The organism is Allobosea sp. 47.2.35, from assembly GCF_024655635.1.
Taxonomy (GTDB): domain Bacteria; phylum Pseudomonadota; class Alphaproteobacteria; order Rhizobiales; family Beijerinckiaceae; genus Allobosea.
Window position 1 is genome coordinate 1 of the sequence record NZ_JANLGI010000022.1, and the last position, 54,809, is coordinate 54,809.

Here is a 54,809-nt window from a genome sequence, read left to right on the forward strand (position 1 = left end):
GCGCAGAAGAGGCGCCGCTCAGCGGCGGCGCCGTCTCGATGGCCGGTTTATAGGCCAGGCCCGGATTGGAAGTCAACACGCTCGATGAAGTTTTTTTGACGGAACGCATTTCTTTTTCCCAGCCCCCTCAAAACACGCTCTGAGAGCCGCTTTCCGGGGGTTTTCGGCCTGCTGAACGCTCCTCCTGATCAGGCCCTGGACACCATTCGCGGCGATCGACCCTGTTGCGGCGCAAAATTCTTCGTCAGCGAAGATCGTCCCGCGCCCTTCGTCCCGATCTTTCTCCCCAACCGGTGCTTTGGCGCGGCAAGCGGTCAGATCGATCCGATCCGATATTTAGCACGCGCGAGCGCGCATGAGAGCGCGATCAGGCGGCGCGCCCCTTTTCCCAAAACAGCCGCAATCTCCCAGCACAGGAGATCGTCCACAGCTGAACGGATTGATTCCGGCTCCCGGCACGGGCATGGTCCTGGCGCGCTTTCGTCAGGATGCGTTCAAGGCGCCTTCGCTGCAGCGAGGGTCGCCATCGAGATTTCGAGACAGCCCGCAGAAGCAACCGCCACGACATGAACGCCCATCCCGAGTTCACACAGCCGGCCGAGCCGCTCGCCCCCGAGGCAGCGGCTCTTCTGGTCGATCTCGGGATCGAGCCGCCGATCCAGCCGGGCGATTCCCGCCATCAGCCTCTCGATCGCCGCGGCGTCTCGCTGCGCTGGCTCTTCGCTTGCGCGCTCGTCGGTTCCTGCGGCGCGGCCCTGCTCGGCGCGGCGATCCTCGTCGCGATGCGCGGCGATACCAGCTACCCCGAGCAGCCGGAGACGGTCGCGGTCCGCTCCGCCTCGGCCGCAGGCGATGGTGGCGGGGCGCGCAAGGCCGACAAGCTCGTCGCCGACCAGCCGGTCATGTCGGCGCGCCACACCTTGCGGGCGCCGATGTCGCAGCGCACCGGCAACCGCGAGGTCATCCGCGTCCGGCCGTTCGTTCGTCTCGCCTCCAACCTGTCGCTGACGACGGGCGTCTATGCCTCCAATATCCCGCCGTTCAATCCGCTGCGCCTGTTCGCCGAGGGCGGGCAGTCGGAAGAGCGCTATGCCGAGCCGGCCCAGGACATGCCGGATGCCGACGTCACCATCGTCAAGCGCGAGCTCGGCGATCTGACCCTGCCCTCCGGCAAGCCGCAGCTCAGCGACGCCGAGGTGATCGCGCAGATCGAGGAAGAGCGCGCCAACCTGGCCAATTCCGGCCGGCAGCGCGCCCTGCCGATCCCACCGCAATTGATGCTGAGCCGCACGCTGACCGGCACCGCCGCGCCGGGCAACGACCTTCTCGCCTATGCACCAGCGACCGATACGCGCTTTTCAGGCATCGAAGTCCGCGTCGTCCCCGAAAACGTCACCAACGCCCCGAAAACCCCGATCCCGGCCTCGCGCGAGCCTCTCGTCGAGGACAAGCTGCTGATGGCCAAGCGCGGCGAGAATTTCGAGCAGGTCATGCGCGGCGCCGGCGTGGCGCCGGAGCAGGTGCGCACGATGATCGCGGCCTTCGGCGGCAAGGTCCGGACCTCCGCCCTGCCCGACGGCCAGGTTCTGCAGGTGCTCTATGCGCCGGGCCCCCGGCCTGGCGATTCCCGCCAGATCATGCGCGTCTCGCTGCTCAGCAACGGCCAGCCCGACGGCATCATCGCGATGAACGACAAGGGCAGCTTCGTGCCGGTCGACCTGCCACGCCAGGAGGCGACTGGCCCGCAGAAGCCGCAGCGGCGCAACACCGAGGACGGGGACGATGACGACGAGGGTCCGGGCGGCGCCCGGCTCTACGAGAGCCTTTACGAGACCGGCGCCCGGCACGACCTGCCGCGGGCGCTGGTCGACGAGCTCGTTCGCATCTTCTCCTACGACCTCGATTTCCAGCAGCGCGTCCATGGCGGCGACAATCTGGAGGTGATCTTCACCGAAGAGGACGAAGGCGAGCGCGCCGAGATCCTGTCCGCAAGCCTGACGGTCAACGGCGAGACCCGCCGCGTCTTCCGCTATCAGGCCCCCGATGACGGGCTGATCGAGTATTTCGACGACGAGGGCAAGTCGCTGAAGAAGTTCCTGTTGCGCAAGCCGATCGCCGACGGCGAGCTGCGCTCCGGCTTCGGCATGCGCTACCACCCGATCATGCGCTATTCGAAGATGCATACCGGCGTCGACTGGTCGAACCGGATCGGCACGCCGATCCTCGCCGCCGGCAACGGCACCGTGCTCAAGGCCGGCTGGTCCTCCGGCTACGGCAAGCATACCGAGATCCAGCACGCCAACGGCTACGTCACCACCTATTCGCACCAGTCGAACTTCGCCAACGGCATCGTGCCCGGCGCCAAGGTCCGTCAGGGCCAGGTCATCGGCTATCTCGGCTCGACCGGCCTCTCCACCGGCCCGCATCTGCACTACGAGGTCCTGGTCAACGGCAATTTCGTCAATCCGATGAAGATCCGCGTGCCGCGCGGACGCGAGCTCCAGGGCACGACGCTCACCGAGTTCAGGCGCCAGCGCGACGAGATCCGCGGCCTGATCGAGAAGGCCGGCGGCACGCTCGCGCAACTGCGCTGAGCGCATGACGACGAGGCGTTACAACCTTCGCCCCGCCTCGCGCGCTTGACAGAGTGTCCGTAAGCGGACACGGCGGAAGCTGGCGTTCCTCTCTCGCGCGAGTTCCGAAGCCATGCTCGCTTCCCTCCTCGTCGTCCTGCCCGTCTTCGGGTTGATCGGCCTCGGTTATTGCGCCCGCTGGAGCAAGCTCCTGCGCGAGACCACCGGCGAGGGGCTCTCCGATTTCGTCTTCGTCCTCGCCGTGCCCTGCCTGCTGTTCCGCACGCTTGCGAAGGCCGACATCCCCGTCACGCAGCCCTGGGGTTACTGGATCGCCTATTTCGCTGGCCTTGCCGTCGTCTGGGCGCTGGCAATGGTCATCGCCGCCAGGTTTTTCGCGCGCAAGGGGCCGGAACTCGTCGTCTCCGGCTTCGCCGCCGCGCAGTCGAACACCGTCTTCGTCGGCGTGCCGATGATCCTGAAGGCCTATGGCGATGCCGGCGCCGTGCCGCTCGGCCTGCTGCTCGCCATCCACTTGCCGGTCACGATGACGGTCGCGACCCTGCTGGCCGAAGGCCGCTCGGCCTCGATCCCGCAACTGATCAAGCGCCTGTTCACCCATCCGATCATCACCGGCATCCTGCTCGGATCGGCGGTGCGTCCCTTCATTGCCTATATTCCCGAGCCGGCGTGGACGCTGGTCGACCTGCTGGCGGGCGCCGCCGTGCCTTGTGCATTGATCAGCCTGGGCATCGCCATGCGCCGCTACGGCCTCGAATCCGGCCTCGCCCTGCCGGCCGTGCTGAGCGGGTTGAAGCTCGGCCTGCATCCCCTGCTGGTCTATTGGCTGGCGACGCGGGTCTTCGAGATGCCGGCGCACTGGTCGGGCGTCGCCGTGCTCTTCGCTGCCTGCCCCTGCGGGATCAATGCCTATCTCTTCGCCGAGCGCTACCGGCAGGGCGTGGCCGACGCGTCGAGCGCGATCACGCTCTCGACTCTGCTCTCGCTCTTCACCACCGCTGCCTGGCTGACCTTCCTCGGCGTCGGCTGAGCCCTCAAGCGAAGCCGAGCTGCCGACGGATCTCTTCCGCACTGATCCCGTCCGCGCGCAGATCCGCAAGGCTCCGCGAATCCCGGCTCTTGGCCAGCTTCTGCCCGTCATCATCGAGCAGCAGGCGGTGGAAATGATAGAGCGGTATCGGCAAGCCGAGCAGGTGCTGCAAGAGGACATGGACATCCGTCGCCGCTTCCAGATCCCGGCCGCGCACGACATGCGTCACGCCTTGCAAGGCATCGTCAACGGTGACGGCGAGATGATAGCTCGTCGGCGCGTCCTTGCGGGCGAGCACGACATCGCCCCAGCGCTCGGGGGCGACCGGGACGGAATGCCGGACATCCCCGGCATCGAAAACCGTATAGCGCAACGGCTGCCTCAAGGCGGCGGTCGCTGCCGCCATGTCGAGCCGCAGCACATGTGGCTCTCCGGCCGCGATGCGTCGGGCCGCCTCATCCGGGTCGAGCTTTTTGCAGAGGCCGGGATAGAGTGGCGCGCCATCAGGATCGACCGGCCAGGGCTGCCCGGTTGCGGCTTCCCGCGCCGCGACCGCGTTTCTGATCTCCTGCCGCGAGCAGAAGCAGGGATAGGCCAGCCCGCGCCGGCGTAAAGCGGCCAGCGCCCCCGCATAATCGCCGAAATGCGCGGATTGTCGGCGGAAGCCCGGCTCGAACCGGATACCGAGCCAGGCGAGGTCCTCTTCAATGCCCTCGACGAATTCCGGCCGGCAGCGGGTCAGGTCGATATCCTCGATCCGCAGCAGCAGGCGCCCGCCGAAACGCAGTGCCAGCGCCTCGTTGGTCAGGGCCGACAGCGCATGGCCGAGATGGAGGCGCCCGTTCGGGCTCGGCGCAAAGCGGAAAACGGGTGGAGCAGGCGGCATCGCTCCTGTCTAGGCATTGCGCGCGACCGCGCCAAGCGGCTGCCTGCTGACGGAAGCCGTCGTCTCTGCCATCGATACCCAGACCATGATCGAGAGAATCACATCCAACGCCGATCTCGAGGAAGGCATGGCCGCCCTCGTCGCCCTGCACCCGGACTGGCAGCCCATCGTCGCGCGCACCGGCCTGCCACCGTTGCGGCTGCGCGAGGGCGGCTTTCCCGGCCTCGCCGCGATCATCGTCTCCCAGCAATTGTCGGTCGCGAGCGCGCGGGCCGTCTGGAACCGCTTTGTCGGCGTCTTCGTGCCGCTGACGCCCGAGCGCGTGCTCGCCGCGACGGATGACGACATGCGCCTCTCCGGCCTGTCGCGTCCGAAGCAGCGCACGCTGCTCGCGCTCGCAAGTGCCCTCGTCGAACAGCGCTTCGCCTTCGAGGCGCTCGAGCGCGCCTCGCCCGAGGAGGTTCATGCCCGGATGACGGCGATCTCGGGCATCGGTCCCTGGACGGCGGATGTCTATCTGCTGTTCTGCCTCGGCCATCGCGACGGCTTCGCCGCCGGCGATCTCGCCATTCAGGAGGCCGCCCGCCACGCCTTCGGACTCCCAGCCCGCCCCAAGCCGGTCGAGCTCCAGGCCATGGCGGAGTCCTGGCGGCCCTGGCGCGGCGTCGCCGCCCGGCTGCTCTGGGCCGATTACGCCCTTCTGAAGCGGCGCGAGGGCATTAACGCCTAAGGCATCGCCCCCGAAGCGCGGGCAGAGACCTCTCAGCCCCGCGTGATCTGGAGCGCCGTCTGCGCCGCCGCACGCAGCATGCCGGAATCGCTCATCACCGTGACCATGCGCGCCCCCATGGCGAGGCCCTGCTTGGCGCGCTCCGCCGTCGCCGCATAGAGTGCGACCGGCTTGTTGGCCGCCGAAGCGCGGGCGACGACATGCTTGAGCGCCTCATCGACCTCGCACGCGGTGGCATCGACCTTCGCCCCGCCGGAGAGCGCGATCGACAGGTCGGACGGCCCGACGAACAGAGCGTCGATCCCGTCCAGCGCCAGAATGTCGTCGACGATCGCCATCGCCTCGCGCGTCTCGATCATCGCGAACGTCATCGAGAAGCCGTTGGCGGCCTTGAGATAGCTGTTCTGGTCGAGGCCCGAAGCACCGAGACCGCCATAGCTGCCCCAGCTGCGCTCGCCCATCGGCGGATATTTGGCATAGGCCGCGAAGCGGCGGGCATCCTCCATCGTGTTGATCATCGGCGCGATGACCCCGGAGACGCCGCTGTCGAACAGCTTCGAGACATTCTGGAACTCGCCGACCGGAATGCGCGCGATCGCAGGCTTGCCGGCGGCATTGATCAGCGGGATCGCACGGATGACCTCGCCGAGCGTGATCGGCCCATGCTGCATGTCGAGCGTGATCGCGTCGAAATCCTCCTGCGCCAGGATCGCCGCGATCGACGGGTCGGGCAGGCCGCACCAGGCCGAGACGACGCTGTCACCCCGGGCGAAACGATCGGCGAGGGAAGCGAGGACGGTGGGCTTGGCCATGATGCGTTCATCCGTGTCTGGCCGCATTGCGGGCGTTGCGGCGGTCGATGCAGGTTGAACAGTGTCAGGCCGGAAAAGCAAACGGGCGCCCATGCGCCCGTTTCAAAGACGTCCTGCGTCAGCCGGGATGCAACCGGCCTGGGAGCTTAACGGCCGGCCTGGATGTCGTCCGCCGCCTTGATCAGCAGCTCCGTCATCACGGTGCGGATTTCAGTGTCCGCGACGGTAACGCCAGCGAGCGCGAAGTCGTTCTTGACCTTGCGCACCACGTCCTCGTCGCCAGCCTCCTCGAAATCGGCCACGACAACCGACTTGGCGTAAGCCTCGGCATCGGCGCCGCTCTTGCCGAGCTTCTCGGCAGCCCAGAGCCCGAGCAGCTTGTTGCGCCGGGCGGTCGCCTTGAAGCGCAGCTCCTCGTCATGGGCGAACTTGTTCTCGTAGGCGTCCTTGCGCTGGTCGAAGGTCGTCATGCGGCGTCCATGTCCTTGTCTGGGGAATATGTCGCTCAACCATATAGGTTGCTCGCGAGGCGAGAGCCAGCCTCGATGAGGGTCTTCAGCGGTCTTTAAGCGTCTGGAAGGCTCCAAACGGCGATTTGTTGCGTTTACGGCGTAGACGCTCCATATAGCAGGCGCGAGAGCACCTCCGGTGGTCCCGCACGCAACAGGCACCGTTGCCGCCGCTGGATTCGTACCCGACGAGTCCGACAGGCCGACGACGCTGGACAAGAACAGATCAGGGGCCAGATCCCGCCGCGAGACCATCGCGTCCAGAGAAGGGCCGACCTTTGGATTTCCTCAAGCCACGGTACATACCCATGAATCGCCGCCGTCGCATTTACGAAGGCAAGGCGAAGGTCCTCTATGAAGGACCCGAGCCCGGTACGCTGATCCAGCACTTCAAGGATGACGCCACCGCCTTCAATGCCAAGAAGCATGAAGTGATCGACGGCAAGGGCGTGCTCAACAACCGCATCTCTGAGCACATCTTCTCGAATCTCAACGATATCGGCGTGCCCACGCATTTCATCCGCCGGCTGAACATGCGCGAGCAGCTCATCCGCGAGGTCGAGATCATCCCACTCGAGGTCGTCGTGCGCAATATCGCCGCCGGCTCGCTCGCCACTCGCCTCGGCCTCGAGGAAGGCACGCAGCTGCCGCGCTCGATCATCGAGTTCTACTACAAGAACGACGCGCTGAACGACCCGATGGTCTCGGAAGAGCACATCACCGCCTTCGGCTGGGCGACGCCGCAGGAGATCGACGACATCATGGCGCTCGCCATCCGCGTCAACGACTTCCTCTCCGGCCTCTTCCTCGGCGCCGGCATCCGCCTCGTCGACTTCAAGATGGAAACGGGTCGTCTGTGGGAGGGCGAGATGATGCGCATCGTCGTCGCCGACGAGATCAGCCCGGATTCCTGCCGGCTCTGGGACATCAAGTCCAAGGACAAGATGGACAAGGACCGCTTCCGCCGCGACATGGGCGGCCTGATAGAGGCCTATTCCGAAGTCGCCCGCCGCCTCGGCATTCTCGGCGAGAACGAGAACCCCGGCCCGTCCGGCCCGCGCCTGGTGCAGTGAGCGCCATCGCTCGGCCATTATCGCGATTGAAACGGGAGCGCATGCGCTCCCGTTTTCATGTCGCGGCCTTGGCTCTCGCCGGAGGCCTTCTGCTCGGCGCCTGCTCCTATCATTTTGGGCCGGGCATCGCCGAACTGCCGGCTTCGCAGGGCTGGCAGCCCCTGCCGATCGGCTCCTGGGTGCTGAATGACGGGCTCGAAGCCCGCTCGATGGTCTTTTGCCCGCGCGAAAGCTGCACGCGCCAGGGCTTCGCTGCCGTGATCGCCCTCGAAGGCGAGCAGGCCCGCGAGATGGAAAAGGCCCTGTCGGAAAGCCCGGCCAGCCTCGGGCAAGCCTTCGCCCGGCTGGCGGCAGCGAAGGCGGCCGAGCGCCGCAAGGCGCAGCGCAGGCTGAAGAGGAAGCCGGAAACGAAGCCGGAAGCCCGCAGCGCGACCGATGTTGCCCGTATCGATTCGGCTGATGCCAAGGGCGTTCTCGTCACGATCCGCTCGCTCGACACGGCCGGCCGTCAGGCCGTCACCGCGATCCTCTACGGCCGCGAAAGCGACCGGCTGGTACTGGCGCTCGCCGTCAGCGAGACCGCCGAGGCCGCCCGCCGCGACGTTGAAGCCGCCTGGCGCAGCCGCTGATTCACGTGAAACGGCGGGAAATGGTTGAGCCCGTCCCGATTCGCCTCTAAAGCACCCCGTAACAATCCGCGTCCGGAGAACCCCATGAAAGCCCGCGTCACCGTCACCCTGAAGAACGGCGTGCTCGATCCGCAGGGCAAGGCGATCGAAGGCGCGCTGAAGTCGCTCGGCATCGACGGCGTCGATTCCGTCCGCCAGGGCAAGGTCTTCGACATCGAGCTCTCGGGCTCGGACAAGGCCGCCGCCGAGGCCGCCCTCAAGGCCGCCTGCGACAAGCTCCTCGCCAACACCGTGATCGAGAACTACCGCGTCGAGATCGGAGCCTGAGCGATGAAAGCCGCCGTCATCACCTTTCCCGGCTCCAACCGTGACGGCGACGTCGCCAAGGCGCTGAAGCAGGCCGGCGCCGAGGTCACCCATATCTGGCACGGCGATACCGAATTGCCTGATGGGACCGATCTCGTCGTGCTGCCGGGCGGCTTCTCCTATGGCGACTATCTGCGCACCGGCGCCATCGCCGGCCGCGCCCATATCATGGACGCCACCCGCGCTCATGCCGCCCGCGGCGGCTATGTCCTGGGCATCTGCAACGGCTTTCAGATCGCCTGCGAGGCGGGACTGCTGCCCGGCATCCTCGTGCGCAACGCCCATCTGAAATTCGTCTGCAAGCGCCAGTATCTCAAGGTCGAGCGCAACGACACGCCCTATACGAGCGCCTATGCCAAGGGCCAGGCGATCGATGTCTGCATCGCCCATGGCGAGGGCAACTACATCGCCGATGCCGAGACGCTCGCCCGCCTCGAAGGCGAGGGCCTCGTCGCCTTCCGCTATGCGGATGCGCAGGGAAACGTGACGGCTGCGGCGAACCCGAACGGCTCGCTCAACAACATCGCCGGCATCTATTCGCCCGGTTTCAACGTGCTCGGCCTGATGCCACACCCGGAGAACCTGATCGATTCGCTGGTCGGCGGCACGGACGGGCGCGGCCTGTTCCAGAGCCTCGTTTCCAGCCGCAAAGCGGCCTGAGCAGGCTTACAGCCGTCATTCTCGGGTGAAGCGAAGCTCAGACCCGAGAATCTCTGTCAGGATAAAGCACCCTTTTCGGCCTGAGATACTTGGGTCGAGCCCGAGCATGACGGCGCTTTGTCAACGGGCCTTCAGCGCCCGCTGTAGGAGCTTGCTCGCCGCCATCTGGTCGAGCGGCCCGACATGCTTGTCGAGGATATGGCCATCCGGCCCGATGACGAAAGTCTCGGGCACGCCGTAGACGCCCCATTCGATCGCCCCCCGCCCGGCAGCGTCCACGCCGACAGCCGAGAACGGATTGCCGAGCGCGCCGAGGAAGCGCCGCGCGTTCTCGGCCTCGTCCTTGTAGTTCATCCCGACCAGGGCGACCTTGCCCTGCTTCACCGCATCGGTCTCGGCCAGACCCATCAGCACGGGATGCTCGACCCGGCAGGGCGCGCACCAGCTCGCCCAGACATTGACCAGCGTCGCCTTACCCCCAGCGAGATCGGCATTGCCGAAGGCCGGCACCGGCTTGCCGTCCCGCTGCAGCCCTTCCAGCGGCGCGAGCGCGATCGCCGGCGCGACGCGCCCGATCAGGGCGGAGGGCACCTTGCTCTTGTCGCCGGAGAACAACCCTATGCCGAAGACGATGGCGAGCAGGCCGAAAATGATCAATGGCGCGAGGAAGACGAGCGGCGAACGCCGCCGCGGATCGATCTCGACCTGGCTCATGCCGCCTCCCGGCCCGAACGGCGGCCGGCGCCGCGACGCTCCAGTTCATCGAGCGCGCGTTTCTGGGCGGCGTGATCACGCAGGATCGCCAGCGTCAGCCCGACGAGGACGAGCGCCGCCGCGCCATAAGACGCCAGGATGAAACCGGCATGTGGCCCGATGGCATCGAGAAGCGCACTCATGCCGGCACGCCTTGCGCCGCCAGCCGGTCGAGCCGCTCGGCCTCAAGGATCGTCAGCGTCCTGACCCGCCGGCGCATGATCTCGGCGCGCATTGCGACCATGTGCAGCGACAGCGCCATCAGCGTGAAGCCGACAGCGAGGATCAGGAGCGGCCAGAGCATCGAGGGATGGATCGTCGGCCCGCCCATGCGCAGCACCGAGGCCGGCTGGTGCAGCGTGTTCCACCAATCGACCGAGAACTTGATGATCGGCACGTTGACGAAGCCGACCAGCGTCAGGATGGCGACGGCGCGCGCCGCCCGCGAGGGATCGTCGAGCACCCGCCAGAGCGCGATCAGGCCGAGATAGATCAGCAGCAGCACGAGCATGGATGTCAGCCGCGCATCCCAGACCCAGTAGGTACCCCACATCGGCTTGCCCCAGAGCGCGCCGGTAACCAGGCAGATCAGCGCGAAGCAGGCGCCGATCGGCGCGGCCGCCTTCTGCGCGACATCGGCGAGCGGATGGCGCCAGACCAGCGTGCCGAGCGCCGAAAGCGCCATCATCGAATAGAACATCATCGCGAGCCAGGCGGCCGGCACATGGATGAACATGATGCGGATGGTCTCGCCCTGCTGGTAGTCGGCCGGCGCCTTGAACCAGGCGAGATAGAGCCCGACGACGATCAGCAGCGCCGCGATCGCGGCGAGCCACGGCAGCACCGCGGCCGAGAAACGCATGAAGCGCGTCGGATTGGCGAGGTCGATCAGGCTGGCCATGATGCCGGCGATGTGAGTTGCGAGGGCTTAAGCGCCATGGCGTGAGCTTTAGCAATCTCGACAGGTTCCAAGCAATGGATGTCGACGGGCTGCGACAATCACGCTTCGGCTAGACGTCCTCGTCCGACGAGGCATCCGCCCCGCCCTTGTCGACAATGCCGAACTGCTTGGAGCGGACGCCCTCGCCGGCCAGATCGAAGCCTTCCGCCGCCAATCCTCGCCGTAGCAACTCTCGCACGGCTGCAGCCCGGCTCGGCATGCGCTTGTCGAAGCGCCAGTTTTCCAGGGCCCGCAGCTCGTCCTGGTTGAGCATGATCTGGAGGCGCTCGCCCCGTTCGTCGGACGACATTCTGTGCAACCACATCAAAATGAGTAAGTGACGATAACAGCCCCAACCTCTGTGATGCAAGCAGCGCCCCCGGTGGGGCCATCAGAGTCTCTTCCTGCAGTTTGTTATATTACTAAGATATTGAAATTATTTGTATTTTTACGAATCACGCATTGCCTTCGCCACCATCCTGCGCTAGCGTTCTGGTCAGGAGGATCGACCATGTTGATCAAGCTGTCGGAAGACATGCAGCACGCCGTCGAGGTGAAGGTACGCAACAAAATCGACGAGACGCCCGTCCTCGACGTCAACGCCGCCGCCGAGGAAATACGCCTCGTCTTCGTCGAGCGGAATGTCGCACATGAGGATATCGCGGCTTCCGTCGCCACCTTCGCGGCCCAATGCGGCTACCCTGTCGAATTCGTGGCGCTGGCACCGCAGCGCGACTGAGCTGCCTATTCGGCCGATCTGAGGGCCGCCGCCGCAGCCACCGTGCCGACCACGATCGCGCCCAGCGAGATCGCACACAGGATCAGGAACGGCGTCAGGAAAGGCACGGTGCCTCCGACCGCCGCATTGGCTGCGGAGACGCCGAAGATCAGCACCGGCACGGTCAGGGGCGCGACCAGAACCGGCACGATCAGCCCGCCCCGCCGCAAGCTCGCAGCCAGCGCCGCGCCGCCCGCTCCGATGAAACTCAAAGCCGGCGTGCCAACCAGAAGCGTCGCGACCAGCGGCAGGACACCCTCCCCCGGCAAGGCCACCAGCAACCCGAGCAACGGCGAGACCAGCGCCAGCGGCAGCCCCGTCGTCAGCCAATGCGCCAGCCCCTTGGCCAGTACGGCGAACTCCAAAGGCAGGGTCGAGGCCCGGATCAGGTCGAGCGAGCCGTCCTCCTCATCACTCTGGAACAGGCGGTCGAGCCCGATCAGCACCGACAACAAAGCGCCGAGCCAGAGGATCGCCGGCCCGATCCGCGACAGCAGGTTGAGATCGGGACCGAGCGCGAACGGCACGAGCACGACAAGCGTCAGGAAGAAGACGAGCGCGAGTTCCCCACCGCCGCCGGCCCGGCTTGCGACCGCGAGGTCACGCTTCAGGATCGCGAGAAAAGCGCGTTTCACGGGCCGATCCTGACTTCACGCGCGCCCTCGATCCCGAGCGGACCATGGGTCGCGGCCAGGATCGCGCCGCCTAGGGCGAGATGGTCGCGCATCAGCCCGGCGACCATCGCCTGCGAGGCCACGTCGAGCGCTGAAAGCGGCTCGTCGAGCAGCCAATAGGGACGGCGGGACACCAGAAGCCGCGCCAGCGCGACGCGCCGCCGTTGTCCGGCCGAGAGATAGCCCGCCGGCAATTCCGCCGCATGGCCGAGTCCGACGGCGGCCAGTGCCTCATCCGGAGTTGCGGCAGCATCGCCCAGAACATCCTGCGCGAAGGCGAGGTTCTCGCGGGCCGTCAGCGCCGTCTTCAGCCCGTCACGATGTCCGACGAGGTGTGAAACCTCCGCGAAATCGGCCTCATCCTCGGCACCTTCCAGTCGAATGCTGCCCCCATCGGGCCTGAGCCTTCCGCAGAGCATGGCGATCAGGCTCGACTTGCCGGCGCCGTTACGGCCGGTCAGAGCGATCGCCTCGCCGGGTTGCAGCGTGAAGCTCAGGCCCTCGAAAATCAGCCTGCCGCTACGTCGGCAGGCGAGATTCTCGGCATAGAGACGCGTCGGCGGGAATGGAATTTGCTTCAAGGCAGCGCTGCCGCAGATACGTCCGAGCTCATATCGTTCATCTAGCGCGCTTCTTGGAATTGCTCTATAGAACCCGCGGCTACGCCGCACGCCGATCCGGCGCGGGGCTCGGGCACTCCCGGGGCGGCGCGCGCGTCATGCGCATTAGGCCTTCGAACGGCGGTGTCCGCAAGGGCGCTCCGGTCGCGACCGCAACCCCTTGATCAGGATCAAGCCCGAATGGCCTCGCTCGACTCCTTCAAAGCCCGCAAGACGCTCACCGCCGGCGGCAAGACCTACACCTATTACTCCCTCCCCGATGCCGAGAAGAACGGCCTGCCCGGCATCTCCAAGCTGCCCTTCTCGATGAAGGTGCTGCTCGAGAACCTCCTGCAGTTCGAGGACGGCCGTTCCGTCACCAAGGCCGATATCGAGGGCTTCGTCGCCTGGCTCGACGACAAGGGCACCGCCGGCAAGGAAATCGGCTTCCGCCCGGCCCGCGTGCTGATGCAGGACTTCACCGGCGTTCCGGCCGTGGTCGACCTCGCCGCGATGCGCGACGGCGTCAAGGCACTCGGCGGCGACCCGCAGAAGATCAACCCGCTCGTGCCGGTCGATCTCGTCATCGACCACTCGGTCATCGTCGACGAGTTCGGCACGCCCAAGGCGCTCGCCCAGAATGTCGAGCTCGAATACGAGCGCAATGCCGAGCGCTACAAGTTCCTGAAGTGGGGCCAGGGCGCCTTCGACAATTTCCGCGTCGTCCCGCCCGGCACCGGCATCTGCCACCAGGTCAACCTTGAATACCTCGCCCAGACCGTCTGGACCCGCAAGGAAATCATCGACGGCGTCGAGGTCGAGGTCGCCTATCCCGACACGGTCGTCGGTACCGACTCGCACACCACCATGGTCAACGGCCTCGCCGTTCTTGGCTGGGGCGTCGGCGGCATCGAGGCCGAGGCTGCGATGCTCGGCCAGCCGCAGTCCATGCTGCTGCCCGAGGTGATCGGCTTCAAGCTGACCGGCTCGCTCAAGGAAGGCATCACCGCCACCGACCTGGTGCTCACCGTCACGCAGATGCTGCGCAAGAAGGGCGTCGTCGGCAAGTTCGTCGAGTTCTTCGGCCCCGGCCTCTACAACCTGACGCTGGCCGATCGCGCGACGATCGCCAACATGGGCCCGGAATACGGCGCGACCTGCGGCTTCTTCCCGGTCGATGCCGAGACGCTGGACTATCTCACCACCACCGGCCGCAAGGCCGACCGCATCGCGCTGGTCGAGGCCTACAGCAAGGCTCAGGGCCTGTTCGCCACCCCCGAGACGCCCGATCCGGTCTTCACCGACACGCTCGAACTCGATCTCTCCTCGGTCAAGCCCTCGATGGCCGGCCCGAAGCGTCCGGAAGGCCGCGTCGATCTCTCCGGCGTCAAGGCCGGCTTCGCCGCCGCCATGGACACCGACTACAAGAAGGGCGCCGAGATCGCGCGCCGCGTGCAGGTCGAGGGTGAAGACTTCGATCTGGGCCATGGCGACGTCGTCATCGCCGCCATCACCTCCTGCACCAACACCTCGAACCCCTCAGTGCTGATGGCGGCCGGCCTGCTCGCCCGCAACGCCGTCGCCAAGGGCCTCAAGGTCAAGCCCTGGGTGAAGACCTCGCTGGCGCCCGGTTCGCAGGTCGTTGCCGAGTATCTCGCCAAGTCCGGTCTCCAGACCGATCTCGACAAGCTCGGCTTCAACCTGGTTGGCTTCGGCTGCACCACCTGCATCGGCAACTCCGGCCCGCTGCCGGCGCCGATCTCGAAGACGATCAACGAGAAGGGCCTGATCGCGGGCGCCGTCATTTCCGGCAACCGCAACTTTGAAGGCCGCGTCTCGCCTGATGTGCAGGCGAACTACCTCGCCTCGCCGCCGCTGGTCGTCGCCTATGCGCTCGCCGGCTCGGTCCAGATGGACCTGACCACGCAGCCGATCGGCACGGGCTCGGACGGCAAGGACGTCTATCTCAAGGACATCTGGCCCTCCAACAAGGAGATCCAGACCTTCATCCGTGAGAACGTCACCCGCGCGATGTTCGAGGAGAAGTACGCCGACGTCTTCAAGGGCGACGCTCACTGGCAGGCGGTCGACGCCCCCAAGAGCGAGACCTATGCCTGGGACGACGACTCGACCTATGTGCAGAACCCGCCCTATTTCCAGGGCATGGGCAAGAAGCCGGCCGCGATCGGCGACATCAAGGGCGCGCGCATCCTCGGCCTGTTCGGCGACAAGATCACCACCGACCACATCTCCCCGGCCGGTTCGATCAAGGCCGCCTCGCCGGCCGGTCACTATCTGACCGAGAACGGCGTCGCGGTGGCCGACTTCAACCAGTACGGCACGCGCCGCGGCAACCATGAGGTGATGATGCGGGGCACCTTCGCCAATATCCGCATCCGCAACCACATGCTCGGCCCGAACGGCCGCGAGGGTGGCTACACCATCCATTACCCGACCAAGGAAGAACTGCCGATCTACGACGCGGCGATGAAGTACCAGGCGGAAAAGGTGCCGCTGGTGATCTTCGCCGGCGTCGAATACGGCAACGGCTCCTCGCGAGACTGGGCGGCGAAGGGCACCAACCTCCTCGGCGTCAAGGCGGTCATCGCCCAGAGCTTCGAGCGCATCCACCGCTCGAACCTGGTCGGCATGGGCGTCGTTCCCTTCACCCTGCAGGAAGGCACGAGCTGGGCCTCGCTCGACCTGAAGGGCGACGAGACGGTCACCATCCACGGCCTCGCCAACGTCAAGCCGCGCCAGATGATGGAAGCCGAGATCACCTATGCCGACGGCTCCGTGAAGAAGGTGCCGATCCTGTGCCGCATCGATACGCTGGACGAGATCGACTACTTCAAGAACGCCGGCATCCTGCATTACGTGCTGCGCGGCCTCGCCGCTTAAGCCAGACGGCAGCGACAAGACAGCTCATGGCCGGCGCAAGCCGGCCATGGCGCATTGAGGACGCCTCCCGGTTGTCCTCGCGCCCGCCGCAGTGTAAGGGGGCGGTTCAGTCATCCTCGGTGGCGACTAGGGGCAGGCGCAGGGCGAGTTCCCGCGCTCGGATGTCGTCCGCCATCACCGACAACAGACGGGAGCACCCGCAGCATGTCCGCCACGTTCGAGACGGTCGCCGGCATCATTTCCGAAACCTGCGATATTCCGCGGGAGAAGATCACGCCGCAGAGCCACGCGATCGAAGATCTCGGCATCGATTCCCTGGCCTTCCTCGACATCGCCTTCGCGATCGACAAGGCCTTCGGCATCAAGCTGCCGCTCGAGCAGTGGACGCAGGAAGTCAACGAGGGCAAGGCCCCGGCCGAGCAGTATTTCGTGCTCGAGAACCTCTGCAAGCGCATCGACGACCTCGTCGCCGCCAAGAAGGCGTAACAGCCTTCCGCCGCCGCCGGACTTGAGCCGGCGCGCGGCTCCCGATAGAGCATAGGGGCCGTTGCGCGGATCGACCGATCCGTGTCGCGGCCTTGCGCCGTTCTGGCGCCCAGCAGACCTAAGGATCGCATGCGCCTCGAATATTTCGACATGATCGACAGGGTCGTGACCTTCGATCCGTCGCAGAAGCGCATCGTGACGCGCTCTACCGTCCCCGCCGAGAGCCCGGTCTTCGAGGGCCATTTCCCCGGCCATCCGCTGGTGCCCGGCGTGCTCTTGACCGAGACCATGGCGCAGGCCTCGGGCTATCTCCTGCTCGGTCTCAACGGGCTCTCGCAGATGCCGTTCCTGATGACGGTCGACAAGGCGCGCTTCCGCACCTTCGTCGAGCCCCGCACCGAGCTGGAAGCCAGCGCCGAGCTGGTGATCGAAGGTTCCGGCTACGCCGCGACCAAGGTGAAGCTGACCAGCGAAGGCAAGCCGATCTGCGATGCCGAGCTGCGCTTCCGCCTGATGCCTTTCCCCGCCGATATGCGCGCGCTGATGCAGAGCCGCATCGAAGCCATCGGCCTGATGCCGGAGCCTGCCCCATGAACCGCCGCGACGTGGTCATCACCGGTGTCGGCATCGCGTCGAGCCTCGGCGAAGGCGTCGAGACCCATGCCGCGGCGCTTGCCGCAGGCGGGCCGCCGGTCGTCAATACCGAAAGCTTCAAGCCCTATCCGCTCCACCCGCTGGCGCCGCTCGAGCTGGACAGGCAGATCCCGAAGAAATCCGACCAGCGGCAGATGGAGCCCTGGCAGCGGCTCGGCGTCTACACGGCCGGCCTCGCCCTGGATTCTGCAGGGCTGAAGGACGATGCCGAGGCGAAGAGCGCCCTGCAGGTCATCGTCGCGGCCGGCGGCGGCGAGCGTGACCATGCCGTCGATGCCGCCATTCTCGAAGGCCTGCGCGGCGCCAACGATACCGGCGCCTTCCTCAACGAGCGACTGATGGGCGATCTCAGGCCGACGCTCTTCCTCGCCCAGCTCTCTAATCTGCTCGCCGGCAATATCGCCATCGTCCATGGCGTGACCGGCCCGTCCCGCACCTTCATGGGCGAGGAGCAGGCCGGCGTCGACGCGATCCGCACGGCCCATGCCCGCATCGCTTCGGGCCAGTCCGACCTGATGCTGGTCGGCGGCGCCTATAACGCCGAGCGGCGCGACATGCTGCTGCTCTTCGAGCTCGGCGGCTATCTGCACCGCGACGATTTCAAGCCGGTCTTCGAGCGCGAAAGCGCACCCGGCCTGATCACCGGCAGCGCCGGCGCCTTCCTCGTGCTGGAATCGGCCGAGCGCGCCGCCGCGCGTGGCGCCAAGGCCTATGCGAAGCTCAAGCATACCGGCGCCGCGCGCAGCCGCCGCGAGGCCGGCACGGTTCAGTCGGCCCTGACGACGCTGCTCGGCGACTTCGGCCCGGTCGGCAGCGACGCGCTCGCCATCTCCGCCGCGACCGGCTGCGCCGGTATCACCGGAGAGGAAGCCGCAGCCATCGCCGCGGCCGCGCCCTCCGCCAAGCGTATCGCGAGCGGCGATCTCGTCGGCCATGGCGTCGAGGCAGCCTTCCCGGTTTCGGTGGCGCTGGCGGCAATCGCCCTGTCAGCCGGGCAGGCGAAGGAAGCGATCGTCACCGGCGCCGGCCACTGGCGTGGCGAAGGCGCCGCGCATCTCGTTCAAGCGTGAGGGTTGAAGCCATGACCACGCATCGCGACGCCAAGGGCCGTCCGCTCGTCGCCGTCACCGGGCTGGGCGTCGTCACCTCGCTCGGCCAGGGCAAGGACACCAACTGGCAGGCCCTGACATCAGGCAAGTCCGGCATCCACCGCATCGAGCGCTTTCCGACCGAAGGGCTGAAGACCAGCATTGGCGGCACCGTCGATTTCCTGTTCGACGGCCCGTTCACCGCCCCCCAGCTCTCCGAGAAGCTTGCGACGCTCGCGGCCGAGGAAGCTGTCGGCCAGAGCGGCATCGGCTCGGCCGGCGATTTCCCGGGTGAGCTCTTCATGGCCGTCCCGCCGGTCGAGATGGAATGGCCGCAGAAGCAGGAGATGGCCCAGGCCACTTCTGGCGAAGCGGATTACGACGGCCTGCTGCGCACCGCCGCCACCGGCCAATTCCGCGCGATGCACGAGCTCTTCGTCTTCGGCGGCGTTGCCGACCATATCGCCGACCGGTTCGGCACCAAGGGCTCGCCGATCTCGCTTTCGACCGCCTGCTCCTCCGGTGCGACCGCGATCCAGATGGGCGTCGAGGCGATCCGAAGGGGCGATACGCAGGCAGCCCTCTGCATCGGCACCGACGGCTCGATCCATGCCGAGGCGTTGATCCGCTTCTCGCTGCTTTCGGCTCTCTCGACCCAGAACGATCCGCCGGAAGGCGCCGCCAAGCCGTTCTCGAAGAACCGCGACGGCTTCGTCATGGGCGAAGGCGCCGGCGCGCTCGTGCTGGAGGATTACGACCACGCGCTGGCGCGCGGCGCGACGATCCTCGGCATCGTCGCCGGTTGCGGCGAGCGCGGCGACGGCTTCCACCGCACCCGCTCGAGCCCGGACGGCAAGCCCGCCATCCTCGCCATGCAGGATGCCCTGGCCGATGCCGGCCTGACCCCTGACGATGTCGACTATATCAACGCCCACGGCACCTCGACGCCCGAGAACGACAAGATGGAGGCGATGAGCTGCGCCGCCGTGTTCGGCGAGCGCATGGCGAGCCTGCCGATCTCCTCGAACAAATCGATGATCGGACACACCCTGACGGCAGCCGGCGCGGTCGAGGCGGTGATCTCCTTCATGACCATCGCCAACGGCCTGATCCCGCCGACCATCAACTACGTGAATCCTGACCCGGCCATCGCCCTCGACGTCGTGCCGAACACGGCGCGCAAGGCCAAGGTCCGCACGGTGATCTCCAATTCGTTCGGTTTCGGCGGCCAGAACACCTGCCTCGTGCTGACGGCGCCTCCGGAGGCTGCATGACAAAAGTTCTCGTCACCGGCGGCGCCAAGGGCGTCGGCGCCGCGATCGTGCGCGCGCTCGCCGCCGCCGGCCATGATGTCGACTTCACCTTCCGCTCCTCCGCCGACCAGGCGAAGGCTCTGGCGCAGGAGATCGCCGCGAGCCATCCCGGCCGCAGCATCGTCGCGCTGCCGCTCGATCTCTCCGACAAGGAGGCACTCGACGCGTTCTGCGAAGCGCGCGAGAGCGAAACCTATTTCGGCCTCGTCCACAATGCCGGCCAGCCCTATGATTCGCTCGCTGCGATGATGGCGCAGGACAAGGCCGAAGCGGCGATGCAGGTCAATTTCTGGGCCTTCACCCGCCTCGCCAAGAGCCTGATGCGCACCATGATCCGCGCCCGGGCCGGCCGCATCGTCGCGATCGGCTCGGTCGCGGCATTGCGCGGCAATCCCGGCAACGCCGCCTATGCCGCGTCCAAGGGCGCGCTGATCTCCTATGCCAAGACGCTCGCAGTCGAGACCGGCAAGCGCGGCGTGACCGTCAACGTGATCGCACCGGGCTTCGTCGATACCGACATGATGGCGCCCTACGCTGCCTATCGCGACAAGATGCAGGCACAGATTCCCGCTGGCCGCTTCGCCAAGCCGGAAGAGGTCGCCGGCCTCGCCGCCTTCCTGATGAGCGAGCCCGCCGCCTATATCAGCGGCACCGTGCTGCCGATCGACGGCGGCCTGACCGCCCAGCTCGGCGTCCACCGCTGAGCAATTTGTTCTGAAAGGTCGAAAACCGATGCGTTCCCTCCAGCTCCACGGCGATCGCGACCTGCGCCTGGAAGAGATCGAGCCGCCGCCGCCGCCCGCTCCCGGCGAGGTGCAGATCCGTATCAAGGCGGTCGGACTGAATTATCTCGACCTCTGGGGCTTCCGCGGCATGGCCTTCGCCAAGCGCAAGATGCCGCAGGCGGCCGGCGTCGAGGCCGCTGGCGAGATCGTCTGCGTCGGCGAGGGCGTCACCGGCTTCGCGCCCGGCGACACCGTCACGGCCTATGGCGCCGACACCTGCGGCCAGTGCAAGGCCTGCCGCGAGGGCCGCGACAATCTCTGCGAGAACGTCGCCGGCATCATGGGCTTCCATATCGACGGCTTCGCCCGCGAATTGCTCAACCGCCCGGCCCGCCTGACCATCAAGGCGCCGAAGGGCGTCTCCTTCGAGGACGCCGCCTGCGCACCGATCGGCTTCGGCACGGTCCAGCACATGCTCTTCGACAACGCACGGCTGGAGCCCGGCGAATCCGTGCTCGTTCATGCCGGTGGATCGGGCATCGGCACGGCCGCGATCCTGATGGCCAAGGCGATCGGCTGCACGGTCTACACCACCGTCGGCGACGACGAGAAGGGCGCCAAGGCCAAGGCGCTCGGCGCCGACCACGTCATCAATTACCGCGAGGACCGCTTCGAGGGCGTTGTCCGCAAGCTGACCGGCCGCAAGGGCGTCGATGTCGTGTTCGAGCATGTCGGTGCCGACACCTGGAACGGCTCGCTGCTCTGCCTGAAGCGCGGCGGCCGGCTCGTCACCTGCGGCGCCACCTCCGGCCCGTCCGCGACGATCAACCTGATGCAGCTCTTCCAGCAGCAATACCGCATCACCGGCTCCTTCGGCTGCCGGATCGAGAACATCGCGCAGTCGCTGGAGAAGATGGCCGGCGGCATGAAGCCGGTGATCGATTCGGTCTTCCCGCTCGCCGAGTTCGAGAAGGGCCTCGCCCGCATCGAGGGCCGCAAGGTCTTCGGCAAGGTCGTCATCGCCTTCTGACAGGGACCTGTTTCCCGCCAAGGACTTGACGCAGGCGCGTTCCTGCCCCAGATCGCCCGTTTAGGCCCGGTCTTGCTCTCGGCACGGGCGTTTCAGGCAGGACCGACCTTGAGACGATTGAAGGCTATCGCCGCGCGCATCGGCGCGGCGGCGATGATCGGTGTGATCCGCGCCCTGTTCGCGTTCCTGCGCATGCTCGGCCCTGAGCGCGCCAGCGATCTCGGCGGCTGGCTCCTGCGGACAGCGAGCCCGCTGATCCCGGTCAACCGCGTCGCGCTCGCCAATATCCGGGCCGCCTTTCCCGAGAAGGACGAGGCCGAGGTCAAGCGCATCGCGCGCGGCGCCTGGGAGAATCTCGGCCGCGTCGCCGGCGAATACGCCAACCTCAAGGCGCTGTTCGACTACGATTACCACAACCCCGACAAGCCCTCGCGCGTCGAGGTCAAGGGCATCGAGCATTTCATCGCGCTCAAGGACGACGAAAAGCCCGGCCTGATCTTCTCGACCCATCTCGCCAATTGGGAACTGCCGGCGATCTGCGCGCAGGCCTACGATCTCGAGACCACCGCGGTCTTCCGGGCCCCCAACGATCCCGCGATCGCCGCCGTCGTGCACGAGATCCGCTCCGGCGCGATGGGCGGGCTTGCCGCCGCCAAGCAGGGCGCGGCCTTCGCCATGCAGGGCGTGCTGGAGAATGGCGGCCATCTGGGCATGCTGATCGACCAGCATTTTACCCGCGGCGTCGTGGTGCCCTTCTTCGGCCGCCCGGCCCTGACCAACCCGATCATGGGCAAGTTCGCCAAGCGCTTCGAATGCCCGGTCCATGGCGTCCGCGTCATCCGCCTGCCGAACCACCGCTTCCGGCTGGAACTGACGCCGCCGCTCGACCTGCCGCGCGACGCCAATGGCGAGATCGACGTGCAGGGCGCGATGGCGATGATGACGGCCGTCGTCGAAGGCTGGGTGCGCGAATATCCCGAGCAATGGCTCTGGATGCATCGCCGCTGGCGGCCCAACATGATCTCGGCCGCCGCGCGCGAAGCCTTCGATCACGCCAGCGCGACCGTGCCGGTTTTCAAGGCAACGTGATTTCCCTCGCGCGCAGATTGCGGGCTTTGGTAACCTCCGGAAAAGAAGTCGTCCGCAGAGTCCAGATCATGTTTCCTCGCCCGCGCCATCTCGCAGCGACCGTTGCCGCCTTTGCCTTGGGCATGGCGACCGCGCACGCGCAGGCGCCGGCGAAACCGCCCAAGGCGGTGATCGAGCTCTTCACCAGCCAGGGTTGTTCCTCCTGCCCGCCGGCCGATGCGCTGGTCGTCGAGCTGGCCAAGGACCCCGAGCTGATCGCGCTGACCCTGCCGGTAACCTATTGGGACTATCTCGGCTGGAAGGATACGCTCGGCAAGGATTCCTTCGCCAAGCGGCAGAAGCTCTATGCCAAGGCCCGCGGCGACGGGCAGGTCTACACCCCACAGGTCGTGATCAACGGCGCTGCCCATGCCATCGGCTCCGAACGCCCCGAGATCGAGAAAGCGGTGAACCAGTTCGCGACGACCGGATTCGCCGCCCGCATCGCCTTGAAGGAAGAGAACGGCGCCCTCCAAATTCGGGTCGCTTCGAGCGCAAGCGAGAGCGAGACGACGGCCGGCATCTGGATCCTGCCGACGACGCATCAGGCAGCGGTACCGATCACGCGCGGCGAGAATCAGGGCCGGACGCTGTCCTACGCCAATGTCGTGCGCGGCATGGTGCGTGTGGGCGACTGGACCGGCAAGGAGATCACCGTCACCGCGCCGCTCTCCGCCACCCAGGCGCCGGAGGCCGACGGGTATGTCGTGATCGTCCAGGCCGAACGCCCCAACAAATACGGCCACATGATGCCCGGCGCGATCATCGGCGCCGCCAAGGGACTGGCGAAACGCTGAACCAGCCGGCATCGTAATTTAAAGCAGAATCACCTTGTTCGAGAGCTCGTCGACATCGCCGGGCACCGGCGGTGCGTGCTGGGCCAACACCGTCCCGACCGAGCTCACGGCGGCGATCAATCCCTCCGTCAGCCGATCTTCGCGCGCGGCAGCGAGCAGCGGCTCGATGATGCCGCGCCAGGTATCCTTCTCGACCAGCCCGTCGATGCCGGTATCGGCCAGTATCTCGGCATAGCGCTCCTGCAGGGCGATATAGAGCAGCACGCCGGTGCGCCCCTTGGTCCGGGTCAGCCCCCGCGCCGTGAATTCCCGCAGCGCCACATCATGTGCGCGCCCGCGCTTGATGAAACCGGGCACGAAGCGCCCACCCCGGCCATACCAGAGCAGGCTCGCCAGCAGGGCGGCGGCGCAGATCAGCTGGATCAGGAAGATGCGCGGCGCGCTCATGACGGTGAGCCATAGCAGCGGCCATGGCACGAACAGCGCGAGCGTCAGCGCCATCATCGCCGGCACGTTGCGATAGCTCGATGCCGCTCGGTCGATCACCACGACGATCTCGCCCGCTGTCAGGCTCTCGGCGCGGCGCACGGCCTCCGCGATCGCATCCCTGTCGGCTGAATCCATCACCAGTCTCCCGAAGCCCCGCCGCCGCCGGACGAGCCGCCGCCACCTGAAAATCCGCCGCCGCCCGAGCTCCAACCGCCTCCGCCGCTGCTCCAACCGGAGCTGGAACCCGAACCAGTGCTCCAGCCGGTGCTCTGCGGCAGCGTCACCCATTGCCCGTTGCGCAGGCGATGCCGGCGCGCCCCGCCCTGCTGGCTCAGGCCGCGCAGGAAGGCGACGATGAACAGGAAGATGAAGATCATCGCAATGATGACGGCGATGTCCTCGCCAAGCGTGCTCTCGTCGGAACGCACCTCGGCGCGTCGTTGCCATTCCTCGGCATCGCCTGCGAGGATGGTCAGGATGGCGTCGACCCCGGCATCGATCCCCCCGGCGAAATCGCCGGTCTTGAATTTCGGTGCGATCGCCGTGGTGATGATGACCTTGGATAGCGCATCGGTCAGCGCGCCTTCGAGCCCATAGCCGACCTCGATGCGGACCTTGCGCTCCTTCGGCGCGACGATCAGGAGGGCGCCGTTGTTCTTCGCCTTTTCGCCCAGTTTCCAGTGCCGGAAGAGCCCGTTGGCGAAATCCTCGATCGTGACGTCCTGCAGCGAGGGCACGGTCGCGACCACGACCTGATCGGAGGTCTTGTCCTCATGCGCCTTGAGCTTGCCCTCGAGCTTTTGCCGGATATCGGGCGCGAGCAGGTTGGCGCCATCGACGACCCGACCGGTCAGGGCTGGGTAGGAAGGTTGTGCAGCGAGAGCCGGGAGCGCACAGAGCAAGAGAAGGAAGAACGCGGAAACACACCGCAGAACCCCTCTCCCACCCGGGAGAGGGGTTGCCCGCGCCTCTTCCGGCAAGGTCGTCACAACCTCAGAACTTCACCGCCGGCGGCCGCTCGGCACCTGCCGTCGCCGTGAACGTCTCCATCGGCTTGGCGCCCCAGAACAGCTTCGCCCAGATCACGCCCGGGAAGGTGCGGATCTCGGTGTTGAAGGCCTGCACCGCCTGGATGTAATCGCGCCGGGCCACCGCAACGCGGTTCTCGGTGCCTTCGAGCTGCGATTGCAGGGCGAGGAAGTTCTGGTTGGATTTCAGCTCCGGATAGCGCTCGACCGTGACGAGCAGCCGCCCGAGCGCGCCGGTCAGCTGGTTCTGCGCGTCCTGGAATTCCTTGAATTTCGCGGGATCGTTGATGGTCGAGGCATCGACCTTGACCTGGCTCGCCTTGGCGCGCGCCTCCACGACCGCGGTCAGGACCTCGCGCTCCTGCGCGGCATAGCCCTTCACGGTCTCCACCAGATTCGGGATGAGATCGGCGCGGCGCTGGTACTGGTTCTGCACCTCGGACCAGGCGGCCTTCGCCTTTTCCTCCAGCGTCGGCACGTTGTTGTAGCCGCAGCCGGCCAGCGCCACGCCAAGCATGCCGAGAACGAGCCAGGTGAGCGGCCGGCGAAGTTGAGTCACAATCGACATGCCGAAAACCCCTTTTGGCAACGTCAGAACAAGCGATTCGGACCTTACCCGCCAGCGCCCGCCCATCCAAGCTGTCACGCCGCGACGAATGGCCTATCCTGCGATACTCACCGGAGCTTCGCCCATGCGCCTGTCTCTCTTTCTCACCCTGTCATCCGCCCTGCTCGCCACCCAGATGGCCATCGCCCAGCCGCAAGCCCCTGCCCCGGAGGCCGCGACCGGGCGGGCAACCAAGACGCTGGGAACAGCCCAGCGCTTCATGGCCGCCGCCGCCAATCCCCTGGCCGCGACGGCCGGGCGCGACATCCTGCGTGCCGGCGGCAGCGCCACCGACGCCGCCATCGCCATCCAGCTCGTCCTCAATCTGGTCGAGCCGCAGAGCTCCGGCATCGGCGGCGGCGCCTTCTTCGTCCATTGGGACGAGACCGGCCGCAAGGTGACGACGCTGGACGGCCGCGAGACCGCGCCGGCCGCCGCCAGGCCCGACCGCTTCATGAGGGACGGCAAGCCGATGCCGTTCCGCGAGGCCGTGGTCGGCGGCCGCTCGGTCGGCGTGCCCGGAACGCTGAAGCTGCTGGAAGAGGCGCATCGCCGCTGGGGCAAGCTGCCCTGGGCCGATGTCGTCTCCCCGGCCCTGAAGCTGGCGGAAGAAGGTTTCGCGATCTCGCCGCGCCTCAACGGCCTGCTCGCAGGCGAGAAGGACTTGGCCAAGAACGCGCTGGCCGCCGCCTATTTCTATGAGCCGGACGGCAAGGCCAAGGCGGTCGGCACCGTCCTGAAGAACCCGGCCTTCGCCGCAACGCTGCGCGCCGTCGCAGCCCAAGGCTCGGAAGCCTTCTACAAGGGCGCGATCGCCGAGGACATCGTCGCGACGGTCACCGGCCACCCGACCAATCCGGGCGACATCACGCTCGCCGATCTCGCCGCCTACAAGGTCGAGGAGCGCGAGGCCGTCTGCGGCGCCTATCGCATCTGGCGGCTCTGTGGCATGGGCCCGCCGAGCTCGGGCGCGGTGGCGCTCCAGCAGATGCTCGGCATCCTCGAAGGCCAGGACCTGCGCCGCATGGGGCCGGGCACTGACGCCGCCCACTGGTTCACCGAAGCCGGCCGGCTCGCCTTCGCCGACCGTGCGCTCTATCTCGCCGATCCCGCCTTCATCAGTGTCCCCGTGCGCGGCCTGATCGACCAGGACTATATCCGCTCGCGCGCCGGACTGGTCAGCCCCGAGCGCTCGATGGGTCGCGCCAAGCCTGGCGATCCGCCGCATCGACGCGCGCAGCTCCTCGCGCCCTCCGACGGCATCGAGAACGGCACCAGCCATATCTCCGTCGTCGATGCGGACGGCAACGCCGTCGCGATGACCACGACGATCGAGGACGGCTTCGGCTCGCGCCTGATGACCAAAGGCGGCTTCCTGCTCAACAACGAGCTGACCGATTTCAACTTCGCGCCGGAGGAGGACGGCAAGCCCGTCGCCAACCGCGTCGAGCCCGGCAAGCGCCCGCGCTCCTCGATGGCGCCGACGCTGGTCTTCGACGCTTTCGGCCGGCTCCATGCCGTGGTCGGCTCGCCCGGCGGCAGCCAGATCATCGGCTATGTCGCCAAGACGCTGGTTGCCCTGCTCGACTGGAAGATGGACCCGCAACAGGCCGTGGATTTCGGCAATTTCGGCAGCCGCAACGGTCCGACCGAGCTTGAGAAAGGCACCGAGGCCGAAGCCTGGAAGGCCGCGCTGGAGGCCAAGGGCCACGAGGTCCGCCTGCTGGAGATGACCTCGGGCACGCAGGCCATCGTCAAGACGCCGGAAGGCTTTCTGGGCGGCGCCGATGGCCGCCGCGAGGGCGTCGCGATCGGGGACTAAGCGGTATTACGGCTGTGCCGGGCGCTCGCCACCAGCGCCGCGTCCGGCGATCAGCCAGTAGACGAAGCCCGTCGCCGCGCCGACCAGGAAGAGGCCGGAGATGATCTGGATCTCGGCCGTGCTCGGCGCGCGCGACAGCCGGAGCATGGCAAGCGGCAGCAGGGCGGCGAGCAAGCCAGTGAAGCCGCTCTGAAGCAGGCCGCTACGCAAACGAAAAAGCTCCGAGCCCACCGCGACCAGCACCACCGGCGCCATGATGATCGCCATGCCGAGCTTGCCGATCAGGGCGAAGGCCGCCTGCGCGGCCGGCGCCGGATCGATGCCGCTCTCGGCGAGCCCGAACAGGATGTCGATCAAACGCTCGATGCCGCCGCCGATCAGCATGGCCACGGCGGGCGAAGCAAAGCTCGCCATGCCCAGGAAGAACACGCCCGCCCCCATCGCGACGAGGCAGGCGAACGGAATCAGCAGGATCCAGCGCAGCAAGGCTTACTCCGCCGCCACAGCGGGAGCGTCGGCCTGCGCCTCGTCCAGCATCAGGCGAGCGCGGGCGGAGAGCTTCTCAGTCTCGCTCTTGAGCTGGCCGCAGGCGGCGAGAATGTCGCGCCCGCGCGGCGTGCGCACCGGCGAGGCATAGCCGGCACGAAAGACGATCTCGGAGAAGCGCTCGATCCGGTCCCAGTCCGAGCACTCGTATTTGGTGCCGGGCCAGGGATTGAACGGGATCAGGTTGATCTTGGCCGGGATGCCCTTGAGCAGGCGGACGAGCTCGCGCGCCTCGGCATCGGAATCGTTCACGCCCTTGAGCATGACGTATTCAAAGGTGATGCGCTTGGCGTTCGAGAGCCCCGGATAGTTCCGGCAGGCGTCGAGCAGGTCCTTGATCGGGTATTTCTTGTTGAGCGGCACCAGCTCGTTGCGCAGGTCGTCGCGCACCGCATGCAGCGAGATCGCCAGCATCGTGCCCATCTCCTCGCCGAGCGGCCCGATCTGCGGCACCACGCCCGAGGTCGAGACCGTGATGCGGCGGCGCCCGAGCGACAGGCCCTGATCGTCGGTGATCACGCCGATCGCGTCGCGCACGCCGTCGAAATTGTAGAGTGGCTCGCCCATGCCCATGAAGACGATGTTCGAGACGAAGCGCCCGCCATCATTCGGCACGAAGGCGCCATCCGGCGCCTTGCGGTTCGGGAAATCGCCGAGCCGGTCGCGCGCCACCATCACCTGGGCGACGATCTCCTCGGTCTTGAGGTTGCGCACCAGGCGCTGCGTGCCGGTATGGCAGAAGGTGCAGGTCAGCGTGCAGCCGACCTGGCTGGAAACGCAGAGCGTGCCGCGATCGACCTCGGGAATATAGACGCATTCGATCTCGGCGCCGCGATCATGCGGGCCGGTCGAGGGCATGCGCATCAGCCATTTGCGGGTGCCGTCGGTCGAGACCTGCTCGGCCGTGACCGTCGGCAGATCGAGCGAAAAATGCTCGGCGAGCTGCCCGCGCAGCCCCTTGCCGATCGTCGTCATCGCGTCGAATTCGCGCACGCCGTAATGGTAGATCCAGTTCCAGAGTTGGCCGACGCGCATGCGCCGCTCCTTCTCGGGCACGCCGATCTCGGCCAGGGCCTCGGTCAGGCCGGCGCGGGTGCGCCCGACCAGCGAGGGGCGTCGCAAAACGGGTTCGGCCGCCGGAGCGGCGGTAGCGGGAACGGATGCGGTCATCGGAGCTCTGTCGTCGCCCATCGGGGAAGGCGCGGGATTTCGCAGCTCCCTAGCACAATTCGGGCGAAAGCGGAAATCCGCCCTCCACGCAGATCATCCCAGCCGCGGCGAAGCGGAGAACCGGGATGACGGCGTGGAGCCTTTCAGCCTTACTTGCAGGCGTCCTCGGCCCGCTTCACGATCTGGCTGATGCCGGCGAGCGAGTATTTGTCGCTGGTCGGGTTGCCGCGCTTGGAGGTGCCCTTGATCTCCAGCCCGGAGCCGCGACGCAGAGCGTCGAGCATGCGCGGCTCCTCGGCCGGGTTCTTCAGCCACATGTTCTGACCCTTGGCGACCAGCGCGAAGCGCTCGTTGCCGATGATCGCCTGATGCTCGACCCCTTCCTTGAGATCGAAATTCATCACGAAGCTGATCTCGTTGCGCACGCCCTCGCCCGGCCGGCTGGAGACGAAGAGCAGGCCTTCGACATCCTTGAGATTGGCGGGGATGCGGGTCTCGGCCTTGGACAGGGCGTAGCAGACCTTGGAGCGACCCTGCTGCGAGGAGAAGGCCTGCCACTTGCCGGCGCTTTCCAGCAGCATCGCCTGGCCCTGGCCGGAGCTGGCGGCCGCCGTTGCGGCGGGCTTCGGCTTGGCGCGTTGCTGGGCGGCCGCGCCTGTCGGCAGCGACAGAACGGCGATGCCGCCCGCTGCGAGCGTTGCAGCAAACGCGGAACGGAGGGCAGCGGCGCGGGAGGCGCGGAGGAACGAGCTGATCATGGACCGCCATCAGTCACTAAAAAACTTAATACCGCGTTTACCACCTGTTGATCAGGCGCGCTCACGCGGGGACGGCGGCATAGAGTGTCACGATCCTGGCGAAAATACGAATGATGACGGGGCGGTTCCGTGCCGCCTCCGGCCGTGCCAGAATCGGAACCGTTGACGACGAAGGCGGATCAACGATGAAGGCCCTGCTCTGCGACCATCACGGCCCGGCCGAGGAACTGGCGATCCGCGACCTGCCCGATCCGGAGCCCGGCCCCGGCGAGGTCGTCATCGCGGTTAAGGCCGCCGCCCTCAATTTCTTCGATACGCTGATCATCCAGGGCCGCTACCAGACCAAGCCGGCCTTCCCGTTCTCGCCCTCGGCCGAATGCGCCGGCACCATCGCCGCCATCGGCGAGGGCGTGACCGGCTGGCAGGTGGGCGAACGCGTCGCAGCCTGGCTGGGCTATGGCGCGGCCCGCGAAAAGGTCGCGGTTTCCGCCGATCAGCTCATCCGCATTCCCGGGCGGCTCGACGATGCGCAGGCGGCCGGCCTCTTCGTGACCTATGGCACCGCGATGCATGGCTTGATCCAGCGTGCCGGACTGAAAGCCGGCGAGACGCTCGCCGTCCTCGGCGCCTCCGGGGGGGCGGGACTCGCTGCGGTCGAGATCGGCGCCCTGCTCGGCGCCCATGTCATCGCTTGCGCCTCCTCGTCCGACAAGCTGGCGCTCGCCCGCGAGCATGGCGCACAGGAGGAGATCGACTATGCGCGCGACGACATCCGCGCCGAACTGAAGAAGCTGACCGAAGGCCGCGGCGTCGACGTGCTCTACGATACGGTCGGCGGCGAATTGGCCGGGCCGGCCCTGCGCTCGATGGCCTGGGAGGGGCGCTATCTCGTGGTTGGCTTCGCCGGCGGCGAAATCCCGAAGATCCCGCTCAATCTCTTGCTGCTGAAGGGTTGCGACCTGCGCGGCGTGTTCTGGGGTGATTTCGTGCGGCGCGATCCCGCCGGCCATCGCCGCAACATGGAGCGGCTTTTGGACTGGGCGGCGGGCGGCCATATCCGTGCCCATGTCCATGCCACGATCCCGCTGGAGCGCTGGACCGAAGCCTATGCGCTGATTGCCGACCGCAAGGCGAAGGGCAAGATCGTCCTGACGCTGTGACGGAGCCTCAGAGCTCCGCCATCGCCTTCTTCGCCCGCTCGCGATGCTCGATCGTGATCGAGCCGGCGACGGCCGCGATGGCAGCGGCGATCACCGCCGCATCGTCGGTGAAGCCGAGCAGCGGCATGATGTCCGGCAGCGCATCGATCGGCAGCACGAAATAGCCGAGTGCGGCAAGCAGCGTCATCCGCACGCGCCGCGGCGTCGCCGGATCGCGCGCACAGAACCACGCGGCCAGCAGATCCTCCGCAAACGGAATACGCTTCGCGACGCGCTTCAGCCTGGCCATGAAATCGGCGCCGAACTTCGCCTCGTCGCGCAGGCTCTTGCGGATCGCCTCCATCTCCTCGCGGCTGAAGCTTGCGCTGAACCCCTCGCTCATCCCTGTCTCTCTCCCAAGCATCGGGTGATGCCGATGATCGCGCGCTTCCTATCGAAGCGCCATGTTGAAAGATGGCCCCGGCGCAATCCTGCACAAGAGGTGGTTCCGAAAACCCGCTTGGAGCGACGCGAAACGCCCTCTAAACCGGCTGTCAGAACAAGATTGACGGGAAACGCGCCATGAAACTCGATTCCTCCCTCGCCGCCATCGTCACCGGCGGTGCCTCCGGCCTCGGCGAGGCGACCGCGCGCATGCTGGCGGGCCAGGGCGTCAAGGTCGCGCTGCTCGACCTCAATGCCGAGCGCGGCGAGGCCCTCGCGAAGGAAATCGGCGGCGTCTTTGCCCTCTGCGACGTCACCAGCGAGGCTTCGGTCGATGAAGCGCTGGCCAAGGCGCGTGCCGCCCATGGCGTCGCCCGCATCATCGTCAACTGCGCCGGCATCGCGCCCGGCCGCCGCGTCGTCTCGAAGAAGCGCGACACCGGCGAGCTCGTCGCGCATGACCTCGCCACGTTCGAGAAGGCGGTCGCGATCAACCTGAACGGCACCTTCCGCGTCATCGCCAAATCGGCCGTGGCACTGGCCGGGCTCGATCCGGTTACCGAGGATGGCAGCCGCGGCGTCATCATCTGCACGGCCTCGGTCGCGGCCGAGGACGGACAGATCGGCCAGGCCGCCTATGCCGCCTCCAAGGCCGGCGTCGTCGGCATGACCCTGCCGATCGCGCGCGATCTCGCCGGTGTCGGCATCCGCATCGTCACGATCATGCCCGGCCTGTTCGAGACCCCGATGTTCGCCGGCCTCCCCGACGATGCCAAGGCCTCGCTCGCGGTCTCGGTGCCGCATCCCTCGCGTCTCGGCCGCCCGGCGGAGTACGCCGCGCTCGCCCGCAGCATCATCGAGAACGACATGCTGAACGGCACCGCGATCCGGCTGGACGGCGCGATCCGTCTCGCGCCGAAATAGGCTCAGACGATGCGATAGACCTCGCCGGCGCTGCGGTCCCGGTAGAGGTCCACGCGCTCGCCATTCCAGTGATAGTCGAGATGCCGGCCCTGAACCGGGCGACTCGCGCCGTCGGGATAGAACAGCCCGGCGCATTCGCCGCCGGGGCAGCGCACGCTGGGATACGCGATGCCGGCCGAGCCGAGCCCCCGCAGGCCGATGCCGAGCGTCTGGCTCGCGGCATAGTCGGTTGGATCGAGTACGGGAGCGGCTTCGGCCCCGAGCGGCCTGATATCGTGAAGCTCCGCATCGACCTCCAGCACAACCTCGCGGAATTGCGAGGTCCAGCCCGGCGATTGTGACGTCGCCAACATGAAGCGGGCGTGGTGGTGGATCGTCTCCAGCAGCGCCACTTCGAAGCGATTCCCGACATAGAGCACGCCGAAACTGCCATCGCTGAAGCGGCTCGGCCGGTCCGGGCTGACATGGGTGAAGGGCGCCATCAGCCAGCTTGCACCCGGCCCCGACACGCGCCGCTCCGCCGGCACGAGATCGAGATTGCCGATCGTCTCCATCAGGCGCGGATTGGTCTTCTGCTCGGCCGCGATCAGGAGCGGCCAATCGGCGGGGTCGGCGATATCCTCGAACAGGTCGATCGGCGGAAAGATGCTGCGGATGATCCGGACCGCGCCGCGCCATGCGATCTCGGCGACCGGCAGGCTCGCCGGATCGATCACCAGGCGCCCCGCTCGGCATCGAGCAGGCGGCGCACCCGCATCAGATCGGTCAATTCGCCGCCGAGCATGACATCAACAGCCGATCTGCCGCCGAAATCGGCGTTGGCCCGCTTGATCCAGTCATAGCCGCGCTGCGGCTCGGTGAAGATCAGCGTGAGCGCCTTGTGAATGCCCATCAGGTTCGAAAGTCGGGCCTTGCCGTCGCGCGAGATGCGCCCGATCTCGCCGGCTTTCCAGCGCCGGTAGCTCCTGACCGGCAGATCGATCAGCACCGCCGCTTCCTCGTCGGTGATCCGCCAGAGCCGGAACAGGTTCACCGCCGCGCGGAACATCGCGGCGGCCTCGTCATCCGTGATCGGGTCGGGGACGAAATCGCGCTGGGCCGTCTCGATGCGCAGCAGGGCCGTCATGACATTGCTCTCCATTTGGCATAAAATGGAGATAATCTTGCCAAATGGCAAGAGGTCGTGATTCTCGACCTATTCCTCGGCCTTCGCCGGCTTGATCTCGTGCTTCAGGATCAAGGGCGTCTGGGCCAGCGCAAAGGCCATGGTCAGTGGCATCACGCCCCAGACCTTGAAGGCAACCCAGAAATCCTGGGTCTGCGTGCGCCAGACCACCTCATTGATGGCCGCCAGCACGAAGAAGAACAGGCCCCAGCGGAAGGTCAGCTTGCGCCAGCCTTCCTCGTCGAGTTGCAGCACCGTCTCCAGCACCAGCGAGAGCAGCGAGCGCCCGAAGAACAATCCGCCAAGCAGGACCGAGCCGAACAACGCGTTCACGATGGTCGGCTTGACCTTGATGAAGAAGGCATCGTCCAGGGCCAGCGTCAGACCGCCGAAGACGGTGACGACGATGGCGTTCACGATCGCCATGCGCGGCAAATAGCCCATCAGCGCCCGCGACAAGGCCAGCGCGATCAGCGATGCCGCGATGAAGATGCCAGTCGCGACGAAGATGCGCCGGTCCTCGGCCACGCCGAGCAGCCGGTCGCCATAGGAATTGGCGAAGAAGAAGATCGCCAGCGGCCCGAATTCCAGCGCGAGCTTCAGCAGCGGATTGACCGCCCTGCCCTTCTCCGCCGCGCCTGCCGGTTGCTGCATCGTCTCGCTCACGCCGCCTCTCCCAATCCCGCCACGGCGCGAGCAAAGTCGCGCGCCGAAAACGGCTCCAGATCCTCGACGCTCTCGCCGACGCCGATGAAATGCACGGGCAGGCCGAACTGCGCCGCCAGCGCGACCAGGATGCCGCCGCGCGCCGTGCCGTCGAGCTTGGTCATGACGAGCCCGGTCACACCCGCGGTCTCGCGGAAGGCCTCGACCTGCGAAATCGCGTTCTGGCCGACTGTGGCGTCGAGAACGAGCAGGGCCGCATGCGGCGCGCTCGGGTCCTGCTTGCGGATGACGCGCACGACCTTGGCGAGTTCGTCCATCAAGCCCTGCTTGTTTTGCAGGCGGCCGGCGGTGTCGATCAGCAGCGCGTCGGTGCCATTGGCCTTGGCCTTCTGCAAGGCCTCGAAGGCGAGGCCCGCCGCATCGGCGCCCTGCTGGCCATAGACGACCTCGGCGCCGGTGCGTTCGCCCCAGACCCGCAACTGCTCGATCGCGGCGGCGCGGAAAGTATCGCCAGCCGCGAGCATCACGGATTTGCCCTCGCTGCGGAATTTCGCGGCGAGCTTCCCGATCGTCGTGGTCTTGCCGGAGCCATTGACCCCGACCATCAGCAGCACGAACGGCTTTTTCGTGGCGTCGATCGCCAGCGGCTGGGCAACGGGCACGAGGATCGACTCGACCTCGCGCGCCAGGATCGCCTTAACCTCGGCCGGGTCGATCTGCTTGTCGTAGCGCCCGTCGCCGACCGCTTTCGCGATCTTCGCTGATGTCGCGAGCCCCAGATCGGCCTGGATCAGGATATCTTCCAGGTCCTCCAGCGTGCCGGCATCGAGCTTGCGCTTGGTGAAAAGGTCGGTGATCCCCGTCGTCAGCGCCGAGGACGTCCGCGACAGCCCCTCGGTCAGCCGCCGCCACCAGCTCCGCTTCGGCTGCGGCGCCGGAGCGTGAGTCGGTTCAGGAACGACGACCGGCGCGGGCTGCGGAGCGACGGCGGGTTCCGGTTCCGGCTCGACCGGCAACGAATCGCTTTCGACGAGAGCGGGCGGGGTGACAGGCTCGGGAAAAGCTGTCTCGACGGCAGGCGCCGCCGTTTCGGCAACCGGAGCAGGAGCAACCTCTTCGACCTCCGGCTTCAGCTCCTCGACAGGCTCGACGGCCTGTTCGGTCACCGTCTCCGGGGTGGGTGCCGGCTTGGCCGGTTCCTCGTCGCGTCCGAACAGCCTCGAAAAGAAGCCGCGCTTTTTCGGTTCGGTCTCGCTCATTGCCATCCTGTCTTCGGTTCGGCGGCTGTCTAAGGTTGCGCCACCGGGCCGGCTTCGCTAGCGCAATGCCATGGCAACGCCGGACCGACCAGAAAATTCGCAACCTGCGGGGCAGGACGACGCCGAACTGCCGGTGCCGCTGCTCTATCGCGACGCCATGATGCTCGTCATCGATAAGCCTGCCGGCCTGCCCTCGCATCGCGGCCCGCAGGCCAAGCGCCGGATCATCCCGGTCCTGACCGATTATCTCGATGCGCTGCGCTTTGGCCTGCCACGCAAACCGGAAGCCGCCCATCGGCTCGACAAGGACACGTCCGGCTGCCTCGTGCTCGGGCGGCATCCCCGCGCCATGGCCGAGCTCAACCAGATGTTTCGCGACGGGCGCATCGACAAGACCTATTGGGCGATCGTGCAGGGCAGCCCTGCGGAAGACGAAGGATTGATCGATTTTCCCCTCGCCAAGCGCTCGCCGGAGCGCGGCTGGTGGATGAAGGTCGATCCCGCCGGCCTGCCCTCGCAGACCCGCTATCGCGTGCTCGGTCGTGGCGAGAGCGAACATGGCCCGCTCGCCTGGATGTCACTGGAGCCGCTGACCGGGCGAACACATCAGCTGCGCGTTCATTGCCAGGCCTCGGGCTGGCCGATGCTCGGCGACGAGATCTACGGCGATGCCCCGCGCGAAGGCGGGCCGGGCCTCCAGCTTCACGCACGGGCGATCGCCGTGCCGCTCTACAAGAAGCGCGATCCGATAACGGTCGAGGCACCGCCGCCGCCACATATGCTGGCCGCGCTCGGGGCCTGCGGCTGGAAGCCTCAGGGCTGAACCGCTTCAACTCACCAGCGCGTCGATGGCGCGCGCCAGCTTGACGTCGAGTTCGGTCAACCCACCGGCATCATGGGTCGCGAGCGTGACATCCACGGTGCGATAGACATTCGACCATTCCGGATGGTGGTTCATCGCCTCGGCGAGCAGGGCGACGCGCGTCATCCAGCCGAAGGCCTCGCTGAAATCGCGGAAGACGAAACGCCGGCTGATCGCCTCGCGGCCCTGCACCAGCTTCCAGCCGGTCAGCGTCGCCAAGGCTTCGGCTTGCGCTTCGGGCGAGAGCCGCTTCGGCCGCGTCATCGGCGCATCTCCCGTGACAGGCGATTCGGATAGGAGGGGCCGAGCGGGTAGGCCGCCTCCAGCACATAGGGGCCGCCGCCGATCGAATCGCGCGAGGACATCAGGGCCACGCGGCGCGCGGTGAAGGTGAACGGCCTGATGATCGGATGCAGGCTGAGGAAATGCGCCAGCTCGACGGGGGTCGTATCGCGTAACCTTGCCAGCGTGACATGCGGCACGAATTTGCGCGCCTCCGCCGGCAGGCCGAGCCGGCGCATCTGCCGTTCGAGATCGGCCTGGAGATCGGTCAGGGCCTTGCTGGGTTGCGCCCGTGCGAACAGCGCGCGCGGCTTGTCGCCGCCGAAGCTGCCGAGCGCATCGAGCGTCACCTCGAACGGATAGGCCGTGAGGTCGGAGAGCATATGGTCGATATCGTTCGCCATGCGGCGGTCGACATCGCCCAGGAAACGCAGGGTGATGTGATAGTCGGCCGGCTCGATCCAGCGCGCGCCCGACAATCCGCCGCGATGCAATGTCAGCCCGGTCGCGACCTCGGCAGGGATTTCCAGAGCGATGAACAGCCTCGGCATGAGCGAATCCCTGCCAAGCGATTGTGACTCTGGCGAGACGGTAGAGCAGGAAGCCGGCTCAAGGGAATTGTTTTTGCGCCGTGATCGTAACTCATCCCCACCACGTCATCCCGGACAAGCCGCGTCAGCGGCGCCGATCCGGGATCCATGCCGGAGCGCTCCCGATCGAGGTTCAGGCATGGATCCCGGGTCGACCTATGGTCGCCCGGGATGACCCGCGATGGGGTCGGGAATGCGGAATCAGGGGCAGGGATTGCCGACGAGCTGATGGATCGCGTCGATCTTCGCCTCGACCTCGGGCGAGAGCTTCACGTCGATCGAGGCGATATCGGTCCTGAGCTGCTCCATCGTGGTCGCGCCGATGATGTTGGCGGTAACGAAGGAGCGGCTGTTGACGAAGGCGAGTGCCATTTGCGCGGGGTCCAGCCCGGCCTCGCGAGCGAGCGCGATATAGCGCTTGATCGCCGCCTCGGCGCCTTCCGTCTGGTAGCGCTGGCCGCGGTCGAACAGGGTCGTGCGCGCACCCGCCGGACGGGCGCCGTCGAGATATTTGCCGGTGAGATAACCCTGCGCCAGCGGCGAATAGGCGAGCAGGCCGACATCCTCGCGCAGCGCGATCTCGGCCAGAGCCGTCTCAAAGGTGCGATTCAGCAGGTTGTAGGCATTCTGGATCGACTGCACGCGCGGCGTGCCACGTGCCTCCGAATCGGTCACGAAGCGCATCGTGCCCCAGCCGCTCTCGTTGGAGAGGCCGAGATGGCGGATCTTGCCGGCCTTCACGACGTCCGCGAAGGCGTCGAGCTGTTCGGCGATATCGGTCTCGTCGGCGGCCCGCGCATAAGCTTCCCTGGAGAAGCGTGTCGGGTTCGAGCCCCACTGGATCGGCCGCTCCGGGAAATGCAGCTGGTAGAGGTCGATATAGTCCGTCTGCAGCCGCTGCAGGCTCTTGTCGACCGCCTCGAAGATCTGCTTGCGCGTCACCCGCGTCGGGCTCTTGTCGTCGCGGAACCAGGTATTGCCGCCGCGCCCGCAGACCTTGGACGCCAGGATGACCTTGTCGCGGTTCTTCCGTGCCTTGAACCAGCTGCCGATAATCCGCTCGGTCGAGCCTTGCGTCTCCGGCCTCGGGGGGATCGCGTAGAGTTCGGCGGTGTCGAAGAAATTGACGCCCTGCTCGATGGCGTGGTCCATCTGGGCATGGCCTTCGGCCTCGGTGTTCTGCTCTCCCCAGGTCATGGTTCCCAGGCAGATCACCGAGACCTTGAGATCGGTGCGTCCGAGGCGGCGGTATTCCATGGCGAAGCAACTCCGGAAGCGGGGGCCGGCGGGCGGCAATGCAAGAATCGGGGATACGCGCGCGGAGAACCCGCAGGCGGATCAGGACCTGGGCGGCAAGGTGGCGATGAAGCGCTCGACCGTCGGCAGGATGGTCCGGACGATGACGGTGACGCCTTCGGCCGTGGGATGAAGCCCATCCGCCTGGTTCAGGGCGCGGTCACCCGCGATGCCTTCCAGGAAAAACGGGTAAAGCACCAGCCCGTGCTTCTTCGCAAGCTCGGGATAGATCGCATCGAAGCGTTTCGCATAATCCTCGCCGAGATTGCGCGGCGCATACATGCCGGCCAGCAGCACCGGGATCTTCCGCTCGGTCAGGCGCGCGATGGTCGCTTCGAGGTTTTGCCGGGTCAGAGCCGGGTCCACCCCGCGCAAGGCATCGTTCGCGCCGAGTTCGAGGATGACGCCGTCGGTGCCATCGGGCACCGACCAGTCGAGCCGTTCGAGCCCGCCCTGCGTCGTGTCGCCGGAGACGCCGGCGTTCACGATTTCGACAGCAAGGCCCTTCTGGCGCAAAGCCTGCTCCAGAACGGTCGGGAAGGCTGCACTGCCCGGCAGGTTGTAGCCCGCCGTCAGCGAATCGCCGAGGACGACGAGCTTCAACGAGCGCCCGGCACTGGAATCTGGCGGGGGATTCTGGGCGCCGGCCATGTCAGGGGACCCGATGAAAAGCAGCAGGAAGGCGACGAAAAACGTCGCAACCGATTGGACAAGCGCGAATCCGCGCCCATATGGCCGCAGACCACGCAGCACCGTGGCTCCGCCCCGCTCGGGGCGTGATTCAGTGCGAACGGGGTTGGCGATGGAACCGTAAGTCAGGATCATGGCGTGATGAGCGAGAAGGCCGCTTCGGCAATCGAGTTGCAGGATGTCCACCTGAGTTTGGGGCGTGGCGCCGCCCGCGTCCATATCCTCAAGGGCGTCTCGGTGTCGCTGACCGATGGCGAGGCGACCGGCCTCGTCGGCCCCTCCGGCTCCGGCAAGTCGACCCTGCTGATGACTATGGCCGGGCTGGAGCGCCCCGATTCGGGCGTCGTCCGGGTCGCCGGCCAGGATCTCGGCGCGCTCGACGAGGACGGGCTCGCGATCTTTCGCGGACGGCATATCGGCATCGTCTTCCAGTCCTTCCACCTCGTCCCGACCATGACGGCGCGCGAGAACGTCGCGCTGCCGCTGGAACTCGCCGGCCACACGGATGCCTTCGCCCGCGCCGAAGCGGAACTGCGCAATGTCGGCCTGGGCCATCGCATGGACCACTACCCCGCCCAGCTCTCGGGCGGCGAGCAGCAGCGCGTCGCCATCGCGCGCGCCGTCGCGCCGGACCCGGCCATCCTCGTCGCCGACGAGCCCACCGGCAATCTCGACGAATCGACCGGCCGCGCCATTGTCGACCTGATCTTCGCCCTGAAGCGCGAACGCGGCGCCACGCTCGTGCTCGTCACCCACGACCTTTCGCTCGCCGCGCTCTGCGAGCGCACCGTCCGCCTGCGCTCCGGCGTGATCGAGGCCGAGCCCGAGACGGCGGTCGCCTGACGATGCACGCACCCGTCAAGCCGTCCCAAAGCCCGGCCTACCGCGCCCCCGGCATCGGTCTCGTCCTGCGCCTCGCGATCCGCGATCTGCGGGCCGGCCTGCGCGGCTTCGGCATCTTCATCGCCTGCCTCGCGCTCGGCGTGATGACCATCGCCGCCGTCGCCTCGGCCTCGCGCGGCCTGACCGAGGGCCTCGCTCGCGAAGGCCGCCGCATCCTCGGCGGCGACGCCGCCTTCAGCTTGATCCATCGCGAGGCGACCCCGCCCGAGCTCGCCTTCCTGACCGCACGCGGCGCCGTCTCCAGCATCGCGACCATGCGCGGCATGGCCAATGCCGGCGAGAAGGGCGCGGCCCTGGTCGAGATCAAGGCGGTCGATGCGGCCTATCCGAGCATCGGCACGGTCGAGACCGACCCGCAAGCGCCATTGCCCGGCCTGCTCGACCAGCGCGATGGCGCCTATGGCGCCGTCGCCGACCCCGTCCTGTTCGGCCGGCTCGATCTCAAGCCCGGCGATATCGTCACGGTCGGCGGCGCGAAGATCCAGCTGCGCGCCAATCTCATCTCCGAACCCGACAAGATCGCGGCCGGCGTCGGCTTCGGCCCGCGTCTCCTGATGTCGCAGGACGCGCTGAGGGCGACCGGCCTGATCCAGCCCGGCAGCCTGATTCGCTGGACCTATCGCCTCCAGCTGCCGCCGACTGCGACGAGCGACGCCGATCTTGAGAAGCTGATCGCGGATGCCGGCACGCAGCAACGTGATGCCGGCTGGGAAATCCGCTCCCGCGCCAATGCCGCGCCGAGCTTTCAGCGCAATCTCGAACGCTTCACCCAGTTCCTGACGCTGGTCGGCCTCACCGCCCTGCTCGTCGGCGGCGTCGGAGTCGCCAATGCCGTGCGCCGCTTCGTCGATGCCAAGAAGCTCGATTTCGCCACGATGAAGGCGGTCGGCGCCACCGGCGGACGCGTCGTCGCGATCCATCTGACCGAGGTCATGCTCGTCGCCGCGATCGGCACCGCCATCGGCCTCGTGCTCGGCGCCGCGGCGCCCTTCGGCCTCGGCGCCATCGTCCAGAGCATCCTGCCAGTGCCGTTCGAGCCGACGCTGGCGCCGGGCGAACTCGCCATCGCCGCGCTCTATGGCCTGCTGACCGCGCTCGTCTTCGCGATCATCCCGCTCGGGCGCGCCCACGATGTCCCGGTCTCCGCCCTGTTCCGCGACAAGGTCGAGCCCGATCCGCGCCGTCCGCGCGCGATCTATCTCGTCCTCTGCGCGCTGGCGCTCGCTGGTCTCGCCGGCGTCGCCATCGGCTTCGCCTATGATCGCCGGATCGCGCTGATCTATATCGGCGTGATGTTCGGCGTCTTCCTGCTGCTGCGCGCCGTCTCGCTCGGCCTGATGGCCCTGGCCCGCCGCATCCCGCGCCCGCGCCGGCCGGCCCTGCGCATGGCGCTGGCCAACAGCCATCGCCCGGGCGCGCTGACACCGGCGCTCGTGCTCTCGCTCGGCCTCGGCGTCGCGCTGCTTTCGGCGCTGTCCTTCATCGATGTCAGCCTGACCCGGCAGCTCACCGGCGCCCTGCCCGACAAGGCGCCGAGCTTCTTCTTCCTCGACGTACCCAGCCGCGATTCCGAGCGTTTCGACGCCTTCCTCGCGGCCGAGCGGCCAGGCGCCAAGACCGAGCGCGTGCCGATGATGCGCGGCCGCATCGTCTCGGTGAACCAGACCCGCGCCGAGGACATCAAGGCCAGCGAGCAATCCGCCTGGGTGCTCGATGGCGACCGCGGCATCACCTACGCCGCCGCGCTGCCGGAAGGCTCGCGCATCGCGGCCGGCGAGTGGTGGCCGGCCGATTATCGCGGCGAGCCGCTGGTCTCCTTCGACGCGCAGAACGCAGCCGGCATCGGGCTGAAGATCGGCGACAGGCTCACCGTCAACGTGCTCGGCCGCAACATCACCGCCCGCGTCGCCAATTTCCGCACCGTCGACTGGCGCTCCTTCGGCATCAATTTCGTCATGGTGTTCTCGCCCAACACCTTCGCCGGCGCTCCGCACACCAATCTCGCCACCATCGCGGCGAGCCCTGACGGCAAGGGCGCGACCGACGCCGCGCTGATGCGGCGCCTCGCGCTCGACTTCCCCGCCGTCACGGCAGTCCGGGTCAAGGACGCGCTCGAAGCGGTCAACACCATCGTCGCCCAGCTCGCCATGGCGATCCGCGGCGCCTCCGGCCTCGCCATCGCAGCGAGCCTGCTCGTGCTCGGCGGCGCGCTCGCGGCCGGTCAGCGGGCGCGGCTGTATGACGCGATGATCCTGAAGACGCTCGGCGCGACCCGCCGCTTCATACTTTCGTCGTACGCCCTTGAATACGCCGCCATCGGCTTCGTCGCGGCCGTCTTCGGCGTTCTCGCGGGTACAGCGGCGGGCTGGGGCATCGTCACGCAAGTGATGCGCATCGAGTTCGTCAGTGATCCCAGAGGAGCTATACTGGCTGCGACTGCCGCCGTCGGGGTTACCGTCCTGTTCGGGCTTGTCGGTACGATAAAAATACTAACGAAAGCGCCGGCTTCTCATCTCAGGAATTTATGATGACTATCTGAGAACGACTCTCGATAGACATTAAAATCCTGTAATTCTGCATGTGTGCAGCGCCGAACTTCTATGCCGGGTCCGGCCTTAACCATGGCGGGCTCTTGTAAGAACCGGCAAAGCCGCCCATATTCCCGTCATCGCGACTTTCGTGCGCGAGGACGGCTGGCGCTTGCGCGCTCTCCGTCGTCCGAAACTACGTCAGGGGAAACTCTCTTAATGAGCAACTTCGACCGCAATGCTCCAGTCTGGGGTGCCGGCCGCGCACAGCAGACCAGCGCCGTCGAGATGGATCAGGGCCTGCGCTCGTTCATGCTCGGCGTCTACAACAACATGGTGATCGGCCTTGCGATCTCGGCGCTCTTCGCGCTGGGCATCAACAAGATGGCCGTGACCGATCAGGCCAACGCCGTCGCCAAGATCGGCAACACCTATCTCACCTCCTTCGGCCAGCTGCTCTATGGCACGCCGTTGATGTGGGTGGTCGCGCTGGCGCCGCTGGCCTTCATCTTCTTCTTCTCGTTCCGCGCCGACAAGATGTCGGCCTCGTCCGCCCGGACGATGTTCTTCGCCTTCGCGGCGGTGATGGGCGTCTCGCTGTCGACGATCCTGATCCGCTACACCGGCGCGTCGGTGGTGCAGGTCTTCTTCATCACCGCGGCGGCCTTCGGTGGCCTCAGCCTCTACGGCTACACCACCTCGAAGTCGCTCTCCGGCATGGGCTCGTTCCTGGTCATGGGCCTGATCGGCCTGATCCTGGCCTCGATCGTGAACATCTTCCTGGCCTCGGGCGCCCTGGGCTTCGTCATCTCGCTGGTCGGCGTCGGCATCTTCGCCGGTCTGACCGCCTGGGATACCCAGCGCCTGAAGGAAATGTATCTCTACTCCGAGCTCGGCCCGGAGGAAGCTGCGAAGCTCTCGGTGAACGGCGCGCTGTCGCTCTACCTGAACTTCATCAACATGTTCCAGTTCCTGCTCTCGCTGATCGGCAACCGCGAGTGAGAACGACAGGCTCCTGAATGGGAGCGCACGAGCCCCGGCCCCACGGCCGGGGCTTTTTCTTTGGGCCAAATCTTCCCTCGAATTAAGCCTTCCCTTCTGGCACGCACATTGCTCATGCTTTGGGCATGACGACGCCTTCGATCCGCCCGGGCCTTCCCGCCGACATCCCCGCCATTGCGGCGATCTACGCCCATGCGGTGCTGCACGGAACCGCCTCCTGGGAGCTGGAGCCGCCGGATCAAGCGGAGATGCAGCGGCGCTACGAAGCGATCCTGGCTGGCGGCTATCCCTATCTCGTCGCGGAGCGGGACGGCGAACTCCTCGGCTATGCCTATGCCGGCGCCTACCGGCCGCGCCCGGCCTATCGCGCCACCGTCGAGAACTCGATCTATCTCGCGCCCGCGGCGCAGGGACTTGGCATCGGCAGCCTGCTGCTCGACGCCCTGATGCAGGCCTGCACCGAGCGCGGCTTCCGTCAGATGATCGCGGTGATCGGCGATGGCACCGGCGCCTCGGTCGGCTCGCGGCGCCTGCACGAGCGCGCCGGCTTCCGCCTGATCGGCATCGCCGAAAAGGTTGGCTTCAAGCATGGCCGTTGGCTCGACCAGATGCTGATGCAGAAGGAGCTGGGCGAGGGAGATCGCACGCCGCCGGGGTTCTGAATCCGGCGCCGTATCGGTGCGCTAGCTCACGACGCTGAGCTTGTTGTCGAGCACCTTGAGCACGCGCGACAGCTCCGAACCCCGCTTCAGGATCAGCCCGGTCGCCGCGACGACCGAATAGGCACCCTGCCGCCGCGCCAGGGCCGGATCCTTGACGATTCGGTAGAGCGGCATCTCGGACGAGCGCCGGAACACCGAGAACTGCGCCTTGTCCTTGAGGAAATCGATGGCGTAGTCACGCCATTCGCCGGCCGCGACCATCCGGCCATAAAGATTGAGCAATTCGCTGAGCTCGCGCCGGTCGAAGGTCACGGTGGCCGGCCGCGACGGCGCCGGGAAGTTCACAACCGCGCTCGCGGCCTGCGGTTGTGGCGTTTCGCTCTCGCTCATGGCGCCTCCCTTGTCGGGGCCTCACCAAATCATCCCCGGATGATGCGCCCGCGGTCCTGTGCTGGCAAGGGACTAAGCCAGCGAGCGATCACACGCTGGGTCGGCCATTGTCAGAGAATGCCCCATTTTCGCCGCGAACGCGCCAAGCGAGCGCCAAGTTGCGACGTTCAACTCCCTTCGTTGCCTCGACGGCCCGGTTTCACTGATCGCCGGTTTGTCAGCCCCCCAGCCCCCCGGAGTTCGGGCGGAGCCGGGCCACCGAGTCGAGGCCAACTAGCGGCTGGCATTGCGCCGGCCGTTTTTCTTTTGGGGCTCCAGCATCACCGGTGTCATTCCGGGGCTTCGCGGAGCGAAGAGCCCGGAATGACAAACGTGGGCACGCCTTACCTGGCCTGGCCGTGATATTCCGCGTTGGGCCGCATATCGACCGCCGAGGCCATCCGGTTCGACATGTTGTAGAAGGACGCGACGGCACCGATATCCCAGATGTCGCGCTCGCCGAAGCCCGCCTTGCGCAGCGCCTCGCGATCCTCTTCGCCGATCAGATGCGGCGTCTCCGTCAGCTTGACCGAGAAATCGAGCATGGCGCGGTGCCGCACCGAGAGTTCCGCTGCCCGGTAGTTCATCACCATGAGCTCGCCCAGCACCGGATCGCCGGAGAGCTGGCGCACCGCCGCGCCATGGGCGGTGAGGCAGTAATAGCAACGGTTCACGCTGGAGACCGCGACCGCGATCATCTCCCGCTCCAGCTTCGACAGGCCGGACGGCGCCAGCATCAGGTCGTTGTAGAAGGCGGCGAAGGCCGTGAGCTTGGCGTCGTCATGGGCGTAGGAGGTCAGGACATTCGGCACGAAGCCGAGCTTTTCCTGGCATTTCGCGAAATAGGCCTGGTTTTCGGCCGACAGCGCCCCCGGCTTCAGGTCCAGCGCCATCACGGCCGGCGGCGAATCCTGGCGCGCCGGCTCTTCTCCCACCTTGGGTTTGTCATGCTTTGTTGCCATGGTGTGTCCTGTCGAGTCGGGGGCAGCGTCAGTTTGCCGCTTTTTCAGGCACGGCAAGTTGAAAGGCTCCGCAGCCTATGTCATCGCTGCGGCAAAACAACTGGGGTTGGGACATGGGCAAACGGGTGACGAACGCGACTGCGGGTGCAATCGCAGCGATCGAGGCCGCAGCCACCGGACTGAAGAGTTCGATGCCCGCCGAATTTCCCCGCCTGCTTTTTGGTCGTTCCGTCGCCGAGGATCTCGAGGCCCTTCCGGCAGAGATGCTTGCCCGCACCGCTGCCGCCGCCTTCGAGCAGCTCGCCCAGCCGCGCAAGCCCGACACGATCAACCTGCGCTTCCGCGACGAGGAATACGGCGAGGGCGAGCGCAAGAACCAGCTCACCGTTCTCGAGGTCGTCAACGACAACAAGCCGTTCCTGCTCGATTCGACCCTCGCCGAACTGCAGGAGCAGGGCCATGAGCCGCGTCTCGTCGCCCACCCGATCCTGGCCGTCGCCCGCGACGCCAAGGGCAAGTTCGCCTCGCTCGCCGGCGAGGCCGCCGGCCGCGCCCCCGAAGGCACCCGCCGCGAAAGCCTGCTTCACATCCACGTCCCGCGCATCGATACGCCCGAAGCCCGCGAGAAGCTGCGTGCCGGGCTCGACCACGTCTATGCCGATGTCGCGCTCGCCGTCGACGACTGGGCCGCGATGCGCGGCCGCATCACCGAGGTGATCCAGGCCTATCGCGCCAATCCGCCGCCGCTGCCGGAAGACGAGATCAACGAGGCGCTGCAGTTCCTCGAATGGATCGCAGGCGACAATTTCACCCTGCTCGGCATCCGCGCCTATCGCTTCCCCGGCGGTGACGTCGCGGCCGATCCGATCGAGGGCTCTGGCCTCGGCATCCTGCGCGATCCCACGGTCAAGGTCCTGCGCAAGGGCCGGGAGCTGGTCACGGTCACGCCGGAGCTGCGCTCCTTCCTGGCCAAGCCGCAGGCGCTCATCATCACCAAGGCCAACGTCAAGAGTCGCGTCCACCGACGCGTCCATCTCGACTATGTCGGCGTCAAGCTGTTCACCCCGGACGGGCGTCTCGACGGCGAGTTGCGCATCGTCGGCCTGCTGACCTCGAACGCCTATACCGGCTCGGCCCGCGCCATCCCCTATCTGCGCCTCAAGGTCGCGCGCGTCGCCAAGAATATCGGCTTCGACCCCGCGAGCTATTCCGGCCGCGCGCTGATGAACGTGCTCGACGCCTATCCGCGTGACGAGCTCTTCCAGATCGATGTCGCCACGCTGGAGCAGTTCGCGCTCGATATCCTCCAGCTCACCGAGCGGCCGCGCATCCGCGCGCTCGCCCGCGTCGACGAGTTCGACCGCTTCGTCTCGATCCTCGTCTTCATCCCGAAGGATCGCTACGACACCACGGTGCGCCTGCGCGTCGGCGACTTCCTGGCGCGGGTCTATGGTGGGCGCCTCTCGGCCGCCTATCCGGCCTATCCCGAGGGCCCGCTCTCGCGCACCCACTACATCATCGGCCGCGACGAGGGCAAAACCCCGCGCGTCGAGCGGTCGACGCTGGAAGCCGGCATCAGCGCCATCGTCCGCACCTGGGGCGACGGGCTCAAGGACGTGCTCGACCAGGAGAAGGCCGGCCCCGCCGCCCGTGCACTGGCCGAGCGTTATGCCGAGGCCTTCGGTGCCGCCTATCGCGAGCGCTTCTCAGCCGCCGATGCGCTCGTCGATATCGAGATGCTCCAGCAGCTCACGCCGGAGCGCGGCCGCGCCGTCAACCTCTACCGACGCGAGGGCGACGACGCCAAGCGCGCCAATCTCAAGGTCTTCTCGCGCGGCGCGCCGATATCGCTCTCGGCCCGCGTGCCGGTGCTGGAGAACATGGGTTTCCGCGTCGTCAACGAGCGGACCTACAACGTCATGCCGCAAGGAAATGGCGACGCCGTCCGCATCTGGCTGCACGACATGACGCTGGAGCGCGCCGACGACGGCGAGATCGATATCGAGCATCTCGATCCGACCATCGAGGCGGCGCTGATGGCGCAGTTCCGCGGCCTCGCGGAATCCGACCGCTTCGACCAGCTCGTGCTGGTCGCCGGGCTCGCCTGGCGGGAAGCTGCGCTGCTGCGCGCCTTCGGCCGCTATCTGCGTCAGGCCGGCGCGCCCTATGCCCAAGGCTATATCGCCGACGCGCTGACCCGCCATCCCGACATCGCCGCCGGGCTCGTCGCCTATTTCACGGCCAAGTTCGACCCGCGTGTTCCCTCGGCTGAGCGCGAGCAGCGCATGGCCCAGAAACATGCCGAGATCGAGCAGGCGCTCGACGCCGTCACCAGCCTCGACGACGACCGCATCCTGCGCCGCCTCGTCAACCTGGTCGATGCTGCGCTACGCACCAACTTCTTCCAGATCGGCCCGGACGGCCAGCCGCGCCAGACCATTACCTTCAAGTTCGACTGCGCCAGGGTCGACGGCCTGCCGCTGCCGCGCCCGCTCTACGAGATCTTCGTCTATTCGCCGCGCGTCGAGGGCGTTCACATGCGCTTCGGCAAGGTCGCCCGCGGCGGCCTGCGCTGGTCCGACCGGCCGCAGGATTTCCGCACCGAAGTGCTCGGCCTCGTCAAGGCGCAGCAGGTCAAGAACGCGGTGATCGTGCCGGTCGGCGCCAAGGGCGGCTTCTTCCCGAAGCAGCTCCCGCCGGCCTCCGACCGCGCCGCCTGGCTCGCCGAGGGCACCGAGAGCTACCGCATCTTCATCCGCAACCTGCTCGAGCTCACCGACAATCTCGACGGCGAGACCATCGTGCCGCCGCCGGATACCGTGCGCCATGATGGCGACGACCCCTATCTCGTCGTCGCCGCAGACAAGGGCACCGCGACCTTCTCCGACACCGCCAACGCGATCTCGCTGGAGAAGCACCACTGGCTCGGTGATGCCTTCGCCTCGGGCGGCTCGCAGGGCTATGATCACAAGGGCATGGGCATCACCGCCCGCGGCGGCTGGGAAGCGGTGAAGCGCCATTTCCGCGAGGTCGATATCGACATCCAGACCACGCCCTTCACCGTCGCCGGCGTCGGCGACATGTCGGGCGACGTCTTCGGCAACGGCATGTTGCTCTCGCCGGCGATCAAGCTGGTCGCGGCCTTCGACCATCGCGACATCTTCCTCGATCCCGATCCGGACACGGCGAAATCGCTGGCCGAGCGCCAGCGCCTCTTCGCCCTGCCGCGCTCGTCCTGGGCCGACTATGACAAGAGCCTGATCTCGAAGGGCGGCGGCGTCTTCTCGCGCCAGGCCAAGAGCATCCCGCTCTCGGCCGAGGTGCGCGCGCTGCTCGACCTCGACAAGAAGGAGGTCTCGCCGCCGGAGCTGATGACGGCGATCCTGAAGGCGCGGGTCGACCTGCTCTGGTTCGGCGGCATCGGCACCTATATCCGCGCTTCCGACGAGACCGACGCGCAGGTCGGCGACCGCGCCAATGACGCGATCCGCATCACCGGCAACGACCTCCGGACGCGGGTCATCGGCGAGGGCGCCAATCTCGGCGTCACCCAGCGCGGCCGCATCGAGGCCGCGCGCAAGGGCGTCAAACTCAATACCGACGCGATCGACAACTCGGCCGGCGTCAACACCTCCGACGTCGAGGTCAACATCAAGATCGCGCTCGCAGGCCCCGTGAAGGACGGCCGCCTGAAGGAAGACAAGCGCAACGAATTGCTGGCGGCGATGACCGACGAGGTCGGCGATCTCGTCCTGCGCAACAACTACCTGCAGACGCTGGCGCTTTCGCTCACCGAAGCGCAGGGCTCCGCCGCGACGCCGGGCCTGCGCTTCCTGATGCAGACGCTGGAGCAGGACGGAAAGCTCGACCGCTCGGTCGAGTACCTGCCAAGCGACGCCCAGCTCGCCGAGCGCGAGAAGCGCAGCGAAGGCCTGACCCGGCCGGAACTCGCGGTACTGCTCGCCTATGCCAAGCTCTCGCTGCACGACGCGCTGCTCGAATCCTCGGTGCCGGACGATCCGTATCTCGCCAGCGAGCTCGTCCGCTATTTCCCGAAGGCGCTGCGCGAGGCCTATCCGGACGCGATCGCCAGCCACAAGCTGCGCCGCGAGATCGTGGCGACGCAGCTCGCCAACGCCATCGTCAATCGCGGCGGCCCGGCCCTCGTGCCGGTGCTGGCAGCGCTGACCCGCTCCGACGCACCGGCCATTGCGGCGGCCTATGCGATCGCGCGCGATTCCTTCGATCTCATCGCGCTCAACGGCGAGATCGACGCGCTCGATGCAAAAATCCCCGGCAAGACCCAGCTCGGCCTCTATGGTGCGGCGCAAGAACTCGTCACCAACCGCATGGGCTGGTTCCTGCGGCGCGGCGTCGCCAAGCCCGGCACGATCGAGCAGACCATCGCCCGCTATGCCAAGGGCGTGAAGGAACTGGCCGGCGAACTCGGCTCGCTCCTGCCGGAAGCCGCCTCGCAAGCAAGGCTCGCACGCATCGCGGTGCTCACCTCCGAGGGCGTGCCGGAAGCTCTGGCCACGCGCATCGCGAGCCTGCCGGCGCTGGCTGAGGCGACCGACATCGTCGACATCGCCGAGCGCGGCAAGCGCAAGATCGGCGAGGTCGCCCGCATCCATTTCGGCATCGACGCGCTGTTCGGCCTGTCGAGCCTGAAGGCGGCGGCCGCGGCCGTGCCGGCGACGGACGATTACGAGCGCCTCGCCCGCGAACGGGCGATCGAGACCCTCGACGACGCCCAGTCCAACCTGACGCAGGAGGTCTCGGCCTCCGCGAAGGGGCAGGGCACGCTGGAGAGCTGGATCGCCGAGCGCGGCGAGGATGCGGAGCGTACCCGCAGCACGGTCAATGCGATCGCAAGCTCCGGCCTGACCTTGCCGAAGCTGATGGTGGCGGCCGGCATGCTGGCCGACCTGCCGCGCAAGCGCTAGATTGCCGTGCCTCTGCGCGCGAAGCGATCTGAGCACAAGGTCCTGACATCGGACCGGAAGGCGATATCCGCTTTTCGGTCCGAGGCACTTGTTGAATGGAAAGACCGATGACCGGCGAAGCCGACACGACCACCCGCATCGATCCCAAGCTGCTCGAAATCCTGGTCTGCCCTCTGACCAAGGCGACGCTGGAATACGACGCCGCCAAGCAGGAACTGATCAGCCGTCCGGCCAAGCTCGCCTACCCGATCCGCGACGGCATCCCGATCATGCTGCCGGAAGAGGCGCGACAGCTGGAGGATTGAGATAGGGCGTCATTCCCTGCGGCGCATAACGATCAAAGCGCCTCGCCCCTCAACAGCCGCGGCGGGGCGCCAGCCACGCCCGCGGCCTCGCGGATGAAGAAGCGCTTCAGCCCGGGCAGCCGATCGACGATGCCGAGCCCGAGATCGCGCGCCAGCCTCAGCGGCGTCGCGTCGTTCGAGAACAGGCGGTTCAACCCGTCGGTCACGGCGCCCATCGCCACCGTGTCGAAGCGGCGCGCCTTCTCGTAATCTTCCAGCACGTCAGCCGAACCGGGATCGAGCCCGAGCCGCGCCGCATCGACGATCGCTTCGGCCAAAGCCGCAACGTCCTTCAGGCCGAGATTGAGCCCTTGCCCGGCGATCGGGTGGATCAGATGTGCGGCGTCCCCCAGCAGCGCCAGCCGCTCGCCGACGAAACGCCGAGCCACGCCGAAACCGAGCGGGTGTGCGCTCACCGCGCTTTCGAGCGCGATCTCGCCCAGTTCGAGCCCGAAGCGCCGCTCGATCTCGGCTAGCATGTCCTGTGTATCCAGCGAGAGCAGCGGCTCGACATTCTCCGTGCGCTCCGTCCAGACGATCGAGGAGCGGTGCCCGAGCGTTCCGCCATCGGCCAGCGGCAGGATCGCGAAGGGCCCCGACGGCAGGAAATGCTCGACCGCGCGGCCGTCATGCGGACGTTCGTGGCCAATCGTCGCGACGATGCCCGACTGGCCGTAACTCCAGCCGACCCAGCCGATACCCGCCTGCTCGCGGAGTTTGGAACGCGCGCCATCGGCCGCGACCAAGAGCGCCGCCTCGCAACGCCCGCCATCGGCGAAAACGATCTCGACCGTCGCATCATCCGCGATGAAGCGCCGAACTCCGGTACTGCGCAATTCGACCCCGGCCCCCTCGCAGGACGCCTTCAGCGCCGCGACCAAGGCCGCATTCTCGACCATATGGGCGAAGGGTTCTCCCGGCTCGACCTCGCCGTCGAAGGTCAGGAAGACCGGGCGGACGGCGTCCTCGGTGCGGCTGTCCGAGACGATCATCTCCAGCATCGGCTGGGCGGTGTGCGCAATCGTATCCCAGATGCCCAGCGTCTTCAGCATCGCCCGGCCTCCGGCCGCCACCGCATAGGCGCGGTTATCGGCGCGTGGCGCGGCCGCCAGCGCCGGATCGGCCAGGATCACCGAGACATCCGCGCCCAGCCCCTGCTTCAGCGCGAGCGCGAGTGCTAGCCCGGCGATGCCGCCGCCCGCGATGACGATGCGCATGGCACCGCTGCCCTGCTCGATAGCCATATCGTCCTTATCTCCACGCCGACTTGACGCCACGGGATGCCTCGGTGCTGATGCCAGCGAAGCCGGCTGTCCCTGTGCGGGCCGCCGGCCGTTCCGTCAACCTGACCGCGATACCGCCGACCATGTCCCAGATCAGCGCCTCCCTGACGGCGATCCTCGACCTCGAGCAGCTCGAGCGCAACCTGTTCCGCGGTCGCAGCCCCAAATCGAGCTGGCCGCGCGTGTTCGGCGGGCAAGTGATCGCGCAATCGCTTTATGCCGCCTGCAAGACGGTCGAGGGCCGGCAGCCGCACTCGCTGCATGCCTATTTCCTGCTGGCGGGCGACCCCGAGGTGCCGATCGTCTACGAGGTCGACCGCCTGCGCGACGGCCGCTCCTTCACCACGCGCCGCGTTCTGGCCATCCAGAAGGGCGAGGCGATCTTCGCCATGTCCGCTTCCTTCCATGTCGAGGAGGCCGGCTACGAGCACCAGATGCCGATGCCGAAGGTGCCGGTGCCGGAAGAGCTGCCGGACCGCGAGGAGATGGTGAAGCTGTTCAGCGCGCCCGAGCACAACCCGCTCCAGACCTTCTACCAGCGCAAGCGGCCGATCGAAATTCGCCCGGTCGAGCTCGAGCGCTATCGCGGCGGCGGCAGCCTGGAGCCGAAATTCAACGTCTGGATCCGGGCGATTGAGCCGCTGCCGGATGAGCCGGCCTTCCACCAGAGCGTACTCGCCTATGCCTCCGACCTGCTGCTGCTCGATTCCAGCCTGATCGCCCATGGCGCGACCGTCTTCGACCGAAAGATCCAGGCCGCGAGCCTCGACCACGCCTTGTGGTTCCATCGCCCGTTCCGGGCCGATGACTGGCTGCTCTATTCGCAGGATAGCCCATCGACCTCCGGCGCGCGCGGTTTCTCGCGCGGCCTGGTCTTCGACAGGCAAGGCCGCCTTGTCGCCTCGGTCGCGCAGGAAGGACTCGTTCGGCCTCGCTCCGATCTCGGCTGACCGGAATTCAGGCAGCTGCGCAGAATCCAGTCTTATGCCTAAATCTTAGGCAACAACGCTCGCCGTTTCCCTGTGAGCACGATGATTCCGCCTCCGGATGCGCCTTCGCGCCGCCCGGAGCGGGTTGGCACGTCCCTTGAATTGCATGTTGCGACGCAACTGCGATCCCGCAGGCGCGAGAGTGCAACGAGATCGCCGGGGCTGACGACCGGGCGGCGCAGACGGGGAAACCCAGCACATGAAAATCGTGATGGCGATCATCAAGCCGTTCAAGCTGGAGGAGGTGCGCGACGGGCTCACCGCCGTCGGCGTGCATGGCCTGACCGTGACCGAGGTGAAGGGCTACGGCCGTCAGAAGGGTCATACGGAAATCTACCGCGGCGCCGAATATGCCGTGAGCTTCCTGCCGAAGATCAAGATCGAGGTCGCGGTCTCCGACGAGCTCGTCGACCGGGTGATCGAGACGATCACCGCCGCCGCCCGCACCGGCCAGATCGGCGACGGCAAGATCTTCGTCTCGTCGATCGAGAAGGCCGTGCGCATCCGCACCGGCGAGACCGACACCGACGCCCTCTGAGCCCCGACCTCCAGGAGTTTTCGACGATGAATTTCAGGACTTCCCTGCGGGCCGGATTGGCTGGCCTCTCACTGGTGGCGCTGACGGCCGGCGTCGCGCTGGCCCAGGCCCCCGCCACCCCGCCCGTGCCCAACAAGGGCGATGTCGCCTTCATGATGAGCTCGACGATCCTCGTCCTGCTCATGACCATCCCCGGCCTCGCCCTGTTCTATGGCGGCCTCGTCCGTTCGAAGAACATGCTCTCGGTGCTGACGCAGGTCTTCGCCATCGTCAGCGTCGTCTGCATCCTCTGGGTGACCTATGGCTACTCGCTCGCCTTCACCAATGGCGGCGGCCTGAACGACTTCGTCGGCGGCTTCTCCAAGGCCTTCCTCAGGGGCGTCGACGCCACGACGGTGGCCGGCACCTTCTCGAACGGCGTCTACATCCCCGAATTCGTCTATGTCTGCTTCCAGATGACCTTCGCCTGCATCACGCCGGCGCTGATCGTCGGCGCCTTCGCGGAGCGCATGAAGTTCTCAGCCTTGCTGCTCTTCACCGTGCTGTGGGTCACTTTCATCTATTTCCCGATGGCCCACATGGTCTGGTACTGGGGCGGGCCTGACGCCGTCGGCAACGCCGCCAAGGCGCTGGCCGAGGCCGGCGCAGACGGCAAGGTTGCCGCCCAGGCCGCGCTCGACGCCGTCAATGCCGATGCCGGCATGCTCTTCAAGTGGGGCGCGCTCGACTTCGCCGGCGGCACGGTCGTCCATATCAACGCGGGCATCGCCGGCCTCGTCGGCTGCATCCTGATCGGCAAGCGCGTCGGCTTCGGCAAGGAATTGATGGCGCCGCACTCGCTGACCATGACGCTGATCGGCGCAGCCCTGCTCTGGGTCGGCTGGTTCGGCTTCAACGCCGGCTCGAACCTCGAGGCGAACGGCACCGCCGCGCTCGCCATGCTCAACACCTTCGTCGCCACCGCGGCGGCGGCTTTGGGCTGGCTGTTCGTGGAATGGGCGGTCAAGGGCAAGCCCTCGATGCTCGGCATGGTCTCCGGCGCGGTCGCCGGCCTCGTCGCCGTTACCCCGGCTGCCGGCTTTGCCGGCCCGATGGGCTCGATCGTACTCGGCCTCGTCGCCGGTGCAGCCTGCTTCGTCTTCTGCACGACCGTGAAGAACGCACTCGGCTACGACGACTCGCTCGATGTCTTCGGCATCCACTGCGTCGGCGGCATCATCGGCGCGATCGCGACCGGCATCCTCGTCAACACCACGCTCGGCGGCGCCGGCATCCCGGACTATTCCAGCAAACCCGGCGAGCTCGCCGTGGGTGCCTATGAGTTCGGCCCG

Annotated in this window: 57 protein-coding genes (1 of these 57 running past the window's edge); 30 read left to right on the plus strand and 27 right to left on the minus strand. The window is 67.0% G+C overall.

What is annotated here, in order from left to right; all coding sequences use genetic code 11:
- Positions 1-566: 566 nt before the first annotated feature.
- Both NUV79_RS21320 and NUV79_RS21325 read left to right on the plus strand, forming a co-directional pair.
- A complete protein-coding gene (locus tag NUV79_RS21320; RefSeq protein WP_257735078.1) occupies positions 567-2,594 on the plus strand; it encodes a M23 family metallopeptidase in 2,028 nt (675 codons plus the stop codon).
- 112 nt (positions 2,595-2,706) lie between these two features.
- Positions 2,707-3,624, plus strand: coding sequence for an AEC family transporter (locus NUV79_RS21325; protein WP_257735079.1), 918 nt, complete (start codon positions 2,707-2,709; stop codon positions 3,622-3,624).
- Positions 3,625-3,628: 4 nt separating this feature from the next.
- On the opposite strand, the gene gluQRS is transcribed toward NUV79_RS21325, so the two are convergent.
- Entirely contained in the window at positions 3,629-4,510 is an 882-nt protein-coding gene (gene gluQRS, locus NUV79_RS21330) for a tRNA glutamyl-Q(34) synthetase GluQRS (protein WP_257735080.1), read from the minus strand.
- 85 nt (positions 4,511-4,595) lie between these two features.
- On the opposite strand from gluQRS, the gene NUV79_RS21335 reads away from it, so the two are divergent.
- The gene (locus NUV79_RS21335; protein ID WP_257735081.1) at positions 4,596-5,240 is read left to right on the plus strand and encodes a DNA-3-methyladenine glycosylase family protein; all 645 of its coding nucleotides are present in this window, start codon (positions 4,596-4,598) and stop codon (positions 5,238-5,240) included.
- Positions 5,241-5,272: 32 nt separating this feature from the next.
- On the opposite strand, the gene NUV79_RS21340 is transcribed toward NUV79_RS21335, so the two are convergent.
- Positions 5,273-6,052 (minus strand): HpcH/HpaI aldolase family protein, encoded by a 780-nt coding sequence (locus tag NUV79_RS21340; RefSeq protein WP_257735082.1) that lies wholly within the window; start codon positions 6,050-6,052, stop codon positions 5,273-5,275.
- 146 nt (positions 6,053-6,198) lie between these two features.
- On the minus strand, positions 6,199-6,522 hold the full coding sequence (locus NUV79_RS21345) for a DUF1476 domain-containing protein (RefSeq protein ID WP_257735083.1): 324 nt from the start codon (positions 6,520-6,522) through the stop codon (positions 6,199-6,201).
- 317 nt (positions 6,523-6,839) lie between these two features.
- On the opposite strand from NUV79_RS21345, the gene purC reads away from it, so the two are divergent.
- The 4 genes from purC (at position 6,840) to purQ (ending at position 9,289) form a co-directional block, all read left to right on the plus strand.
- Positions 6,840-7,634, plus strand: coding sequence for a phosphoribosylaminoimidazolesuccinocarboxamide synthase (purC, locus tag NUV79_RS21350; RefSeq protein ID WP_257735084.1), 795 nt, complete (start codon positions 6,840-6,842; stop codon positions 7,632-7,634).
- Between the two features lie 41 nt (positions 7,635-7,675).
- The gene (locus tag NUV79_RS21355) at positions 7,676-8,263 is read left to right on the plus strand and encodes a hypothetical protein (RefSeq protein WP_257735085.1); all 588 of its coding nucleotides are present in this window, start codon (positions 7,676-7,678) and stop codon (positions 8,261-8,263) included.
- A gap of 84 nt (positions 8,264-8,347) precedes the next feature.
- The gene (gene purS / locus NUV79_RS21360) at positions 8,348-8,590 is read left to right on the plus strand and encodes a phosphoribosylformylglycinamidine synthase subunit PurS (protein WP_257735086.1); all 243 of its coding nucleotides are present in this window, start codon (positions 8,348-8,350) and stop codon (positions 8,588-8,590) included.
- Between the two features lie 3 nt (positions 8,591-8,593).
- Positions 8,594-9,289, plus strand: a complete 696-nt coding sequence (gene purQ, locus NUV79_RS21365) for a phosphoribosylformylglycinamidine synthase subunit PurQ (RefSeq protein WP_257735087.1) — start codon at positions 8,594-8,596, stop codon at positions 9,287-9,289.
- A gap of 120 nt (positions 9,290-9,409) precedes the next feature.
- Here the strand turns inward: purQ and NUV79_RS21370 are convergent, their stop codons facing one another.
- The 4 genes from NUV79_RS21370 to NUV79_RS21385 form a co-directional block, all read right to left on the minus strand.
- Positions 9,410-10,003 (minus strand): DsbE family thiol:disulfide interchange protein, encoded by a 594-nt coding sequence (locus tag NUV79_RS21370; protein WP_257735088.1) that lies wholly within the window; start codon positions 10,001-10,003, stop codon positions 9,410-9,412.
- Complete coding sequence (ccmD, locus tag NUV79_RS21375; protein WP_257735089.1) at positions 10,000-10,185, minus strand: heme exporter protein CcmD; 186 nt, start codon at positions 10,183-10,185, stop codon at positions 10,000-10,002. The genes NUV79_RS21370 and ccmD overlap by 4 nt, the downstream gene beginning before the upstream one ends.
- A complete protein-coding gene (locus tag NUV79_RS21380) occupies positions 10,182-10,943 on the minus strand; it encodes a heme ABC transporter permease (protein WP_374679309.1) in 762 nt (253 codons plus the stop codon). The genes ccmD and NUV79_RS21380 overlap by 4 nt, the downstream gene beginning before the upstream one ends.
- Positions 10,944-11,052: 109 nt before the next feature.
- Positions 11,053-11,292 (minus strand): hypothetical protein, encoded by a 240-nt coding sequence (locus NUV79_RS21385; RefSeq protein WP_257735090.1) that lies wholly within the window; start codon positions 11,290-11,292, stop codon positions 11,053-11,055.
- Positions 11,293-11,493: 201 nt separating this feature from the next.
- Here NUV79_RS21385 and NUV79_RS21390 point away from each other — a divergent pair, with 201 nt between their 5' ends.
- On the plus strand, positions 11,494-11,721 hold the full coding sequence (locus NUV79_RS21390; protein ID WP_257735091.1) for a hypothetical protein: 228 nt from the start codon (positions 11,494-11,496) through the stop codon (positions 11,719-11,721).
- 5 nt (positions 11,722-11,726) lie between these two features.
- Here the strand turns inward: NUV79_RS21390 and ccmB are convergent, their stop codons facing one another.
- Together ccmB and ccmA are read right to left on the minus strand one after the other, a co-directional pair.
- Positions 11,727-12,395, minus strand: coding sequence for a heme exporter protein CcmB (gene ccmB, locus NUV79_RS21395; protein ID WP_257735092.1), 669 nt, complete (start codon positions 12,393-12,395; stop codon positions 11,727-11,729).
- The gene (ccmA, locus tag NUV79_RS21400) at positions 12,392-13,015 is read right to left on the minus strand and encodes a heme ABC exporter ATP-binding protein CcmA (RefSeq protein ID WP_257735094.1); all 624 of its coding nucleotides are present in this window, start codon (positions 13,013-13,015) and stop codon (positions 12,392-12,394) included. The genes ccmB and ccmA overlap by 4 nt, the downstream gene beginning before the upstream one ends.
- 219 nt (positions 13,016-13,234) lie before the next feature.
- On the opposite strand from ccmA, the gene acnA reads away from it, so the two are divergent.
- The 9 genes from acnA to NUV79_RS21445 all read left to right on the plus strand — a co-directional run bounded on the left by acnA (position 13,235) and on the right by NUV79_RS21445 (position 23,155).
- A complete protein-coding gene (gene acnA, locus NUV79_RS21405; protein WP_257735095.1) occupies positions 13,235-15,934 on the plus strand; it encodes an aconitate hydratase AcnA in 2,700 nt (899 codons plus the stop codon).
- Between the two features lie 204 nt (positions 15,935-16,138).
- Positions 16,139-16,420, plus strand: a complete 282-nt coding sequence (locus NUV79_RS21410; protein WP_047580420.1) for an acyl carrier protein — start codon at positions 16,139-16,141, stop codon at positions 16,418-16,420.
- 129 nt (positions 16,421-16,549) lie between these two features.
- The gene (locus tag NUV79_RS21415) at positions 16,550-17,014 is read left to right on the plus strand and encodes a 3-hydroxyacyl-ACP dehydratase FabZ family protein (RefSeq protein WP_257735096.1); all 465 of its coding nucleotides are present in this window, start codon (positions 16,550-16,552) and stop codon (positions 17,012-17,014) included.
- Positions 17,011-18,144: a beta-ketoacyl-ACP synthase gene (locus NUV79_RS21420; protein ID WP_257735097.1), complete on the plus strand. Its 1,134-nt coding sequence runs from the start codon at positions 17,011-17,013 to the stop codon at positions 18,142-18,144. Before NUV79_RS21415 ends, NUV79_RS21420 begins: the two co-directional genes overlap by 4 nt.
- Positions 18,145-18,155: 11 nt before the next feature.
- A complete protein-coding gene (locus NUV79_RS21425) occupies positions 18,156-19,436 on the plus strand; it encodes a beta-ketoacyl-ACP synthase (protein WP_257735098.1) in 1,281 nt (426 codons plus the stop codon).
- The gene (locus tag NUV79_RS21430; protein ID WP_257735099.1) at positions 19,433-20,179 is read left to right on the plus strand and encodes an SDR family oxidoreductase; all 747 of its coding nucleotides are present in this window, start codon (positions 19,433-19,435) and stop codon (positions 20,177-20,179) included. The genes NUV79_RS21425 and NUV79_RS21430 overlap by 4 nt, the downstream gene beginning before the upstream one ends.
- Positions 20,180-20,207: 28 nt before the next feature.
- Complete coding sequence (locus NUV79_RS21435) at positions 20,208-21,230, plus strand: zinc-binding dehydrogenase (protein WP_173043230.1); 1,023 nt, start codon at positions 20,208-20,210, stop codon at positions 21,228-21,230.
- 117 nt (positions 21,231-21,347) lie between these two features.
- Positions 21,348-22,319, plus strand: coding sequence for a lipid A biosynthesis lauroyl acyltransferase (locus NUV79_RS21440; protein ID WP_374679313.1), 972 nt, complete (start codon positions 21,348-21,350; stop codon positions 22,317-22,319).
- Between the two features lie 68 nt (positions 22,320-22,387).
- Positions 22,388-23,155 carry a DUF1223 domain-containing protein gene (locus NUV79_RS21445; protein WP_257735101.1) on the plus strand — a complete coding sequence of 256 codons (768 nt, stop codon included), beginning with the start codon at positions 22,388-22,390 and terminating at the stop codon, positions 23,153-23,155.
- Positions 23,156-23,173: 18 nt separating this feature from the next.
- Here NUV79_RS21445 and NUV79_RS21450 read toward each other — a convergent pair whose 3' ends face one another.
- The 3 genes from NUV79_RS21450 to NUV79_RS21460 form a co-directional block, all read right to left on the minus strand.
- Positions 23,174-23,779, minus strand: coding sequence for a TPM domain-containing protein (locus NUV79_RS21450; protein ID WP_257735102.1), 606 nt, complete (start codon positions 23,777-23,779; stop codon positions 23,174-23,176).
- On the minus strand, positions 23,779-24,576 hold the full coding sequence (locus NUV79_RS21455) for a TPM domain-containing protein (protein WP_257735126.1): 798 nt from the start codon (positions 24,574-24,576) through the stop codon (positions 23,779-23,781). The genes NUV79_RS21450 and NUV79_RS21455 overlap by 1 nt, the downstream gene beginning before the upstream one ends.
- Before the next feature lie 61 nt (positions 24,577-24,637).
- A complete protein-coding gene (locus tag NUV79_RS21460) occupies positions 24,638-25,240 on the minus strand; it encodes a LemA family protein (RefSeq protein WP_374679310.1) in 603 nt (200 codons plus the stop codon).
- A gap of 124 nt (positions 25,241-25,364) precedes the next feature.
- On the opposite strand from NUV79_RS21460, the gene ggt reads away from it, so the two are divergent.
- Positions 25,365-27,101, plus strand: a complete 1,737-nt coding sequence (gene ggt, locus NUV79_RS21465) for a gamma-glutamyltransferase (RefSeq protein ID WP_257735103.1) — start codon at positions 25,365-25,367, stop codon at positions 27,099-27,101.
- Between the two features lie 6 nt (positions 27,102-27,107).
- Here the strand turns inward: ggt and NUV79_RS21470 are convergent, their stop codons facing one another.
- From NUV79_RS21470 to NUV79_RS21480, 3 genes are all read right to left on the minus strand, one after another.
- Complete coding sequence (locus NUV79_RS21470; RefSeq protein WP_257735104.1) at positions 27,108-27,587, minus strand: hypothetical protein; 480 nt, start codon at positions 27,585-27,587, stop codon at positions 27,108-27,110.
- Positions 27,588-27,590: 3 nt separating this feature from the next.
- Positions 27,591-28,817, minus strand: a complete 1,227-nt coding sequence (gene rlmN / locus NUV79_RS21475; RefSeq protein ID WP_257735105.1) for a dual-specificity RNA methyltransferase RlmN — start codon at positions 28,815-28,817, stop codon at positions 27,591-27,593.
- Between the two features lie 149 nt (positions 28,818-28,966).
- Entirely contained in the window at positions 28,967-29,575 is a 609-nt protein-coding gene (locus tag NUV79_RS21480; protein ID WP_257735106.1) for an invasion associated locus B family protein, read from the minus strand.
- A 185-nt stretch (positions 29,576-29,760) separates the two neighbouring features.
- Between NUV79_RS21480 and NUV79_RS21485 the strand changes: the two genes are divergently transcribed.
- Entirely contained in the window at positions 29,761-30,735 is a 975-nt protein-coding gene (locus tag NUV79_RS21485; RefSeq protein WP_257735107.1) for an NADPH:quinone oxidoreductase family protein, read from the plus strand.
- A 7-nt stretch (positions 30,736-30,742) separates the two neighbouring features.
- Here the strand turns inward: NUV79_RS21485 and NUV79_RS21490 are convergent, their stop codons facing one another.
- On the minus strand, positions 30,743-31,078 hold the full coding sequence (locus NUV79_RS21490) for a YkvA family protein (RefSeq protein WP_257735128.1): 336 nt from the start codon (positions 31,076-31,078) through the stop codon (positions 30,743-30,745).
- A 218-nt stretch (positions 31,079-31,296) separates the two neighbouring features.
- Here NUV79_RS21490 and NUV79_RS21495 point away from each other — a divergent pair, with 218 nt between their 5' ends.
- On the plus strand, positions 31,297-32,082 hold the full coding sequence (locus tag NUV79_RS21495) for an SDR family NAD(P)-dependent oxidoreductase (protein WP_257735108.1): 786 nt from the start codon (positions 31,297-31,299) through the stop codon (positions 32,080-32,082).
- A 2-nt stretch (positions 32,083-32,084) separates the two neighbouring features.
- Here the strand turns inward: NUV79_RS21495 and NUV79_RS21500 are convergent, their stop codons facing one another.
- The 4 genes from NUV79_RS21500 to ftsY all read right to left on the minus strand — a co-directional run bounded on the left by NUV79_RS21500 (position 32,085) and on the right by ftsY (position 35,172).
- Positions 32,085-32,798, minus strand: a complete 714-nt coding sequence (locus NUV79_RS21500) for an RES family NAD+ phosphorylase (RefSeq protein ID WP_257735109.1) — start codon at positions 32,796-32,798, stop codon at positions 32,085-32,087.
- Entirely contained in the window at positions 32,795-33,208 is a 414-nt protein-coding gene (locus tag NUV79_RS21505) for an MbcA/ParS/Xre antitoxin family protein (RefSeq protein ID WP_257735110.1), read from the minus strand. Before NUV79_RS21505 ends, NUV79_RS21500 begins: the two co-directional genes overlap by 4 nt.
- A 69-nt stretch (positions 33,209-33,277) precedes the next feature.
- Positions 33,278-33,901, minus strand: a complete 624-nt coding sequence (locus NUV79_RS21510; RefSeq protein ID WP_257735129.1) for a septation protein A — start codon at positions 33,899-33,901, stop codon at positions 33,278-33,280.
- An 8-nt stretch (positions 33,902-33,909) separates the two neighbouring features.
- Positions 33,910-35,172: a signal recognition particle-docking protein FtsY gene (gene ftsY, locus NUV79_RS21515; protein WP_257735111.1), complete on the minus strand. Its 1,263-nt coding sequence runs from the start codon at positions 35,170-35,172 to the stop codon at positions 33,910-33,912.
- A 70-nt stretch (positions 35,173-35,242) separates the two neighbouring features.
- Between ftsY and NUV79_RS21520 the strand changes: the two genes are divergently transcribed.
- Positions 35,243-35,995: an RluA family pseudouridine synthase gene (locus NUV79_RS21520; RefSeq protein ID WP_374679311.1), complete on the plus strand. Its 753-nt coding sequence runs from the start codon at positions 35,243-35,245 to the stop codon at positions 35,993-35,995.
- Positions 35,996-36,001: 6 nt separating this feature from the next.
- Here the strand turns inward: NUV79_RS21520 and NUV79_RS21525 are convergent, their stop codons facing one another.
- From NUV79_RS21525 to NUV79_RS21540, 4 genes are all read right to left on the minus strand, one after another.
- Entirely contained in the window at positions 36,002-36,298 is a 297-nt protein-coding gene (locus NUV79_RS21525; protein WP_257735112.1) for a 4a-hydroxytetrahydrobiopterin dehydratase, read from the minus strand.
- Positions 36,295-36,867, minus strand: coding sequence for an RNA 2',3'-cyclic phosphodiesterase (gene thpR, locus NUV79_RS21530; protein WP_257735113.1), 573 nt, complete (start codon positions 36,865-36,867; stop codon positions 36,295-36,297). The genes NUV79_RS21525 and thpR overlap by 4 nt, the downstream gene beginning before the upstream one ends.
- A gap of 240 nt (positions 36,868-37,107) precedes the next feature.
- Complete coding sequence (locus tag NUV79_RS21535) at positions 37,108-38,163, minus strand: aldo/keto reductase (protein WP_257735114.1); 1,056 nt, start codon at positions 38,161-38,163, stop codon at positions 37,108-37,110.
- 81 nt (positions 38,164-38,244) lie between these two features.
- Positions 38,245-38,853, minus strand: a complete 609-nt coding sequence (locus NUV79_RS21540) for an arylesterase (protein WP_257735115.1) — start codon at positions 38,851-38,853, stop codon at positions 38,245-38,247.
- A 180-nt stretch (positions 38,854-39,033) separates the two neighbouring features.
- On the opposite strand from NUV79_RS21540, the gene NUV79_RS21545 reads away from it, so the two are divergent.
- The 4 genes from NUV79_RS21545 to NUV79_RS21560 all read left to right on the plus strand — a co-directional run bounded on the left by NUV79_RS21545 (position 39,034) and on the right by NUV79_RS21560 (position 43,987).
- Positions 39,034-39,735, plus strand: coding sequence for an ABC transporter ATP-binding protein (locus NUV79_RS21545; RefSeq protein WP_257735116.1), 702 nt, complete (start codon positions 39,034-39,036; stop codon positions 39,733-39,735).
- A 2-nt stretch (positions 39,736-39,737) separates the two neighbouring features.
- A complete protein-coding gene (locus NUV79_RS21550) occupies positions 39,738-42,323 on the plus strand; it encodes an ABC transporter permease (protein WP_257735117.1) in 2,586 nt (861 codons plus the stop codon).
- A gap of 219 nt (positions 42,324-42,542) precedes the next feature.
- Positions 42,543-43,325 carry a Bax inhibitor-1/YccA family protein gene (locus NUV79_RS21555; protein ID WP_257735118.1) on the plus strand — a complete coding sequence of 261 codons (783 nt, stop codon included), beginning with the start codon at positions 42,543-42,545 and terminating at the stop codon, positions 43,323-43,325.
- A gap of 125 nt (positions 43,326-43,450) precedes the next feature.
- Positions 43,451-43,987: a GNAT family N-acetyltransferase gene (locus NUV79_RS21560; protein ID WP_257735119.1), complete on the plus strand. Its 537-nt coding sequence runs from the start codon at positions 43,451-43,453 to the stop codon at positions 43,985-43,987.
- A 21-nt stretch (positions 43,988-44,008) separates the two neighbouring features.
- Here the strand turns inward: NUV79_RS21560 and NUV79_RS21565 are convergent, their stop codons facing one another.
- On the minus strand, positions 44,009-44,377 hold the full coding sequence (locus tag NUV79_RS21565) for a DUF2794 domain-containing protein (RefSeq protein WP_257735120.1): 369 nt from the start codon (positions 44,375-44,377) through the stop codon (positions 44,009-44,011).
- A 383-nt stretch (positions 44,378-44,760) separates the two neighbouring features.
- Positions 44,761-45,309: a peroxidase-related enzyme gene (locus NUV79_RS21570; RefSeq protein ID WP_257735131.1), complete on the minus strand. Its 549-nt coding sequence runs from the start codon at positions 45,307-45,309 to the stop codon at positions 44,761-44,763.
- 182 nt (positions 45,310-45,491) lie between these two features.
- Here NUV79_RS21570 and NUV79_RS21575 point away from each other — a divergent pair, with 182 nt between their 5' ends.
- Both NUV79_RS21575 and NUV79_RS21580 read left to right on the plus strand, forming a co-directional pair.
- Complete coding sequence (locus NUV79_RS21575) at positions 45,492-50,324, plus strand: NAD-glutamate dehydrogenase (RefSeq protein ID WP_374679312.1); 4,833 nt, start codon at positions 45,492-45,494, stop codon at positions 50,322-50,324.
- Positions 50,325-50,431: 107 nt separating this feature from the next.
- Entirely contained in the window at positions 50,432-50,629 is a 198-nt protein-coding gene (locus tag NUV79_RS21580) for a Trm112 family protein (RefSeq protein ID WP_061966490.1), read from the plus strand.
- Positions 50,630-50,661: 32 nt separating this feature from the next.
- Here NUV79_RS21580 and NUV79_RS21585 read toward each other — a convergent pair whose 3' ends face one another.
- The gene (locus NUV79_RS21585) at positions 50,662-51,912 is read right to left on the minus strand and encodes a ubiquinone biosynthesis hydroxylase (protein ID WP_257735122.1); all 1,251 of its coding nucleotides are present in this window, start codon (positions 51,910-51,912) and stop codon (positions 50,662-50,664) included.
- Between the two features lie 122 nt (positions 51,913-52,034).
- On the opposite strand from NUV79_RS21585, the gene tesB reads away from it, so the two are divergent.
- From tesB to NUV79_RS21600, 3 genes are all read left to right on the plus strand, one after another.
- Complete coding sequence (gene tesB / locus NUV79_RS21590; protein ID WP_257735132.1) at positions 52,035-52,901, plus strand: acyl-CoA thioesterase II; 867 nt, start codon at positions 52,035-52,037, stop codon at positions 52,899-52,901.
- A gap of 238 nt (positions 52,902-53,139) precedes the next feature.
- Entirely contained in the window at positions 53,140-53,478 is a 339-nt protein-coding gene (locus NUV79_RS21595; RefSeq protein WP_199085746.1) for a P-II family nitrogen regulator, read from the plus strand.
- 26 nt (positions 53,479-53,504) lie between these two features.
- Positions 53,505-54,809 carry the 5' portion of an ammonium transporter gene (locus NUV79_RS21600; protein WP_257735123.1) on the plus strand. It continues 171 nt past the right edge of the window, so 1,305 of the gene's 1,476 nt are visible here — the first part of the coding sequence; it begins with the start codon at positions 53,505-53,507; the stop codon falls past the right edge of the window.

Coding starts and splice junctions, on each gene's coding strand:
- NUV79_RS21320 (WP_257735078.1), top strand. CDS start 567: ATGAACGCCCATCCCGAGTTCACACAGCCGGCCGAGCCGCTCGCCCCC.
- NUV79_RS21325 (WP_257735079.1), top strand. CDS start 2,707: ATGCTCGCTTCCCTCCTCGTCGTCCTGCCCGTCTTCGGGTTGATCGGC.
- gluQRS (WP_257735080.1), bottom strand. CDS start 4,510: ATGCCGCCTGCTCCACCCGTTTTCCGCTTTGCGCCGAGCCCGAACGGG.
- NUV79_RS21335 (WP_257735081.1), top strand. CDS start 4,596: ATGATCGAGAGAATCACATCCAACGCCGATCTCGAGGAAGGCATGGCC.
- NUV79_RS21340 (WP_257735082.1), bottom strand. CDS start 6,052: ATGGCCAAGCCCACCGTCCTCGCTTCCCTCGCCGATCGTTTCGCCCGG.
- NUV79_RS21345 (WP_257735083.1), bottom strand. CDS start 6,522: ATGACGACCTTCGACCAGCGCAAGGACGCCTACGAGAACAAGTTCGCC.
- NUV79_RS21355 (WP_257735085.1), top strand. CDS start 7,676: ATGCGCTCCCGTTTTCATGTCGCGGCCTTGGCTCTCGCCGGAGGCCTT.
- purS (WP_257735086.1), top strand. CDS start 8,348: ATGAAAGCCCGCGTCACCGTCACCCTGAAGAACGGCGTGCTCGATCCG.
- purQ (WP_257735087.1), top strand. CDS start 8,594: ATGAAAGCCGCCGTCATCACCTTTCCCGGCTCCAACCGTGACGGCGAC.
- NUV79_RS21370 (WP_257735088.1), bottom strand. CDS start 10,003: ATGAGCCAGGTCGAGATCGATCCGCGGCGGCGTTCGCCGCTCGTCTTC.
- ccmD (WP_257735089.1), bottom strand. CDS start 10,185: ATGAGTGCGCTTCTCGATGCCATCGGGCCACATGCCGGTTTCATCCTG.
- NUV79_RS21380 (WP_374679309.1), bottom strand. CDS start 10,943: ATGGCCAGCCTGATCGACCTCGCCAATCCGACGCGCTTCATGCGTTTC.
- NUV79_RS21385 (WP_257735090.1), bottom strand. CDS start 11,292: ATGTCGTCCGACGAACGGGGCGAGCGCCTCCAGATCATGCTCAACCAG.
- NUV79_RS21390 (WP_257735091.1), top strand. CDS start 11,494: ATGTTGATCAAGCTGTCGGAAGACATGCAGCACGCCGTCGAGGTGAAG.
- acnA (WP_257735095.1), top strand. CDS start 13,235: ATGGCCTCGCTCGACTCCTTCAAAGCCCGCAAGACGCTCACCGCCGGC.
- NUV79_RS21410 (WP_047580420.1), top strand. CDS start 16,139: ATGTCCGCCACGTTCGAGACGGTCGCCGGCATCATTTCCGAAACCTGC.
- NUV79_RS21415 (WP_257735096.1), top strand. CDS start 16,550: ATGCGCCTCGAATATTTCGACATGATCGACAGGGTCGTGACCTTCGAT.
- NUV79_RS21420 (WP_257735097.1), top strand. CDS start 17,011: ATGAACCGCCGCGACGTGGTCATCACCGGTGTCGGCATCGCGTCGAGC.
- NUV79_RS21425 (WP_257735098.1), top strand. CDS start 18,156: ATGACCACGCATCGCGACGCCAAGGGCCGTCCGCTCGTCGCCGTCACC.
- NUV79_RS21430 (WP_257735099.1), top strand. CDS start 19,433: ATGACAAAAGTTCTCGTCACCGGCGGCGCCAAGGGCGTCGGCGCCGCG.
- NUV79_RS21435 (WP_173043230.1), top strand. CDS start 20,208: ATGCGTTCCCTCCAGCTCCACGGCGATCGCGACCTGCGCCTGGAAGAG.
- NUV79_RS21445 (WP_257735101.1), top strand. CDS start 22,388: ATGTTTCCTCGCCCGCGCCATCTCGCAGCGACCGTTGCCGCCTTTGCC.
- NUV79_RS21450 (WP_257735102.1), bottom strand. CDS start 23,779: ATGGATTCAGCCGACAGGGATGCGATCGCGGAGGCCGTGCGCCGCGCC.
- NUV79_RS21460 (WP_374679310.1), bottom strand. CDS start 25,240: ATGTCGATTGTGACTCAACTTCGCCGGCCGCTCACCTGGCTCGTTCTC.
- ggt (WP_257735103.1), top strand. CDS start 25,365: ATGCGCCTGTCTCTCTTTCTCACCCTGTCATCCGCCCTGCTCGCCACC.
- rlmN (WP_257735105.1), bottom strand. CDS start 28,817: ATGACCGCATCCGTTCCCGCTACCGCCGCTCCGGCGGCCGAACCCGTT.
- NUV79_RS21480 (WP_257735106.1), bottom strand. CDS start 29,575: ATGATCAGCTCGTTCCTCCGCGCCTCCCGCGCCGCTGCCCTCCGTTCC.
- NUV79_RS21485 (WP_257735107.1), top strand. CDS start 29,761: ATGAAGGCCCTGCTCTGCGACCATCACGGCCCGGCCGAGGAACTGGCG.
- NUV79_RS21490 (WP_257735128.1), bottom strand. CDS start 31,078: ATGGAGGCGATCCGCAAGAGCCTGCGCGACGAGGCGAAGTTCGGCGCC.
- NUV79_RS21495 (WP_257735108.1), top strand. CDS start 31,297: ATGAAACTCGATTCCTCCCTCGCCGCCATCGTCACCGGCGGTGCCTCC.
- NUV79_RS21505 (WP_257735110.1), bottom strand. CDS start 33,208: ATGACGGCCCTGCTGCGCATCGAGACGGCCCAGCGCGATTTCGTCCCC.
- NUV79_RS21510 (WP_257735129.1), bottom strand. CDS start 33,901: ATGCAGCAACCGGCAGGCGCGGCGGAGAAGGGCAGGGCGGTCAATCCG.
- ftsY (WP_257735111.1), bottom strand. CDS start 35,172: ATGAGCGAGACCGAACCGAAAAAGCGCGGCTTCTTTTCGAGGCTGTTC.
- NUV79_RS21520 (WP_374679311.1), top strand. CDS start 35,243: ATGGCAACGCCGGACCGACCAGAAAATTCGCAACCTGCGGGGCAGGAC.
- NUV79_RS21525 (WP_257735112.1), bottom strand. CDS start 36,298: ATGACGCGGCCGAAGCGGCTCTCGCCCGAAGCGCAAGCCGAAGCCTTG.
- thpR (WP_257735113.1), bottom strand. CDS start 36,867: ATGCCGAGGCTGTTCATCGCTCTGGAAATCCCTGCCGAGGTCGCGACC.
- NUV79_RS21535 (WP_257735114.1), bottom strand. CDS start 38,163: ATGGAATACCGCCGCCTCGGACGCACCGATCTCAAGGTCTCGGTGATC.
- NUV79_RS21540 (WP_257735115.1), bottom strand. CDS start 38,853: ATGGCCGGCGCCCAGAATCCCCCGCCAGATTCCAGTGCCGGGCGCTCG.
- NUV79_RS21545 (WP_257735116.1), top strand. CDS start 39,034: ATGAGCGAGAAGGCCGCTTCGGCAATCGAGTTGCAGGATGTCCACCTG.
- NUV79_RS21550 (WP_257735117.1), top strand. CDS start 39,738: ATGCACGCACCCGTCAAGCCGTCCCAAAGCCCGGCCTACCGCGCCCCC.
- NUV79_RS21555 (WP_257735118.1), top strand. CDS start 42,543: ATGAGCAACTTCGACCGCAATGCTCCAGTCTGGGGTGCCGGCCGCGCA.
- NUV79_RS21560 (WP_257735119.1), top strand. CDS start 43,451: ATGACGACGCCTTCGATCCGCCCGGGCCTTCCCGCCGACATCCCCGCC.
- NUV79_RS21565 (WP_257735120.1), bottom strand. CDS start 44,377: ATGAGCGAGAGCGAAACGCCACAACCGCAGGCCGCGAGCGCGGTTGTG.
- NUV79_RS21570 (WP_257735131.1), bottom strand. CDS start 45,309: ATGGCGCTGGACCTGAAGCCGGGGGCGCTGTCGGCCGAAAACCAGGCC.
- NUV79_RS21575 (WP_374679312.1), top strand. CDS start 45,492: ATGGGCAAACGGGTGACGAACGCGACTGCGGGTGCAATCGCAGCGATC.
- NUV79_RS21580 (WP_061966490.1), top strand. CDS start 50,432: ATGACCGGCGAAGCCGACACGACCACCCGCATCGATCCCAAGCTGCTC.
- NUV79_RS21585 (WP_257735122.1), bottom strand. CDS start 51,912: ATGGCTATCGAGCAGGGCAGCGGTGCCATGCGCATCGTCATCGCGGGC.
- tesB (WP_257735132.1), top strand. CDS start 52,035: ATGTCCCAGATCAGCGCCTCCCTGACGGCGATCCTCGACCTCGAGCAG.
- NUV79_RS21595 (WP_199085746.1), top strand. CDS start 53,140: ATGAAAATCGTGATGGCGATCATCAAGCCGTTCAAGCTGGAGGAGGTG.